General features: G+C 67.4%; 44 protein-coding genes (1 of these 44 running past the window's edge). 18 read left to right on the forward strand and 26 right to left on the reverse strand.

Translation table 11 applies throughout. From position 1 onward, the window contains the following. Positions 1-245: 245 nt before the first annotated feature. The 4 genes from IFR23_RS00005 (at position 246) to IFR23_RS00020 (ending at position 3,886) form a co-directional block, all read left to right on the forward strand. Positions 246-1,829, forward strand: coding sequence for a cytochrome ubiquinol oxidase subunit I (locus IFR23_RS00005; RefSeq protein WP_192974220.1), 1,584 nt, complete (start codon positions 246-248; stop codon positions 1,827-1,829). 16 nt (positions 1,830-1,845) lie between these two features. Continuing rightward, positions 1,846-2,985 carry a cytochrome d ubiquinol oxidase subunit II gene (gene cydB / locus IFR23_RS00010; protein WP_192974221.1) on the forward strand — a complete coding sequence of 380 codons (1,140 nt, stop codon included), beginning with the start codon at positions 1,846-1,848 and terminating at the stop codon, positions 2,983-2,985. A gap of 13 nt (positions 2,986-2,998) precedes the next feature. Further along, entirely contained in the window at positions 2,999-3,103 is a 105-nt protein-coding gene (gene cydX, locus IFR23_RS00015) for a cytochrome bd-I oxidase subunit CydX (protein WP_107961542.1), read from the forward strand. A gap of 72 nt (positions 3,104-3,175) precedes the next feature. Continuing rightward, entirely contained in the window at positions 3,176-3,886 is a 711-nt protein-coding gene (locus IFR23_RS00020; RefSeq protein WP_192145516.1) for a Crp/Fnr family transcriptional regulator, read from the forward strand. Positions 3,887-3,890: 4 nt separating this feature from the next. Here the strand turns inward: IFR23_RS00020 and IFR23_RS00025 are convergent, their stop codons facing one another. Then, complete coding sequence (locus IFR23_RS00025) at positions 3,891-4,475, reverse strand: hypothetical protein (protein WP_244655364.1); 585 nt, start codon at positions 4,473-4,475, stop codon at positions 3,891-3,893. Between the two features lie 47 nt (positions 4,476-4,522). On the opposite strand from IFR23_RS00025, the gene ubiM reads away from it, so the two are divergent. Next, on the forward strand, positions 4,523-5,716 hold the full coding sequence (gene ubiM / locus IFR23_RS00030; protein WP_192974222.1) for a 5-demethoxyubiquinol-8 5-hydroxylase UbiM: 1,194 nt from the start codon (positions 4,523-4,525) through the stop codon (positions 5,714-5,716). 72 nt (positions 5,717-5,788) lie between these two features. Beyond that, positions 5,789-6,586, forward strand: a complete 798-nt coding sequence (locus IFR23_RS00035) for a sterol desaturase family protein (protein WP_192974223.1) — start codon at positions 5,789-5,791, stop codon at positions 6,584-6,586. On the opposite strand, the gene IFR23_RS00040 is transcribed toward IFR23_RS00035, so the two are convergent. From IFR23_RS00040 to IFR23_RS00055, 4 genes are all read right to left on the reverse strand, one after another. Beyond that, a complete protein-coding gene (locus tag IFR23_RS00040; RefSeq protein WP_192974224.1) occupies positions 6,555-8,711 on the reverse strand; it encodes a histidine kinase dimerization/phosphoacceptor domain -containing protein in 2,157 nt (718 codons plus the stop codon). The genes IFR23_RS00035 and IFR23_RS00040 overlap by 32 nt on opposite strands. 169 nt (positions 8,712-8,880) lie before the next feature. Next, positions 8,881-10,449 (reverse strand): phospholipase D-like domain-containing protein, encoded by a 1,569-nt coding sequence (locus tag IFR23_RS00045; protein ID WP_192974225.1) that lies wholly within the window; start codon positions 10,447-10,449, stop codon positions 8,881-8,883. Between the two features lie 52 nt (positions 10,450-10,501). After that, positions 10,502-10,987, reverse strand: a complete 486-nt coding sequence (locus IFR23_RS00050; RefSeq protein WP_192974226.1) for a heme-degrading domain-containing protein — start codon at positions 10,985-10,987, stop codon at positions 10,502-10,504. Continuing rightward, positions 10,984-12,069, reverse strand: a complete 1,086-nt coding sequence (locus IFR23_RS00055; RefSeq protein ID WP_192974227.1) for an oxidoreductase — start codon at positions 12,067-12,069, stop codon at positions 10,984-10,986. The genes IFR23_RS00050 and IFR23_RS00055 overlap by 4 nt, the downstream gene beginning before the upstream one ends. 386 nt (positions 12,070-12,455) lie before the next feature. Here IFR23_RS00055 and IFR23_RS20475 point away from each other — a divergent pair, with 386 nt between their 5' ends. Together IFR23_RS20475 and IFR23_RS20480 are read left to right on the forward strand one after the other, a co-directional pair. Continuing rightward, complete coding sequence (locus IFR23_RS20475; RefSeq protein ID WP_342344835.1) at positions 12,456-13,589, forward strand: sensor domain-containing diguanylate cyclase; 1,134 nt, start codon at positions 12,456-12,458, stop codon at positions 13,587-13,589. Positions 13,590-13,595: 6 nt separating this feature from the next. Continuing rightward, complete coding sequence (locus IFR23_RS20480) at positions 13,596-14,348, forward strand: EAL domain-containing protein (protein ID WP_342344855.1); 753 nt, start codon at positions 13,596-13,598, stop codon at positions 14,346-14,348. Here IFR23_RS20480 and IFR23_RS00065 read toward each other — a convergent pair. The 3 genes from IFR23_RS00065 to IFR23_RS00075 all read right to left on the reverse strand — a co-directional run bounded on the left by IFR23_RS00065 (position 14,314) and on the right by IFR23_RS00075 (position 16,366). Then, positions 14,314-14,916, reverse strand: a complete 603-nt coding sequence (locus tag IFR23_RS00065) for a helix-turn-helix domain-containing protein (RefSeq protein ID WP_192974228.1) — start codon at positions 14,914-14,916, stop codon at positions 14,314-14,316. The two genes, IFR23_RS20480 and IFR23_RS00065, sit on opposite strands and share 35 nt — an antisense overlap. Before the next feature lie 116 nt (positions 14,917-15,032). Further along, positions 15,033-15,635: a response regulator gene (locus IFR23_RS00070; protein ID WP_258191302.1), complete on the reverse strand. Its 603-nt coding sequence runs from the start codon at positions 15,633-15,635 to the stop codon at positions 15,033-15,035. 104 nt (positions 15,636-15,739) lie between these two features. Next, positions 15,740-16,366: a M17 family peptidase N-terminal domain-containing protein gene (locus IFR23_RS00075; RefSeq protein WP_192974230.1), complete on the reverse strand. Its 627-nt coding sequence runs from the start codon at positions 16,364-16,366 to the stop codon at positions 15,740-15,742. A 195-nt stretch (positions 16,367-16,561) separates the two neighbouring features. Between IFR23_RS00075 and IFR23_RS00080 the strand changes: the two genes are divergently transcribed. Further along, a complete protein-coding gene (locus IFR23_RS00080) occupies positions 16,562-19,645 on the forward strand; it encodes a sensor histidine kinase (protein WP_244655365.1) in 3,084 nt (1,027 codons plus the stop codon). 47 nt (positions 19,646-19,692) lie between these two features. On the opposite strand, the gene IFR23_RS00085 is transcribed toward IFR23_RS00080, so the two are convergent. Further along, positions 19,693-20,535: an alpha/beta fold hydrolase gene (locus IFR23_RS00085; protein ID WP_197978219.1), complete on the reverse strand. Its 843-nt coding sequence runs from the start codon at positions 20,533-20,535 to the stop codon at positions 19,693-19,695. Positions 20,536-20,581: 46 nt separating this feature from the next. Between IFR23_RS00085 and IFR23_RS19985 the strand changes: the two genes are divergently transcribed. Beyond that, complete coding sequence (locus IFR23_RS19985; protein ID WP_197978220.1) at positions 20,582-20,725, forward strand: hypothetical protein; 144 nt, start codon at positions 20,582-20,584, stop codon at positions 20,723-20,725. Between the two features lie 190 nt (positions 20,726-20,915). After that, positions 20,916-21,521, forward strand: a complete 606-nt coding sequence (locus IFR23_RS00090) for a TMEM175 family protein (RefSeq protein ID WP_244647177.1) — start codon at positions 20,916-20,918, stop codon at positions 21,519-21,521. Between the two features lie 20 nt (positions 21,522-21,541). On the opposite strand, the gene IFR23_RS00095 is transcribed toward IFR23_RS00090, so the two are convergent. From IFR23_RS00095 to IFR23_RS00120, 6 genes are all read right to left on the reverse strand, one after another. Further along, positions 21,542-23,908, reverse strand: coding sequence for a TonB-dependent receptor (locus IFR23_RS00095; protein WP_192974232.1), 2,367 nt, complete (start codon positions 23,906-23,908; stop codon positions 21,542-21,544). Further along, positions 23,805-24,779, reverse strand: a complete 975-nt coding sequence (locus IFR23_RS00100; RefSeq protein ID WP_192974233.1) for a FecR family protein — start codon at positions 24,777-24,779, stop codon at positions 23,805-23,807. The genes IFR23_RS00095 and IFR23_RS00100 overlap by 104 nt, the downstream gene beginning before the upstream one ends. Positions 24,780-24,860: 81 nt before the next feature. Further along, entirely contained in the window at positions 24,861-25,361 is a 501-nt protein-coding gene (locus IFR23_RS00105) for an RNA polymerase sigma factor (RefSeq protein WP_342344836.1), read from the reverse strand. Between the two features lie 82 nt (positions 25,362-25,443). After that, positions 25,444-25,626: a hypothetical protein gene (locus tag IFR23_RS00110; protein ID WP_192974234.1), complete on the reverse strand. Its 183-nt coding sequence runs from the start codon at positions 25,624-25,626 to the stop codon at positions 25,444-25,446. Next, entirely contained in the window at positions 25,623-26,813 is a 1,191-nt protein-coding gene (locus tag IFR23_RS00115; RefSeq protein ID WP_192974235.1) for a glycosyltransferase, read from the reverse strand. The genes IFR23_RS00110 and IFR23_RS00115 overlap by 4 nt, the downstream gene beginning before the upstream one ends. Beyond that, entirely contained in the window at positions 26,810-27,622 is an 813-nt protein-coding gene (locus tag IFR23_RS00120; protein ID WP_192974236.1) for a DUF2334 domain-containing protein, read from the reverse strand. The genes IFR23_RS00115 and IFR23_RS00120 overlap by 4 nt, the downstream gene beginning before the upstream one ends. A gap of 235 nt (positions 27,623-27,857) precedes the next feature. Here IFR23_RS00120 and IFR23_RS20080 point away from each other — a divergent pair, with 235 nt between their 5' ends. The 5 genes from IFR23_RS20080 to IFR23_RS00140 all read left to right on the forward strand — a co-directional run bounded on the left by IFR23_RS20080 (position 27,858) and on the right by IFR23_RS00140 (position 33,770). Further along, positions 27,858-28,778, forward strand: coding sequence for a hypothetical protein (locus tag IFR23_RS20080; protein ID WP_244655366.1), 921 nt, complete (start codon positions 27,858-27,860; stop codon positions 28,776-28,778). Next, complete coding sequence (locus IFR23_RS20085; RefSeq protein WP_446740795.1) at positions 28,775-29,290, forward strand: DUF2141 domain-containing protein; 516 nt, start codon at positions 28,775-28,777, stop codon at positions 29,288-29,290. Before IFR23_RS20080 ends, IFR23_RS20085 begins: the two co-directional genes overlap by 4 nt. A gap of 79 nt (positions 29,291-29,369) precedes the next feature. Beyond that, positions 29,370-30,419 carry an endonuclease/exonuclease/phosphatase family protein gene (locus IFR23_RS00130; RefSeq protein WP_192974237.1) on the forward strand — a complete coding sequence of 350 codons (1,050 nt, stop codon included), beginning with the start codon at positions 29,370-29,372 and terminating at the stop codon, positions 30,417-30,419. Between the two features lie 152 nt (positions 30,420-30,571). After that, positions 30,572-32,692: a TonB-dependent receptor gene (locus IFR23_RS00135; RefSeq protein ID WP_192974600.1), complete on the forward strand. Its 2,121-nt coding sequence runs from the start codon at positions 30,572-30,574 to the stop codon at positions 32,690-32,692. 1 nt (position 32,693) lies between these two features. Then, positions 32,694-33,770: a PepSY-associated TM helix domain-containing protein gene (locus IFR23_RS00140; RefSeq protein WP_192974238.1), complete on the forward strand. Its 1,077-nt coding sequence runs from the start codon at positions 32,694-32,696 to the stop codon at positions 33,768-33,770. Between the two features lie 57 nt (positions 33,771-33,827). Here IFR23_RS00140 and IFR23_RS00145 read toward each other — a convergent pair whose 3' ends face one another. From IFR23_RS00145 to IFR23_RS00185, 9 genes are all read right to left on the reverse strand, one after another. Then, complete coding sequence (locus IFR23_RS00145; protein WP_192974239.1) at positions 33,828-36,581, reverse strand: DUF5695 domain-containing protein; 2,754 nt, start codon at positions 36,579-36,581, stop codon at positions 33,828-33,830. A 513-nt stretch (positions 36,582-37,094) separates the two neighbouring features. After that, the gene (locus IFR23_RS00150; protein WP_192145480.1) at positions 37,095-37,394 is read right to left on the reverse strand and encodes a hypothetical protein; all 300 of its coding nucleotides are present in this window, start codon (positions 37,392-37,394) and stop codon (positions 37,095-37,097) included. Positions 37,395-37,409: 15 nt separating this feature from the next. Continuing rightward, entirely contained in the window at positions 37,410-37,814 is a 405-nt protein-coding gene (locus tag IFR23_RS00155) for a hypothetical protein (RefSeq protein WP_192974240.1), read from the reverse strand. A gap of 110 nt (positions 37,815-37,924) precedes the next feature. Continuing rightward, positions 37,925-39,838 (reverse strand): alpha-L-fucosidase, encoded by a 1,914-nt coding sequence (locus tag IFR23_RS00160; protein WP_192974241.1) that lies wholly within the window; start codon positions 39,836-39,838, stop codon positions 37,925-37,927. Between the two features lie 19 nt (positions 39,839-39,857). After that, complete coding sequence (locus IFR23_RS00165) at positions 39,858-42,173, reverse strand: GH92 family glycosyl hydrolase (protein ID WP_192974242.1); 2,316 nt, start codon at positions 42,171-42,173, stop codon at positions 39,858-39,860. Continuing rightward, the gene (locus IFR23_RS00170) at positions 42,170-43,600 is read right to left on the reverse strand and encodes a glycoside hydrolase family 125 protein (protein ID WP_192974601.1); all 1,431 of its coding nucleotides are present in this window, start codon (positions 43,598-43,600) and stop codon (positions 42,170-42,172) included. The genes IFR23_RS00165 and IFR23_RS00170 overlap by 4 nt, the downstream gene beginning before the upstream one ends. Before the next feature lie 11 nt (positions 43,601-43,611). Continuing rightward, the gene (locus tag IFR23_RS00175; protein ID WP_192974243.1) at positions 43,612-46,146 is read right to left on the reverse strand and encodes a glycoside hydrolase family 3 C-terminal domain-containing protein; all 2,535 of its coding nucleotides are present in this window, start codon (positions 46,144-46,146) and stop codon (positions 43,612-43,614) included. Continuing rightward, positions 46,143-48,728, reverse strand: a complete 2,586-nt coding sequence (locus tag IFR23_RS00180; RefSeq protein ID WP_192974244.1) for a beta-mannosidase — start codon at positions 48,726-48,728, stop codon at positions 46,143-46,145. The genes IFR23_RS00175 and IFR23_RS00180 overlap by 4 nt, the downstream gene beginning before the upstream one ends. Further along, on the reverse strand, positions 48,728-51,076 hold the full coding sequence (locus tag IFR23_RS00185; protein WP_244655368.1) for a beta-N-acetylhexosaminidase: 2,349 nt from the start codon (positions 51,074-51,076) through the stop codon (positions 48,728-48,730). Before IFR23_RS00185 ends, IFR23_RS00180 begins: the two co-directional genes overlap by 1 nt. 250 nt (positions 51,077-51,326) lie before the next feature. Here IFR23_RS00185 and IFR23_RS00190 point away from each other — a divergent pair, with 250 nt between their 5' ends. After that, the gene (locus IFR23_RS00190; protein ID WP_192974245.1) at positions 51,327-52,064 is read left to right on the forward strand and encodes a GntR family transcriptional regulator; all 738 of its coding nucleotides are present in this window, start codon (positions 51,327-51,329) and stop codon (positions 52,062-52,064) included. A 19-nt stretch (positions 52,065-52,083) separates the two neighbouring features. Beyond that, positions 52,084-54,996, forward strand: coding sequence for a beta-galactosidase GalA (galA, locus tag IFR23_RS00195; RefSeq protein ID WP_192974246.1), 2,913 nt, complete (start codon positions 52,084-52,086; stop codon positions 54,994-54,996). A gap of 140 nt (positions 54,997-55,136) precedes the next feature. On the opposite strand, the gene nagE is transcribed toward galA, so the two are convergent. Both nagE and ptsP read right to left on the reverse strand, forming a co-directional pair. Next, positions 55,137-56,840, reverse strand: coding sequence for an N-acetylglucosamine-specific PTS transporter subunit IIBC (gene nagE, locus IFR23_RS00200; protein WP_192974247.1), 1,704 nt, complete (start codon positions 56,838-56,840; stop codon positions 55,137-55,139). Then, positions 56,837-57,671, reverse strand: partial view of a phosphoenolpyruvate--protein phosphotransferase gene (gene ptsP, locus IFR23_RS00205; protein ID WP_197978221.1) — the end only. 1,661 nt of this gene lie beyond the right edge of the window; only the last 835 of its 2,496 coding nucleotides appear in the window; the start codon falls outside the window, past its right edge; it ends in the stop codon at positions 56,837-56,839. Before ptsP ends, nagE begins: the two co-directional genes overlap by 4 nt.

A 57,671-nucleotide genomic window follows, 5' to 3' on the forward strand; every position in this document is an offset into this window, starting at 1 on the left:
CGCGCTCGCGACCCGCCCCGCCGCGCTCGCTACCCGCCCCGCCGCGCTCGCTACCCGCTGCCGCACGCAGCCAGCGGGTGCGCGCGCGCGCGTGGATCTTGTCCTGTACCATCGTCGTCATGGCCGCGTCCGTCGGACGGCATGCCCGGAGCGTCTTTGACCGCGGTCAATGTCGGTCGCGCCGCACGCCCCTAGCGACGGGGGATGACGGGGCCTGGGGTGGCACCGTCCCAAGGAGAATCGCCATGGATCCGGGGGTCGTCGACCTGTCGCGGCTGCAATTCGCGTTGACCGCTTTGTATCATTTCCTGTTCGTGCCGCTGACGCTCGGACTGTCGACGATGCTGGTCATCATGGAAGCGGTCTATGTGATGACCAACCGCCGGATCTGGCGGACCACGACGCGGTTCTGGGGCAAGATCTTCGGGATCAACTTCGTGCTGGGCGTCGCCACCGGGCTGACCATGGAGTTCCAGTTCGGCACCAACTGGTCGTATTTCTCGCATTATGTCGGCGACATCTTCGGCGCGCCGCTCGCGATCGAGGGGCTGATGGCGTTCTTCCTCGAAGCGACGATGGTCGGGCTGATGTTCTTCGGCTGGGACCGGCTGTCGAAGCTGGGGCATCTGCTCGTCACCTGCATGGTCGCGCTGGGCACCAATTTGTCCGCTCTGTGGATCCTGGTCGCCAATGGCTGGATGCAGAACCCGGTGGGTGCCGCCTTCAATCCCGAGACGATGCGGATGGAGGTGACCGATTTCGGCGCGGTGCTGTTCAATCCGGTCGCGCAGGCCAAGTTCGTCCACACCGTCAGCGCCGGCTATGTCTGCGCATCGGTGGTGGTGCTGGGCGTGTCGGCGTTCTGGCTGCTCAAGGGGCGCTTCGTACCGGTCGCGCGGCGATCGATGACGGTCGCGGCGGCGTTCGGGCTGGCGGCATCGCTGTCGGTGGTCGTGCTGGGCGACGAGAGCGGCTATGCGCTGACCGACAACCAGAAGATGAAGCTCGCCGCGATCGAGGCGGTCTGGCACACCGAGCCGGGGCCGTCGGGGCTGACGCTGTTCGGCCTGCCCGACACGCTCACGCACAGCACGCGCTACAAGGTCGAGATCCCGTGGGTGCTCGGGCTGATCGCGACGCGCAGCCTGGACGGCACCGTCACCGGCATGTCCGAACTGGTGCTGAAGGCGCAGGAACGGATCGAGTCCGGCGTCATCGCCTATGATGCGGTCCAGCATCTGAAGGTCGCGCCGACCGACATCGCGCAGCGGGCGCGGTTCGAGGCGCATCGCAGCGATCTCGGTTATGCGTTGCTGCTCAAGCGGCACATCGCCGACCCGCGTGCCGCGACGCCGCAGCAGATCGAGGCGGCGGCGTGGGATACGGTGCCCGATGTCGGGCTGTTGTTCTGGAGCTTCCGGATCATGGCGTTCATCGGTTTCGCGATGATCGCGCTGTTCGCGACCGCGTTCGTGTTGTGCTCGCTGCGCAAGCACACGACATCGCGGCGGTTCCTGATGCTGGCGGTTGCGGCGCTGCCGCTGCCGTGGGTGGCGATCGAGCTTGGCTGGGTGGTCGCGGAACTTGGCCGTCAGCCCTGGGCGATCGAAGGCGTGCTGCCGACGTTCCTGGCGACCAGTTCGCTGTCGCGCGCCGCTTTGTGGACGACGATCACGGGGTTCACGCTGATCTACGGCGTGCTGGCGGTGATCGAGGTCCGGCTGATCCTCGCCGCGATCCGCCATGGGCCGGAGCAGCCTGACGACCAGCCGACGGAGACGCCGGTCGCCGCCACTCGCCCCCCCGGCGTCATTCCCACACCCGCCTGATCAGGAAGGACATATCATGTTCGATTACGAGATATTGCGGCTGATCTGGTGGGCGCTGCTGGGCGTGCTGCTGATCGGCTTCGCGCTGACCGACGGGTTCGACCTGGGCGTCGCGGCGCTGCTGCCGTTCGTCGCACGAAACGACCCCGAGCGCCGGATGGTGATCAACGCGATCGGCCCGACCTGGGAGGGCAATCAGGTCTGGTTCATCCTCGGCGGCGGCGCGATCTTCGCGGCATGGCCGTTCGTCTATGCGGTCAGCTTCTCGGGCTTCTACCTCGCGATGTTCCTCGTGCTGGCGGCACTGATCCTGCGGCCGGTCGGGTTCAAATATCGCTCGAAGCGGCCCGATCCGGCGTGGCGCGCGCGGTGGGACTGGGCGCTGTTCGTCGGTGGCTTCGTGCCCGCGCTGGTGTTCGGCGTCGCGGTAGGCAACGTGCTGCTCGGTGCGCCCTTCCGCCTCGATGGCGATCTGCGTTCGTTCTACGAGGGATCGTTGCTCGGGCTGTTCACGCCGTTCGCGCTGCTCTGCGGGCTGTTGTCGGTGACGATGCTGGTGCTGCACGGCGCGGCGTGGCTGACGATCAAGGTAGAGCACGGACCGGTCCACGATCGCGCGCGCACCTTCGGCACGGTCGCGGCGATCGCCTCGATCATGCTGTTCGCGATCGGCTTCGTGTTCGTCCGCTGGGGCGGGATCGGCTACCGGATCGTCGGCACGGTCGACCCGGCCGGACCGTCCAACCCGCTGCGCACCACGGTCGAGCAGGTCGGCGGCGCGTGGCTCGACAATTTCGCCGCGCATCCGTGGATGATGGTGTTGCCGGTGCTCGGGTTCGTCGGCGCAGGGCTGGCGTTGCTCGGCATCCGGTCGGGGCGCGAGGCGCTCGCCTTCTCGGGCTCGTCGGTGTCGACGGTCGGGATCGTCGCGACGGTGGGCTGTTCGATGTTCCCGTTCATCCTGCCGTCGAGCATCGATGCGCATTCCAGCCTGCTCGTGTGGAACGCGTCGTCGACGCACAAGACGCTCGGCCTGATGCTGTTCGTGACCGCGGTGCTGCTGCCGATCGTGCTCGCCTACACCGCCTGGGCCTACAAGGTGATGTTCGGCCGGGTCACCGCCGAAGACGTCCGCACCAATCCCGACTTCTACTAGATAGGACACGACGATGTGGTATTTTTCCTGGGTATTGGGCCTCGGTCTCGCGGTCGGTTTCGGCATCCTCAACGGTATCTGGCATGAATTTCACTTGCCCGTAGAAGATGATAGCTGAAAACGGCGTGCAATGACCGGGAATAGGGCGGGAAAGGGCGACAGATCTTCCCGCCTGCTCTACATCAAGTGCATGGGCCCAACCGACATCTGTACCGAGTGTGCGGTGCGCGACAGTGCGTTGTGCGGCAGCCTCGACGACCGCGAACTGCTGACGCTCAACACGCTGGGCCGGCGTCGGCGGATCGTGTCGGGCCAGACGGTCGCGTGGGCGGGCGAGGACGGCGTGATCTGCGGCAACGTGCTGTCGGGCGTGCTCAAGCTGGTCGCCGCGACGTCGGACGGGCGCGAACAGATCGTCGGGCTGCTGTATCCCGCCGAATTCTTTGGCCAGCCCTATGCGGGGCCGACCGACTTCACGCTCGTCGCGCTGACCGATGCCGAGCTCTGCGTGTTCCCGCGCGCCGGGTTCGAGCGCGTGCTGGAGGATCATCAGCGGATGGAGCGGCTGCTGCTCCAGCGCACGATGGAGTCGCTCAGCGATGCGCGCGGGCGGATGCTGGCACTGGCACGCAAGTCCGCAGGCGAGAAGGTCGCGGGCTTCCTGCTCGACATGGCGACGCGGGCGGGCGAGGCGGGGTGTCGCGCCACGCCCGGTGGTCCGGTCACGTTCGACCTGCCGATGACGCGCGGCCAGATCGCCGACGTGCTCGGCATGACGATCGAGACGGTCAGCCGGCAACTCACCAAGATGAAGACGGCGGGCATCATCGCCCTGCCGGGAACGCGCGCGGTGACGATCAGCGACCGTGCCGCGCTCGCCGCCCGTGCCGAAGCCGCCTGAGCCGTCAGCCCTCGCGGCGGACCGACAGGCTGTCGATCAGCATCGTCCGGGCGTTTCGGGTCAGTCGGTGGCCCGCCGAGGCAAGGATCGCGAGCTGCTCGAAATCGATCGCACGACGACAGCCGGTGAAGAAACCGCGCAACATGTAACCGAGCGCATCCGCCGTCGGCCGCCGGTCGGAGGCGACGGCAGGACCGAGCATGTCGATCAGTTCCTGCGCCGCGGTGGCGTCGGTCATGCACCGGATGCGGATATGATCGAGCAGCGCGGCGCCCAGCGCATCGTCGGCATCCTTGAGCAGCATCGCCTCGAGAGAGGGCTCGCCGCGTGCCGCGATCTCCGCCAGCGCGCCGCAAAGCGCCGCAAGTTCGTAACGCGGGGGCAGCGCGGGCAGGCCATCGCCCACCGCTTCGAGCCGGTCGCACAGTTCGGCGCGCCTGCGCTGCGCACCGATCAGGCGGACCAGGTCGATCTCGTGGATCACGTGCCAGCGCCGCGCGAACGGCACGACGTTTCCGGCAAGCCGCTCATGGTCCATCACCGCCTTCTCCTTGTCATGCGGGATGCGCAGGCCGGGCGGTATCGGCATTGACCAGCGTCAAAGCCCCTGTCTTCGTCACGGCTATGCGGTGCGACATGGAATGCGATGTGATCGTGGTGGGCGGCGGGCCCGCGGGGCTGGCCTGTGCGCTGGGGCTCGCGGACAGCGGGCTCGCGGTGATCGTGGTGGAGCGACAGCCGATCGCGGCGCTGGCCGATCCGGCGGTCGACGGACGTGCGATCGCGCTGACGCACCGGTCGGTGGACATCCTGCGCACGCTGGGGGCCTGGGCTCTGGTCGATCCGGCGGTGGTGTCGCCGTTGCGGCGTGCGTGCGTGCTCGACGGCCGGTCCGATTTCACGCTCGCATTCGATCCCCCGAACGATCGCTTGAGCGAGGACCGGCTCGGCCAGCTCGTCGCCAATCATCATATCCGCCGGGCCTTGTTCGCGGCGGCGACATCCGGAGCGGCCGCGACGGTCACGTCGAAGCTGACGATCCTCGCGGATGTGGCGGTTTGCGATGTCGTGGCGGATCGAGCGGGAACGGCGGTCACGCTGAGCGACGGGCGCGTGCTGCGGGGACGATTGCTGGTTGCGGCGGATTCGCGCTTTTCTGGCGTTCGCGACCGTCTCGGGATCGGCGCGACGGTGAACCGTCTCGGGCGGTCGATGCTGGTCGTGGACGTGACGCATGAATGCGATCATCGCGGGATCGCCACAGAATGGTTCGGATACGACCAGACGATCGCGCTGTTGCCGCTGGTCGGGCGCCGATCGTCGGTGGTGCTGACGTTGCCCGAGGACGCGGTCGCACGGCTTGCGGCGCTGGAGCCGGCGGCGCTGGCGGCCGAACTGACGCGACGATCCGCCGGCAAGCTCGGCACGATGCACGTCGCCGGGTGCGCGCACGTCTATCCGCTCGCGACGGTGTGGAGCCACCATTTCGCCGCGACCCGCGCCGCACTGATCGGCGATGCGGCGGTCGGGATGCACCCGGTGACCGCACATGGCTTCAACCTGGGATTGCGCAGCGCGGCGTCGCTCGCCAGCCTCGTATCGCGCGCGGCCGCGAGCGGACGCGATATCGGCGCGTCGTCGCTCCTGCGCCGGTACGAAGCCGCGCACCGGATCGCCGCCGCACCGGCGTTCGCCGCGACCGGCCTCATCGTCGGTCTGTACACCGACGACCGGATGCCCGCGCGCGTGGCGCGCCCCGCGATCCTGCGCGCCGCCGCCCGGCTGTCGCCGATACGCGCGGGCGTCTCGCGGATGCTGATGCGGCACTGAGCGTCGCATCCGGCAGTTCTCGATTGACCGCCGTCAAACCCGTGCGCCGACGCGCGCGCTAGACGCGTAGGCATGAAGACGCTTTCCACGACGCTGCGGTTCTGGGATCGCACGCACCAGCTAGGCCGCATGGGCCTGCGCGATCTGTTCGTCGCGTATTTCACGCACTACGCGGTCATCGTCTATCTGGTGCTGGCGGGGGCGAGCATCGCCGCGTTCGCGCGGTGGCCGGCGCCGCTTGTGCCGACATTGGCGATCGTCCTGCTGGTCGCGGTCGCCTATCCGCTGGTCTGGTACGTGCTCCACCGCTGGGTGCTGCACAGCCGCTGGATGTTCAAGGTTCCCGCGCTGGCGGGCATCTGGAAACGCATCCACTATGATCATCACATGGATCCCGACCGGCTCGAGATCCTGTTCGGCGCGCTCCACACCACGCTGCCGACGCTGCTGCTGGTCGCGGCCTTGCCGGGCTGGCTGATCGGCGGAACGGGCGGCGCGCTGGCCGGGTTCGCGACCGGACTGCTCTACACCGCGTTCTACGAGTTCGCGCACTGCGTCCAACATCTCGGGTGGAAGCCGCGCAACCGCTGGCTCGCGACGATGAAGCGGCGTCACATGGAACATCATTTCCATGACGAGGACGGCAATTTCGGGATCACCAGCTTCGTCTGGGATCGGCTGTTCGGCACGCTCTACACGCGCATGCAGCGTCCGACGAAGAGCGCGACCGTCTTCAATCTCGGTTACACCGACGCGGCTGCCGCACGCTATCCGGCGGTCGCGAACCGATCGCGCGCGATGCCGCACCGGCCCGGTCGCAAGCGATCGTCGGGCGGCGTCATTCGTCGGCGATCGGTGCCGTTACCGTGACCCGCAGGCCGGGATCGTTGTCGGTCTCCTCGATCGTCCCGGCCAGCCGCTTGACCATCGACGATAGCATCCGCGAGCCGAACCCGGCGCCCGTGCCCGTCTTCCCCGCGCCGCGATCGGACACCACCAGCCGAAAGCGGTTGCGGTGCTGTTCGAGTTCGATCGTGATCGGCCCGGAGCCGCCCGCATAGGCGTATTTGTTGGCGTTGATGACCAGCTCGGTCAGGATCAGCCCGACGTTGACCGCGCGCTCGGTCGAGATGAGCACGGGCGCGAGATCGAGCTGGATCGCGTCGCCCCAGGAACGGTCCATCGACGATTTGATCTCCGCACACAGGTCGCCGATGTAGCGCGCGAGGTCGATCGCCTGGAGGTGCTCGTCCGAATGAAGCCGCCGGTGGACCATCGCGACCGCGGACAGCCGGCGCTGCGCCTCCGCCAGATGCGCGGTCAACACCTCGTCGCCGACCGCCTTGCCCTGCAATCCGAGGAACGCGGAGACCAGCTGGAGGCTGTTCTGCACGCGGTGATGCACCTCCTTGATGAGGTAGTCCTTTTGCAGCAGCAGGCTCTCGTTGTCGGCGATCGTCGCGGTCAGTTCGCGGTTCACCTCGAACAGGCGGCGGTTCTGGCGCGCCTCGAACATCGTCCGCCGGAGCCGGCTCGCCGCCTCGATCTCGAACAGCGTCCAGGGCGCGGACCGACCGCGCACCGCCTCGCTCCAGCTCTCGAACGACGCGCGCGGGCTCAGCGTCGCGGCCGGATCGGCGGGCACGTCCTTGTGCGGATTGCCCGCCCAGTTCACCACCTCGATCTGCTCGGCGCGAAACCAGATCAGGATGGTCGGTTCGTCGGTCGACATGGTGACCGCGAGAACGCCGCTCGCGAGATCCTGATAGGCAACCGCATCGGGAAGCTGCTCGGACAGCCGGTCGGTCGAGAACGGCAGCGTCCTCGCGCGCTCGCCGACATACGCGGCGACCGCCAGCACGTCGGCATGGCGCGGCGAGCGGCCCGCGACGTACAGCTCGCCCCCGCGGACGGCGGCAAAGCTGTCCGCGCCGAGCATCCGGCACATGTCGTCGCCCGCGGTGGCGAAGAACCCGGCGAGCGAGATGTCGCTGCCGAGCCGCAGCACGACGGCATCCTCCGCAGAGCGCAACCGGATGCGGTCGCGGTAGAGTTCGGCATCCTCCTTCGCCCGGATCTGTCGCGACAGGCTGCCCGCGAGCGCACGGCACGCCATCCGGACGTGGAGGGGCAGGAACCGCGTGGTCGGATGATGGCAGGCGATCAGCCCCCACAACCGGCCGTCGCGGACGATCGAGATCGAGGCGGACGCGGTGACGCCCATGTTCTTCAGATATTGCAGGTGGATCGGCGACACGCTGCGCAGCCCGACATCGCTCAGGTCGAGCGAGGCGGCGGCCTGCGGGCGGATCGGGGCGGGCTCGTATCCAGCGTCGGGGATGATCCGGACCCGGTTGCGGACATACAGCGCCCGCGCCTGGCTGGGGATGTCGGAGGCGGGAAAATGCTGGTTGAGGAAACTGTTCGCCGCCGGATCGCGATCCTCGGCGACGACAACGCCGGCATCGTCGTCGAGGAAGCGGTACACCATGACGCGGTCGAACCCGGTCAGGTTGCGGAAGGCGCGTGCCGCACGTTCGCAGAGTTCGCGGAGCCCGAACGCCTGCTCGAAGGTGGCGGCGGCTTCCTCCATCGCGGACAGGACGTCGATCGACGATGGCATCGAGGCGGGCGCGGGTTCGAGTTCGACGATCAGCTTTCCGGGCGACCGATGCGCGATCGCGACGAAGGTCTGCGCGATCCCCTGGACGTCGTTCAGCGCAACCGTCGACCCGGTCGGGCGGGCATCGAGCTTGTCGGTCACGGCCTGACGGAGCAGTTCGCCCAGCGGCCTGCCGAGCCAGTCGCGGGCCAGCGACGTCTCGATATCGCCGGCGCCGGCAACGATCGTCAGATCGGGAAGGCTGGCGACCAGCAGGAGGCCATGGGGTTGTATCGATCCGGGGATGTGGATCGGTTCGCGGTCGCATGCGGCGATACCGGACGACGAAGACGACGGGCCGTGCCCCGGCGCGACGATAGCGGAGCTTGGCATCCATGATCCGATCCGCGGGAGGGTAGGCCAACGACCCGGAACCCCGCGTTGTTACGGCCGCGATACAACGTCCGAATGCCGCCGTCTGTCAAATACATGCATAATGATCGGCCCGAAATGGACGTAAGAGACAGGGGGAGCGTCGCCGTCCGGGTACCGGCGCCGGTCGCTATTTCCTGTTGAGGCGGCTCCAGAGCATCGTGCCGACCAACGCGATGCCGGCGGCGGTCCCGCCTACCGCGACCGCGGCCATGACCGGCGACACGGTGCCGTCGGCGCGGTGCAGGTGGGGTCGCAGGTTCTTCAGCAGGGGCTTGCGGCCCGCCAGCCCCTCGAACATCTCGCCGGGACCTTCCGGATCGAGGATCTTGTTGTCCGCCAGCCATTCGCGCACGGAATCGAGTTCGGGCACCTCATAGGGACGCAGCGACCGGCCATCGCCGCGCAGTCGCTCGATCGTCTCGATGATCGAACCCGTCTCCGCGATCATCGCCGCGATCGTGTCGGGGTCGCTGTCGAGGTGTTCGGCGAGCAGGTCGTTGCGGATGCTGGCGATCGTATCGCGCTCGCCCGCGTTGCGGATCCGTCCGGCGTCGATCACGACGTCGCATTCGCTGTCGAGCCGCAGCGAGCGGTTGTTGAAGTTGGACGATCCGACTCGCAGCACCTCGTCGTCGACCACCGTCACCTTGGCATGGACGTAGATCGGCTGCCCCCCGGCGGTGAACGGGTGATACAGGCGCAGGCGCTTGTGCGGGTCCTGTTCGTGCAGCGCCTCGACCAGCCGCGCGCGGGCCGAATCCATCGCGATCGGCTCCAGCCAGCCCTCCGCGGTGGTCGGGTGGACGATGACGAATTCGGGACCGTCGGGTTCGCGCAGCCGCTTGCCGATCGCTTCGGCCACCTTGCGCGAGGCGAAATACTGGCTCTCGGCGTAGAAGAAGCGCTTCGTACGGGCGATCAGGTCGACGTACAGCGCCTCGATATCGTGGCGCGGCTCCTGTTCGGCCATCTCGGGGATGGTCAGCGCGATGCCGACTTCGACGTCGGTGAAATCCGCGGTCACATGCTCGGGCCAGCAATCTGCGCCACCCGACACCGACTCCAGCGCACCGCCGCCCGAGACCTCCCAGCGGCCGCGGCACATGTCGCCCAGCGCGCGGGCGACGGGGCCTTGCAACATCGTCGTCGCATCGTGCCACGGGCCATAGACCGTGCCGTCCGGCTCGATCCGGCGCGGCTCGTCATCGGCATGGTCGCGCGTGTCCCAGCGATCGACGGTCATGTCGATCCCGCCGCAGAACGCGACGTCGTCGTCGATCACGACCACTTTCTGATGATGCGATCCGGCGGGGGGATGATGCCCGTCGAGCCGCAGATGGACCTGCGGATCCTTGATCCACCTGGCGATGCGCAACAGCGTCTGGCCGTGGAACAGCGTCTTGATCGCGCCGGTATCCCAGCGGAGGATATGGATGTTCAGACCGGGCGTACGCTTCGCCAACCAGCTGATGAACGCGCCGACGCGTTCCGGACCGCCATCGTCGACGTCGCCGCCGAACCGGATGCGCGCGTCGAAATCCCAGCCGACGAGCAGGATCTGCGTCTTGGCCTTCATCATCGCGGCGCGGGCGGCTTTGAAATAGTCGTCGGCATCGACGATGACCGTCGCCCGTTCGGCATCTTCGATGCGCCAGCAGTTGCGACCGGGCTCGAGCAGGGTGTCGTGTTTCGTCATCCCGCACGCCATCGCAGGCTTGGCCGGATCAGCCAAGCGCGCGCCGCCGCTTTTACCGATCGATCTCGAACGCGTCGGGGTCCTTGCCGGTGGCCGCGTACACGCTGCGGACCACGAGCATGTGGTCGTCGATCTGCGGCAAGCCCGATACCGCGATGCAGCCGATCACGCCGCAGCCGGCCAGCGTGATCGGGAACGCCCCGCCATGCGCGGCGAAATCGAGCAGGGGCAGGCCGTAGCGTTCCAGCAGCGACGATCCCTTCGCCGCCATGTCCAGCCCGACGCCGTAGCTGGACCGATGATAGCGTTCGACGACGTTGCGCTTGCGGCGCGCCCATTCGGCATTGTCGGGAACCGATCCCGGCAACGCGGCGAAGAACAGCGGACGGTGGAAGAGGCGGATGTCGATCACGATCGGCGCGCGGGCGGCGCGGCCCCGGTCCGCGATCCAGCTCCCCAGCGACCAGGCGGTCTCTTCGTCGAACCGGTCGAAGACCAGCGTCCGCTCCTGGTGCGCGATCATTTCGACGGGCGTCATGCGCGCCGCTCCTCGTCGGTCAGCGACAGTGCGACCGACGCCTGCGTCTGCGACGACTGCACCGCCGCCTCGACGATCGCCATCACCCATAGCGCCTCGATCGGCGGCACGGGATTGGCGCCCGTGCCGTTTATCGCATCGGCGATGCCGCTATAATAGCGACGCTGATCGCCGGGGAGGGTGGCAATCTCGCGGGGCGGGGCGGTGCCGTCGTGGAAGACCAGCGGATCGGGATCGTCACCCCAGCCCGGCGAACCCGGCAGCATGCCGGCCAGCAATTGCGCCTCCTGACGATCGATCGCGTGCTTGACGATGCTGCCGGCGTCGCCGTGCACCGTGAAGCGGTGCGTGCCGCCGCCGACGAGCATGCCGGCGTGGAGCACGACCCGCCGTCCGCCGTAGGAGAGCACGACATGCGCCCAGTCGTCGGCGACCGCCCCGCTACGCTGTTTCGCCAGCGACGCCTGAACGCGGTCCGGCAGGCCGAACAACTGCACCGCCTGATCGACGAGATGCGGCCCGAGATCGAACCAGATTCCGCCACCCGCGACGTCGTGCTCCCGCCAGCGATCGCGCACCGCGGGCCGGAACCGGTCGAAATGCGATTCGAAATGACCGACGGTGCCGATCAGGCCGTCCTCGATCGCACGCCGCACGCCGAGGAAATCGCTGTCCCAGCGGCGGTTGTGGAAGACCGACAGGATCACGCCGCGGTGCTCCGCCAGAGCGACCAGCGCACGCGCCTCCGCCAGATCGAGCGTGAACGGCTTGTCGATCACGACGTGCTTGCCAGCCTCGATCGCGGCGCGGGCAAGGGGCGCATGGGTATCGTTGGGGGTGGCGATGACGACCAGATCGATGTCGTCGGCCGTCAGCATTGCCGCGGGATCGGCATACACCACCGCATCGGGGAGATCGGCGTTCACCTTGGCCGCATCACGCGACACGACCGCGCAGAGAGACAGTCCGGGTACCGCCCCGATCAGCGGCGCGTGGAACGTCTTGCCCGAAAATCCATAGCCGATCAGTCCGACGCGGACCTGCCGTGCGGGAGTGTTCGGATTGCTGATTGCCAACGCCATGGTCGTCTCCTCGGACCCGCCCATACGACTGCGGTGGGGGGGCAGGGAAGCGTTTGGGGGAAGGCGGTCTCGTATGGCGGCCCAGCAGATGCTGGCCGATATGCGATTTGGCTCGCCTTCGTCACGATGAAGAACGGCAGGCGACGGGCGTTCGTGGTATCGACTTGTTTTGAAATATGCCGCCATCTTACTGACGTGCGGAGTATTAAATCTGCAAAGAGGCGGATAAATTACGATGTCGAATTGGTTTTATAATGAACCAATCTGAATTCAACTATCTGGCGATGCTGGATTATATAAGCTTTCCGATGATTATTCTTCAGTGGCTCGACACGATTGAAAAGATATCAATGAATCTGCAATAACTTCGGTCATATCACGGCGTGATGGAATCGTATTCGGATACCCCACGAGCGGCGGATGTGAACGCCTCCACGAGCGTTTTGCTCAAGCTGCAGAATACGATTCTCGAGATGATCGCCACCGGGGTTGCGTTGATACCGACCTGCGGGCGCCTCTGCGAAGAGGTCGAGACGTTGCTTCCGGGCGTCACCTGTTCGGTTCTGTCCGTCGATGCAGCCGGCTTGCTCCACCCGCTGGCTGGCCCCAGTCTTCCCGAAGTCTATTCGAACGCGCTGGACGGCCTCGGCATTGGTCCGGTCGCCGGCTCTTGCGGCACCGCAGCCTTTCTGGGGGTGGATGTTGCGGTCACCGACATCGAAACCGACGATCGCTGGGCCGAGTTCAAGCATCTGGCCTTGCCCCACGGGCTGCTTGCCTGCTGGTCGAGCCCGATCGTCAACGCGCAGGGTGCCACGGTCGGCACGTTCGCGTTCTACTACCGCGAACGGCGGGGTCCGACGGCGTTCGAGCGGGACGTGGTGTGCAACTCGGTGCGCCTGTGTCTCATTGCGATCGACCGCCACCAGCGCGTCGTCGAACACGAGCGGCGCGCGTTCACCGATGCACTTACCGGCCTGCCCAATCGCGCCGCGTTCAATGCCGCGCTGCTCGACCTCGATTGCAACGCGCCGGTTAGCTGGGCGATCTTCGTGCTCGACCTCGACAATCTGAAGACCGTCAACGACACGTTCGGGCATCATGCGGGCGACTGCCTGTTGCAGATCGCGGGCGACCGGATCGCGGCGGCGATGCTCCCTGGGCGGACGTACCGGATCGGCGGCGATGAGTTCGGGATGGTCATCGATCGACCCGATGCATTACGGAACCTCGACCGAACGGCAGAGAGCATACTCGATGCCCTGGCGCTGTCCGCCAACTGCGGTGGCCATGTCGTCGTGCCGCGCGCGACGATCGGCGGTGCCGTCCTGTCGAACGACGATCCGGTGGTCGATCGCGTGCGCCAGAATGCCGACTTCGCGCTTTATCATGCCAAGGAGACGGGGCGCGGCGGCTTCGTGCGCTACTGGCCCGGTCTCGGCTCGACGATGACGCGGCGACTGGGGGCGATCCGTGACGTCAACGCGGCGCTGCGCGAGCACCGGATCGAGGCGTATTAACAGCCGATCTTCCGCCTCGACACACGCGAGGTCGTCGGGCTCGAGGCGCTGTGTCGCATGCGGATCGGCAACGCGGTCGTCTCCGCCGCATCCTTTCACGAGGCGACCACGGACGCGCACGTCGCGACGGCGTTGACGGCGCGCATGTTGGCGCTGGTCGCGGCCGACCTGCGCGTGTGGCTCGACATGGGTATCCCGTTCCAGCACGTCGGGATCAACGTCTCGTCCGCGGATCTCAGCGGCGGGGCGATCGAGCGCGTACTGACGTCGGCATTCGAGCGGGAAGGCGTGTCGCTGGAACACGTGATCCTCGAAGTGACCGAAACGGTGTACATGGGCGACGGCGATCAGGCGGTGCAGACCGCGATCAGGGCGCTTCGCGACCGCGGTATCCGCGTGGCGCTGGACGATTTCGGCACCGGCTTTGCCTCGCTGACGCATCTGCTGACCGTGCCGGTCGACGTGATCAAGATCGACAAGACCTTCATCGATCATCTGACGCCCGAAAGCGTGAGCATGACGATCGTCGAAGGCCTGATCCGCATCGCCGAACGGATGAACATCCGGATCGTCGCGGAAGGCGTGGAATCGGAGGAACAGGCGGCGATGCTTCAGGCGGCGGGCTGCGTGCTCGGCCAGGGCTTCCTCTATGCGCCCGCGCTCGATCGCCGGAAGATCACCGCGCTGCTGCTGGACCGGGCGCAGTACGCTACCGCGTCCAACGCTACGACCACCGCCGCTGCTGCTCGTCGGCGATAACGCCCGTGCCGGCGGTTTGCCAGGTGCGGCGCCAGATCAGCGGGGTCATGCCCACCACGCGGCGGAACAGTCGGGTGAGGTGCGCCTGGTCGCTCAGCCCGCAGGCATAGGCGATCTGGCTGAGCGTGTCGTCGGTCCGCAGCATCAGCGTCTGCGCACGGCGGACGCGCTGGAGGATGAGGAACGCGTGCGGCGTTTCGCCGGTCGTCACCTTGAAGGCGCGACAGAAATGGCCCGCGCTGAGCCGCGCGACCTGCGCCAGCGCATCGACGCCGATCGTGCTGCCCAGCCGCTCCTCGATATGCAGCACGACGCCGCGCAATTGCCACGCCGCCAGCCCGCCTTTCACCGGCTCGGCTTGCGGTGGCGGAGTGTCGGGGGCGAACATCGCCGCGAGCCGCTCCAGATAATGCCGTGCCATATGAGGATCGCGGTCCAGCGCGCTGACGGCGTTCGCCACCAGACTGGCGGCGGTGGTCGGCCCGCAATGGGACCGGCCGGCATGGGACACGGCAGGCTGGGACGCGGCAGGCTGGGACGCTGTCGCCGAAAGGGGAATATGCAGCATCGCCTGGGTCTCCATCGCAGCCTGTACGATCGAGCATAGCGGATGCGGGCCGGTCGCCTGCGCCCCGGGCGGGGCGGTCGGTCACCCCCCTTTCGTGTGGCGCGACCTGCGCCGGGTCAGAGCTCGATGATGCCGCGCTTCGCTGCGATCGTCACCGCGTGCGTGCGATCCGAGGCGCCGAGCTTGGCAAAGATCAGCTTCATATGGCCTTTCACGGTTTCCTCGGTGACGGCGAGCCGGGCGGCGATCTGCTTGTTCGAATTGCCCGACGCGGCCAGCGACAACACGCCGATCTCGCGCTCGGTCAGCGCATCCTCGATGACGTGGAAGGCGATGCTGGACGCGACCTGCGCGTTGAGGTGCTTGCCACCGGCATGGACCGAGCGGATCGTGTCGAGCAGTTCCTTGCGGAGCGTGTTCTTCAGCAGATAGCCCGCGGCACCGGCGCGCAGCGCCCGCAGTGCCTGCGCGTCGCCCGAATAGGTGGTGAGCACGACGATGCGCGCCTGCGGCCAGTGGCTGCGCATGACCGCGATGGTGTCGACACCGCCGATCCCCGGCATCTGCAGGTCCATGAGCACGACATCCGGCAGGTGCGTCGGATAGAGTGCCAGCGCCTGTTCCCCCGACTCCGCTTCCGCGACGAGTTCGAGATCCGCCTGCGTTTCGATCACGGCCTTCACGCCTTCGCGCAGGAAGGGATGATCGTCGACGATCATGATACGGATCGGGGGGGAGGGCGGCAACGGGCACTCGTGCAATGGCAGGGCGTCGGGCGGATACCCTGCGCCGCGTCCGGCGGACAAGGCAAGGGGCCGCTCCATCAGCGCCTCGCCAATCGGTCGAACGCCGCGCGAAACGCGTCGACCCTGTCGTCGAACCGTGCGCCGCCGACGCAGAACACCCAGCGTGACAGCGTCGCTGGCCGGCGATCCGCCAGCGCGTCGAACAGGCCCGCGAGCATCGCTTGCGGGGTGCCGTCGAGCATGGCTGGGGACAGGCCGCTGTCGAGCAGGCTCGGCGCGAACGCGGCGGAGGCGGCGTCGAGGCGGATCGTCTCGCGCACCGCGGTCGCGACCGCCGGACGCATCGCCGCCGGCGTCCAGGCCGTCGGGTCGCCCAGGCCGATCGCGAGTATCGTCGCCGCCTGGATCGGCGGGGCAGGCGCCGACAGCGTCAGCACCTCGCCCGGCCCTGCCCGGAAGATGCCGTCCGCCCGCAACCGCGTGATCGCGCCGCCGAGTGCGGCGTCGAGATGTCCCAGCCCGCCGCCGGGTCCGCCGCCGGGTCCGCCGCCGGGTCGATCCTGGCCGATCTCGTGGGTGAAGACGCCGACGCTGGCAACCGACACCTCCACGCTCACCGCATCGCGCGGCGCCACCTCGACGTGGACGCCGCACCACAGCCCGATCGTCGCCGCGTCGTCGGCACGGCCGTTACTCGCCGGCATCCTGTTCTCCCGTCGATCGGGGACCGACCTGGATAGTTCCGTACCACGATGTCGGGATGAATCGCGTGGACGGGACTGACCGATTTTGAACAATCGCGCGGTCGGCGACGAGAATACGCAATACGCGGCGAATGGATCAGGCGAAGTCTCTCGGCACTTGCATTTGTTCGTTCCGCAGGCGCAACGTAAATCATCATGACCCTGCCGAGCGAAGTCTTCACGATCGTGCGATCCGGCTTTCTGCGCGCCCTGCGTGGACGTGGACGTGGACGTGGACGTGGACGTGGAGGCAAGGGTAAGCGAGCGGTGATCCGCGTGCTGTTCGCGATCCTCTGCGGGGTCGCGATGGCGAGCAGTGCCTCGGCGCTGGATCCGGCGCGGACGATCGCGCAACTGCGCCATTCGCGCTGGACGCTCGGCGATGGTGCTCCGGGTAACATCCGCGCGATCGCGCAGGGCCGTGACGGCTATCTCTGGCTCGGGACCGCGACCGGTCTTTATCGGTTCGACGGCATCACCTTCGAACGGATCGTGCCGGTCGACCAGGATCGGTATCGGTCGCCTCAGATCACCGCGTTGCTGGCGGCGCGCAACGGCGACATCTGGGTCGGCTACGACTTTGGCGGTATTTCCGTGGTTCGCGGCGGCGTGTTGAGGGATGCCAACCCATGGCCCGCGGTGGGGGGCGTGACGACCATCGTCGAGGGGCGCGACGGCGCGATCTGGGTCGTCGGCAATTCGGTCGACACGATGAGCCTCGCTCGCCTGTCGGCGGGCCGGTGGACGAAGTTCGGTGCCGGACAGGGCGTGCCCGAACGCGGCGTGGGCGACCTCCTGAGCACGGCCGGCGGCATCTACCTCTCGCATGCGTCCCGACTTCTGCGCCTGACACCGGGGGGCTCGCGCTTCGAGGATGCGGGAGCAGGTAGCGGCGGCGTGCCGGACGATGCGTACGTCGCGCTCGCGCAGGACCGTCGCGGGACGATATGGCGTCGCACCGGTACCCTGGTCGAGGCGGTCGAGCGCGATCCGCGCCGCTATCGCATCGGCCGCGCGACGACGCCCTATGTCCTCGAACGGTCGCTGTTCGACCGCGACGGCAATCTCTGGATCACCGGACAGGATGCCGGGCTGGGGCGGATATCCGCGTCGGCCTTGCAGCACCCCGGCACACCCGGCAGCGTGGCATCGTTCACCGAAAGCCAGGGCCTGACCGCGGCGTTGACGCTGGCGGTGCTGGAGGATCGCGAGGGCAATATCTGGGTCGGCACGGAATCCGGGCTCGACCGGTTTTCGCCGAGCAACATCGTCCAGCCGCGACAGACCGAGGCGATCGTTTCGGGCTTCGTCGGCGGCGGCGGCGGCGGCGGCGGGGCGCAGAACCTGTTCATTGCCGGGCTTTCCGGGGTCTATCGCATCGGCAGGTCCGGCGTCCCGGTGCTGATCTTCGCCAGGCCCGATATCGGCGTGATGTGCGGCGATGGCCGTCGCCTGCTGGTGATTGGGATGGAGGGTAAATACCTGCTCGACCTCGATCATGCGGGCAATGTCGCCAGGGCGACGCCGGTCGCGGGGCCGTTGTCGATCACCTGCGCGATGGACACGCACGGCGTGTTCTGGACCGGGATCGACACGCTCTACCGCCTCGTCGGGCGGCGGTTGCTGCCATATGGCGCGCCCGCCGGCACGCCGAAGGGAACGGTCCATCGTATCCGGTCGGACGGCGCCGGGGGCGTGGTGTTCGGGCGTATCGGCCAGGGTGTTTCCCGCCTTCGCCAGGGGATCGAAACGTTGCTCTGGCGCAGCCGGGATCAGGTGACCGGCAGGACCACGACATGGCTACCGGTCCGCCAGGGTCTGCTGGTGGTCGGCGATCAGGGACTGGCATTGTACGACGGTACGCGCCTCGTCTCGTTGCGCGATCGGACCTACCCTTTCCTCGCCGGATTGACCGGCCTGCTCCAGACCGCGGACGGATCGACCTGGGTGATCGGCGCAAACGGGATCGTCCGGATGCCGACATCGTCGCTCGATGCGGCGTTCGCGCACCCCGGCCTGCCGATCCCGCACGAACGGTTCGGCTATCAGGAGGATTTCCGGGCGCGCTCCAACATGGTCGAGGCGAACGATATCGGGCAGGACGCGGCCGGACGGCTGTGGTTCGCCACCAATCGGGGATTGACGATGATCGATCCCGCCAAGCTATTCCGAAACCGGTTGCCGCCGGTGGTGCAGATCCGGTCGCTCGTCGCCGGCGGCGTGGACCGGCCGACGACGGATGCGACGATCGCGCTTCCGCCCGGCACCAACCATGTCCAGATCCGCTATACCGCGCTCAGCCTGACCAACGCCGTCGCCAACCGGTTCCGCTATCGGATGGCGGGCATCGACCCCGACTGGATCGACGCGGGCGAGGCTCGCGAGGCGCTGTATACCAACCTCGGCCCCGGCGAATACCGGTTCCAGGTGATCGCCGCGAACAACGATGGCGTCTGGAACCGACGCGGCGCGACGCTGACGTTCGAGATCGCCCCGCGCTTCTACCAGACGCATGCGTTCGCGGTCGCCTGCATCGTGGTCGCCGGGACGCTGGTGTGGCTGCTGTATCGGCGCCGGCTGCGGATCGTTGCGGAGCGGACGCGGGCGCGGTTCGAGGTGCAGATCGCGGAGCGCGAGCGGATCGCCCGCGAACTCCACGACACGCTGTTGCAGGGGTTCCAGGGGCTGATGCTGCGCTTCCAGTCGGTGGTCGAGCAACTGCCGAAGGGGGATCGCGCACGGATCAGCCTGGAGAGCGCGCTGGAACGCGCCGACGATGTGCTGCTCGACGGCCGCGACCGGGTCCGGTTCCTGCGCGAGACCATGGAGCCGGTCGCGCTGCCCGCGTTGCTGACCGCCATCGCGGACGACACCGTTGCGCCACCGCTGACCTGGGATCTCGATGTCGAGGGTGTCCTGCGGCCGGTCTGCGCACCGGTAGCGGACGAGATCGCGCAGATCGTCCGCGAAGCGCTCGCAAACGCAGTGCGCCATGCCCAGGCGGATCGCCTGGTGGTCGCGATCCGATCGAGCGCCGACAGGCTCGTGATCACCGTGACGGACGACGGTATCGGTATCCCGCGAGACGTCCGCGAGACGGGGCATCGCCCGGGACATTACGGACTGATCGGAATGCGCGAACGCGCCACCGCGATGGGTGGGACGCTCGCGATCCAGTCCGACATCGGGTCCGGCACCGAGATCACGGTGACGGTCCCGGCGCGTATCGCCTATCGCTGAGCGGGAGGATGACGATCGTCACCCTCCCGCCGATCACGTCGTAGCGCTCAGCCCTTCACGAACGCGAGCAGATCCGGGTTGATGACGTCGGCATGCGTCGTCAGCATCCCGTGTGGAAAGCCCTTGTAGATCTTGAGCGTGGCGTTCTTCAGGAGTTTGGCCTGAAGCAGCGCGGCATTGGCGAACGGCACGATCTGGTCGTCGTCGCCCTGCAGCACGAGCGTCGGGACGGTGATCGCCTTCAGATCCGCGGTCTGGTCGGTTTCGGAGAACGCCTTGATCCCCTCGTAATGCGCGAGCGCGCCGCCCATCATGCCCTGGCGCCACCAATTGTCGACGACCCCCTGCGACAGCTTTTCGGTGGGTCGGTTGAAGCCGTAGAATGGCCCCGAGGCGAGATCGACGTAGAATTGCGCACGGTTGTCGGCGAGCGCCTTGCGCAGGCCGTCGAACACCGAAATCGGCAAACCGCCGGGATTGCCCGCGGTCTTGAGCATCAGCGGCGGCACCGAGCTGACCAGCACGACCTTGGCGACGCGGCCCTGCGGCTGGCCGAACTTCGCGACGTAGCGCGTGACCTCGCCGCCACCGGTGGAGTGGCCGATATGGACCGTGCGCTTCAGGTCGAGATGCTCGACCACCGCGGAGGCATCGGCGGCGTAATGATCCATGTCGTTGCCGGTATCGACCTGCGACGACCGGCCGTGTCCGCGGCGATCATGCGCGACGACGCGGTAGCCCTCGGCGAGGAAGAACAGCATCTGCGTGTCCCAATCGTCGGCGCTGAGTGGCCAGCCATGATGGAACATGATCGGCTGGGCATTCTTGGGGCCCCAATCCTTGTAGAAGATCTCGGTGCCATCGCTGGTCTTGATGAATCCGCTGCTCATTCTGAATACTCCGTGTGGTTTGGGGGCGAGGGGGGAGGCGAACGTCATGGCCGGCAGCATCAGCGCGGCGGCGGCCGTTGCGGCGGCTGCGGTCGAGGCGATGACGACGGCACGCCTGGACAGGTCGGGCATGGTGTTCGGCATATCTTTGTCCCCGATGATGGCGGTCGTGGCCGCACGACGCTGCTGAGACGCCGTGCGTGCGCGGTGGCAGCCTCGGCGGTCACGCTCTGATGCGCGTCCGGCAGCGCGGATTCTTGGCGAACCGGAACGGAATTTGCGCAGGACCGACATATTGCGCGCGAGCGGCCCGGCTCGCGCTGGGATTGCGGAAAACGCCCTGATAGGTCGCTCGCGGGCAATCAGATCGGGGAAAAGCGATGAGCGGGCGTCATATGGGACCGGCACGGCTCGAGGCGTTTACCGACGGCGTGGTGGCGATCATCATCACGATCATGGTGCTCGAGTTGAAGGTGCCCGAAACCGGCGACCTGCGGGGTCTGGCCGGCAGCGCGCCGGTGCTGCTCGCCTATCTGCTGAGCTTCGTGAACGTGGGACTGTACTGGAACAATCATCACCACATGTTCTCCGCGGTCGAACGGATCGACGGGCGCGTGCTGTGGGCCAACCTGTTCCTGTTGTTCTGGCTCAGCCTGGTGCCGTTCGTGATCCGCTGGCTCGACGAAAGCCAGTTCGCGGCCGGCGCCACGGCGGCATACGGGATCGTCCTGGGGCTGGCCGCGGTCGGTTATTCGCTCACCGAACGCGCGATCATCGCATGCAACGGCAAACAGTCTGCGGTGGCGCGCGCGATCGGATCGGACTGGAAAGGCTGGAGCAGCATCGCGTTCTACGCAGCGGCCGTGCCCTTGGCGTTCGCGAGCCGGTGGATCGCGATCGCGCTGTACGTCGCCGTCATCGCGCTGTGGCTGATCCCCGATCGCCGGATCGTCCGAACGGTCGACGACCTCGCGAGGACGCCGTGAACGGCCGGCATGGAGGCGGTTCATAGGCCGATCGCGAGCCGCAGCGTGATCGCGCGCGGGCGGATCGGGACGGTCTGCGTCGTCGTCGCTAGCGTGAACGGGTTGCCGAAACCGAAACTGTTGCCGCGTCCGTCGAGCAGGTTGTCGATGTCGACCGACCAGTGGCGCCGGCCGTCGTCGAGAGTCGCGCCGACGCCGATCGTCGCGTAATCGCCGGCGGGGCGGTCGAGTGCCGGGTCGAAGCTTAGCCGGGTCTGGCCGATGTAGCGTGCTGAGACATAGCCGCTCGCCGGCAGGTCGCTCAGCGAGAACCGCCGCGTCAGCCCGAGCCGCGCGGAATAATCGGGGACCACCGGCAAGCGCCGATCGTTCACATCGACCTGACCCTTGGCCGGCGCGGTGAGCCGCGCGCGCTGGATCGTGGTGCCGAAGTCGATCGTGGCGCGCCCGGCGTCGAACCGCCCGCCGAACTCCACACCGTAATTCGTCGCGTTGCCGGCATCGACAGTACCGAACAGACCATCCGACCCGACCACGTCGCTGCGCAAATGTTCCCAAAACGACCCGAAGATCGCACCGCTGAGACCGAGACGATCGTCGAGGCCGCGAACGCGCCAGCCGAATTCGAGGCTCTGCAGTTCGTCGCCGGGAATACGCTGTTCGGTGGTGGCGATGGCGCGCGTGACGCCGGCGGGCCGGATCGCGCTGGCATAGCGCAACCAGAGCAGCCCGGTATCGTCGCGGTGCCAGCTGAGCGTGGCGCTCGGGGTGACGCCCAGCTTGGTCGCGTTCTGCTCGTTCGGGCCTTGCTGCTCGATATCGTTGACGGTGACGAAGCCGCGCAGGCCGAGCTTGAAATCGAGCGCGGGGGACAGCCGTTGCGTGCCCTCTGCGAACACTGCGGCCTCGAATACCGCTTCCCTGTCGTCGCGCGCGATGACGGTCGTGCCGTTCGACTTGAAGCGTCCGTTGAGGCGGGTGGTCGCGTCGAGCACCGACGCGCCGACGATCCAGGGGTGACGTGCGGTCGGATCGCTCAGACGGATTTCCTGCGTCACCAGATCGATCGATCGATCCTCGACATAGGCGACCGGGGCGATAGTACCGAGTGCCGCCGCCATGCTGCTGGCGTCGTAGGTGCTGCCGAAAACATGCGAGACGACCGTGGTCGTCGATTGCACGTCCAGGCTGCCGACCGGGCCGTGGATGTCGAGCGTACCTGAAACGAAATCATTGTCTTGCGGTTCGGCGATCGCGGTCGTGCGCGACAGGCCCTTCGTCGCATACTGGCTGTCGCGCGCGTCGATCCACTGGCCGATGCCGCTGGCGGTCGCGGTCCAGCCATTGCCGATCGCCCAGCGCAGTGCTGCGCGGACGCCGGGGCGCGCGGTACGGTTTACGTCTGGCTTTCCGCGTCCGGTGTCGTCGATCCAGCCGGGCATCGTCTCGGTCCAGATCGATGCCCGGAGCGCGAGACGTCCGGCCACGATCGGCACGTTGACGGTGCCGTCGAACGCACCGCCGACCGCGCCGTTGTTGATCCCGGTCGCCTCGCCTGCGAAGGTGCCCGAGACGCGATCGAGGTCGGGCACGGTGGTGACGATCCTGATGACGCCGCCCAGTGCGCCGGTGCCGTAGAGCGTGCCCTGCGGCCCGCGCAGGATCTCGACGCGATCGATATCGACCATGCGGAGATCGGGATCGGGCGACGAATAGCCGATCCGCGCATCGTCGATATACAGGCTGACGAGCGACTGGCTGGTGCCGTTGAAGGCGCTGTCGGCGACGCCGCGCAGAAACACGCGGTCGCGGCCGGGGCCCAGATTGGTCGAGAACGCACCGTCGGTGGTCGCGAGCAGGTCGACCAGGCCGCGTTTGCCGGCGAGGCGGTCGAGCGCGTGGGTACCGACGATCGTGATCGACACGGGCAGGTCGAACAGGCGTTCGTCGCGCTTGCTGGCGGTGACGATTATGTCGGCGCCTTCGGTGGCCGGGGGCAGGGCGGCATGCGTATCGGCGGCGCGCAATCGAGCGGCGCGGCGCGGCGGCTCGGGTTCGATCCGCCAGGTCGTCGCATCGACGCGGATCGCGCGGAGGTGGGTTCCCGACAACAGGCGTTTCAGCGCCTGCGCGATATCCGATGCGTCGATCCTCCGAGTCTGCGTAACGGGCAGCGTGCCGGCCATGCCGATCGAGATGCCCGTTTGTCGCGCGAGCGCATCGAGCGCGGTGCGGAGCGACCCCGCCGGGATGACGATGGCGGCCGGTTTGGCGCCTGTCGACCTAGCGGCCGCCGGCGCGTTCGAGATGTACGACGCCAGCAGCGCGACGCAGGCGTAGCGGCAAGACCGCGCGAAGCTGATCGAGAAGCCGCGAGCCGTCGCCAATCGTCAAAACCCCGGAAAAATGCAGCCCTGCGGCGGACGGATCGACCACCAGCGGCGCCCCCGCATACCGCGATATATCGGCGGCAACCAGCGGCAACGGCGCGCCGTCATAGCTCAGCCGGCCGTCGCTCCAGTCGGCGACCGACGCTGGGGCAATAGACCGCCGCTCGGCGATCCCGGCCGACGGATCGATGTCGAGACGCTGGCCTGCGATAAGTGTCGTCGGCGCGCTGCCGTCGGGGTCGTGCGGCGCGACGCTGACGCTGCCCTCGGCCACTGCGATCGACACTTTCCCCCGCGCGTTGGTGACCGCGAAACGCGTGCCGACGTCGCGGATGTCGTAGGCCCCGGCGCGGACGATCAAAATGCGCGACGGATCGTGACGGACCGAGAAGCTAGCCGCACCGTCCGCGAGTTCGATAAACGGGGTCTTGCCGCCCGTCACCGACACGCGTGACCCGCGATCGAGCTGCATCGCGCTGCCGTCGGCGAGTGTCACCGCACGCGTATCGCCAGCGCTGGTGGCGTAGGTCTGCGCCGTATCTGTGACGGTCGGTCCGACCAGCAGAAACGCGAGACCGGCGGCAAGTGCGCTACCCGTACCTGCCGCAGCCCACCGCCAGCGGTTCGGGCGGGATACCGGTACAGCGTCGGTCGCGTCGTCGTCGTTGGCGGGCAGTAGCGCGGCGATCGCGGGGGCTGCCGCGCTGATCTCGGCATCGAGCAGCGCGATCGAGTCATAGGCGGCGCGGTGCGACGGATCGGCGGCCAGCCAGTCGCCAAAGCCCGCCCAGTCCATGTCGGACGCATCGATCCGCGCGTGCCAGGCGGCCGCGGCGGCGATCGGGTCCTGCGTCGTTGCGTCCATCATCGCGCCCTCGTTCCGAGCGAATGCCCCCCGCTCACATCATAGACGCCGCCGCTCGAATGGCACCGCAGGTCCTGGTAACATTCAGTCATCGAGCGCCTTTCTCAAGTGGCGCAGCGCGACCGCGATGTGCTTTTCGACCGCGCTGCGGCTGATGCCGAATTCGGCGGCGACCTCGGCATGCGACAGGCCGTCGATCTTGTGGCGGCGGAATACGCGCATCGCGCCCTCGGGTGGTCCGGCGAGCGCGGCGGCCAAATGCCCGATGCGTTCGCGGCTCGCGACTGCGTCGAAGGCGGAGGGCGCATCGTCGACCGCCTCGGCGCCCGCGACCGAAATCGTCGCTTCGACATAGCCAGCGTCGCGTCGGACGCGGCGGCCGTTGGCGCGGACGCGGTCGAGCACGATGTTCATGCCGATCCGGTGCAGATACGCGAGTGGGTTGGCGATCGGGCCCGCGACAGGCCCTTCGGTTGACCGGCCGATATGCAGCCAGATCTCCTGCACGACGTCTTCGGCTTCCGCGACACTGCCGGTCCGCCCGGCGAAGAACCGGACGAGTTGCGGGCGGTTCGCCGCGAGCACTGCCGACAGACCGGCAGGCTGGGGACTGTCGATGTCGGCTACGGCGAGGCTCCAGGACGCAGGGGCCGCAGCAGATACCGGGTCACGCGGTTCTTGTCGTTATCAAATCCCAACTCCGGTGCAGGAGACGCCAGCCGAGGATCACGCCGATGGCGACGAGCAGGACCGCGCCAGCCACGAACGACAGATAGAACAGAGGTTCGCGCCACGGCGACGCGACGGTCTCGGATCGAGCCATTTCGAGCGGACGTGCGATCGCGATCATCGGCCGCTCTCCAGTCGACGCATCGGCGTTGGCAATCCGTCTCCGTAGAGCGCCAGCAACGCGTCGAAGTGATCGTCCATCGTCCGGACCGGGCGATCCGGTTGGCCGGCACCCTCCGCGGCGATCGTCTCCGCCACGCGAAGTATCGCGTCGGCAGCGGCCTGTGCATCGCCCGACGCGTACCGCGCGCCGTCGTTGCCACGCGCCAGGTCGGCCGCACCGCCGCGATCCGGCGTGATCAACGTCAGTCCGGATGCGATAGCCTCGGCGGCGACGAAGCAGAACGTCTCCGCTTCGCAGCCGTGGATCAGCGCGTCGGCGCTCGCCATCAGCCGCGCGAGTGCGCCCCGCTCCCGAATCGGATCGAGCAGGCGGACGTGCGGGTTGTCGCCGATCGCATCGATCACCCGGCGCTGGCGTCCACCACCACCGATGATCAGCAACCCGACCGGCGCCTGCGTCCCCGCGATCGCCGCCGCCTGCGCGACCATGGCCCAGCGTTTCTCGGGCGCATGGCGGCCGACGCCGATCAGCAGCAGCGCATCCTCGCCGAGGCCGCACAATGCCAGCATCTCGCGGCGCAGGTCGGCATCGCGCAGTTTCGGCGAGAACTGGCCCGGCTCGACCCCCATCGGATCGGTCATCACCTTCCGCAGGCCACCCTCGCGCAACCGCTGCGTCAGGCTGTCGCTGGCGCTGACGATATGGTCGAACTGCGCGTCGAGCCGGCGGAGGTGACGCCAATACCAGTCGAACGCGCGGTCGATCGCTTGAGTCGAGGCGACGTTGCCGAACCAGCGATAGGCATAGGCGGAGAGCGGGTCGGCATGCGCGATCAGCGACAGCCGCGCGCGCGATCCCGAGCGCGTCCGCCAGTCCGCGACCATCGACGCGCTGCGCCACGGCGAGGAGACCTCGACGACATCGGCATCCTCCTCGTCGAGCATCGCGTGAAGCGCCTCGCGGTCGGCGAAATAGCGGTAGGACCGGTCGAGGGGGAAGCGCGGCGAGCGCAGCCAGCGGACGCGCGCGTTGGGGCCGCGCCGTTCCTCGCGGTCCTCTTCGCCCGGCGCGATGACGACGATCTCGTGGCCGCGTCCGGCGAGCGCGACCAGCTTGCGGTCGATATAGGTGCGGACGCCGCCACCGGTCGGGGTGTAGAACGCGCACACGTCGACGATCTTCATGCCGCCACCTGCTCGGTCACGAGATCCGCGTACCGCGAAACGGTACGGCGTTCGGCGAGCGTCCGCAGCGTGCGGTCTATGCTGGCAAGCAGCGAATCCTTGGTGACGTCGCCGGGATGGACCGCGACGCGCATCGTCGGCATCCAGTCGGGCATCGCGCGCGCCACCGCGGCGACCGCGAGCGAACTCGCGGTGCGCGCAGGCGTCCGGCTCGCCCAGGTGACGACCGGGCCGCGCGCGACGATCGCGCCGGTGCGGGGCTGCCAGACGCGGAAATGATCTTCGGCGAGCGCGAAGTCGCAGGCTTTCAGTGCGGCGTGCGCACCCGGACCATATAGCCATGCGGGGGCGATGAACCCCGCGACCTCACGGCCGATCGCCTGCTGGACCATGTCGCGACCCGCGCGCATGCGATGCTCCGCCTCGGCCGCGTCGAGCCCAAGGAACTCGCCCTCGCCGGCGGTCATGTACTTGGCCTTCAAGGCACTCGCGGTACCTTCGTGCGTGCTGGTATCGCGGTGGAACCAGCCGTGCAGGAACATCTCGACTCCGGCCTCCGCCCATTCGCGCAGGCGGCGGCCAAAGGCGGGATCGCGGTCGAGCCGCGCGGCGCTCCAGTGATCGGGGACGACCAGCATCGCGAAGCGCGGACCACCAAGGATCGCCTCGATCCGCTCGGCCAGCATCGCGATCGGTATGGCGAACGCCGGCGACACGTCGTGGATCGAGACGATCAGCCGCTTGTCCGGCGCGATGCCCGCGCGTGGGACCCGTTCGCCCAAAACCGTGCCGTGTTCGAAATTCACCATGATCTCGCTCTCGTCGTGGACTCGCTGATGATGCGACGGCGCCGCATGGGTCGGGCCGCAGTCTGACCCCATCCTGCACCGAAATTATTTCATGAGCGCGTCGTCGGACGGCTGCGGTTCGCCGTGGGGGGCGGCGTCCTCTCGACATGACGACCTCCCGCCAGCCCGTCCCAGCTCCGGCCAGCATCGGCTGGCCGCAACCTTCCAGTTTTAGCAGTCCCGAGAGGATCATCGCATGAACCAGCCGCTGGCGCTGACGCGTGCGGAGATATTCCCGCCGCTGACTCCGACGATCGTCCGCAAGACCTTCCTCGCCCGCTGGCTCGCGCCCGTGCTGTCCGCGGCGATCCTGATTGCGGCCTTGTGGCAATTGCGTAGCCTCGACGTGGCCGCCACGCTGCATCTGGTGCCGCGCTCGCCGCTGTTCTGGACGATCTTCGCGGCCGGCTATCTAGTCACGCCGTTCAGCGAATGGGTGATCTACCGGCGGCTGTGGCAGCTCCCCGCCAGCGGCATCCTCGCGCTGCTGCGCAAGCGGATCAGCAACGAGATCGTGCTCGGCTATTCGGGCGAGCTGTATTTCTACGGCTGGGCGCGGAAACACGCGACGATGGTGGGCTCCCCGTTCGGTGCGATCAAGGACGTCTCGATCCTGTCCGCGGTGGTCGCCAACGTCTGCACGCTCGGGCTCGCCCTCGTCAGCTGGCAGGCACTCGGCGCGCTGCACTTCGGCACCGACGCCAAGGTGATGACCGTGTCGGCCGCGAGCATGGCGATCCCGTCGATCGTCACGTTGGTCATGCGGAAGACGCTGCTGACGCTGCCGCGACCCGAGCTGGGCCGAATCGCGGTCATCCATTTCCTGCGGATCGTCGCGACCACCTTGTTCGCAGCACTCCTCTGGGCGGCGGTGATGCCGGCCGCGCCGCTCGCGTGGTGGCTGGCGCTGGCGACGTTGCGGCTCCTCGTGTCGCGGCTGCCGTTGCTGCCGAACAAGGACATCGTGTTCGCCGGGCTGGTCGCATTCACCGTCGGGCGGACGTCCGACGTGACCGCGGTGCTGACGATGATCGCCGGGCTGTGGCTCGTCACGCATCTGCTGCTCGGGGCCGTGCTGACCGCCGTCGAACTCGTTACCATGGAGCGTACCAAGTGATCCTGCTCGCCCTTTCCCTTGCCACTACCCCTGCCGTCACGCCGCCCTCGACCCCGCGGCTCGGGACCGTCGAAGCGCGCTGTCGGCCGCATGAGGCGGGCCCGGCGCTGATAGTCGATATCGACGGGTTGAAGGACCGCGCCGGCGTGCTGCGCGCCGAACTCTATCCCGCGCGCGACGGCGATTTCCTCGCCGACGACAATGTCCTGATCGGGCAGGGCAAGACATTCCGGCGCAGCGTGATCACGGTGCCCGCGACCGGCGCGGTCTCGCTGTGTCTGCGCGTTCCGGGACCCGGCACCTATGCGCTCAGCGTCGTCCATGCGCGCGACGGCGGCCACGGCTTCAGCCTGCTCCACGACGGCATCGGCTTTGCGAGCAATCCCAAGCTCGGCCATTCCAAACCACGCGCGGAGCAGGCGATGGTCGCGGTGGGCGCGGGCATCACGACCACGCACGTCGTGATGAACTATCGCAGCGGATTGTTCTCGTTCGCGCCGCTCAAACGGTAATCTTTCGGAGCCTCGAAATACGCCTGCGGACGACCGTCAACGGCGGCGTCTAGCACATAGGAAAACAGGGAAACTCAACATGATGGTACGGTATCTCGGTGCAGCACTGGCCGTAGCAGCGTCGATCCATACCCCTGCGACGGCCGCCGCTTCCGTGGCTCGCCCCGTAGCGCGTGACGTAGCTCGTGACGCAGCGCGCGACGTGACCCTGATGACCTATAACGTTCATGGCCTGCCGTGGCCGATCGCCGACGATCGGTCGGCGGATCTCGCGGCAATCGGCACCAGGTTGAAGACGATGCGTAACGCCGGCGATCAGCCCGGCATCGTCGTGTTGCAAGAGGCGTTCGTCGCCGACGCCAAGGCGATCGGCCGCACCGCAGGCTATCGCTATGCCGCGTTCGGCCCCGGCGAGGACGCGGCACCGGTACCGCGCACCGACGACGGGTTCGTCGCGGACGGCAGTCGCATGGTCGGCGAGCGGCTCGGCAAGCATGTCGACAGCGGCCTCGCGATCTTCTCCGACTATCCGATCCTGGCAGTCCGTCGGATCGCTTATCCGGTCTGCGCAGGCTATGATTGCCTCGCCAACAAGGGCGCGGTCGCGGCGCTGATCGCGGTGCCCGGCGTCGCGACGCCGATCGTCGTGGTCGACACGCACCTGAACAGCAACGGCGCATCTGGCGCGGGATCGCCGCGTGCGACCTACGCCTATCGCCGCCAGCTCGATCTGCTCGCCGGCTTCATCGCCTCGCTTGGCGCTGCCGACCGCCCGATCCTAGTCGCAGGCGATTTCAACGTCGGCCAGGACCTCGCGCGCAGGACGCATTTCGATCTGCGCATGCTGGGCGGCGGCGCGTCGTTGCAGACCGTGGTCGGGGCCTGCCGTATCGCGCCGAAATGCCCGGTCGCAGAGCCCGCCGACATGGCCGTCTCGCTCGGCCGGGCGAAGGACTGGATGCTGTACCGTCCATCCTCGACCGTCGGGATTCGTCCGATCGGCCTGGCTGCGCCGTTCGGCCGCACGGGGAACGGCTCGATGCTGTCCGATCACGTCGGCGTATCGGTACGCTACCGGATCGACGGGGGGACGCCGCTTCGTTCGTCCGCGCTGATTGCGAGCCGATGATTCCAGCGACGATGCGTCGAACGGACGCCCAAACCCTCCGAAGCGAATGCGAACGATTTGCAATAAAAACTGTATACGGCTAGCTCGCCCGATATTCGGGGGACGACATGCGATACGGACGTTGGAATCTACTGGTGTTGCCTTTGGTCGGTATGACGTTGCCGGCGTGGGCGCAGGATGTGCGTATCGATCCGTCTGCGGCCGACACGCGTGACCGTGCCGACACCGCTTCCGAGGATGATAGCCCTGCCGATATCGTTGTCAGCGCGACGCGCAGCATCCTGCCACCGAACGCGCTGCCACTGACGATCGACGTGATCGACCGTGCGGCACTGGATCAGCAGGTCGCGATCGGTGGTTCGGTGGTCGATGCGGTCTCGAACCTGACGCCGTCCTTCTCGCCGACGCGACAGAAGCTGTCGGGCGCGGGCGAGACGTTGCGTGGTCGCTCGCCGCTGTACGCGATCAACGGTATACCGCAGTCGACCCCGCTGCGTGATGGATCCCGCGACGGGTTCACGATCGATCCGTTCTTCATCGATCGGGTTGAGCTGATCTACGGCTCGAACGCGTTGCAGGGGATCGGCGGGACCGGCGGGATCGTCAACCAGGTGACCGTGCAGCCGCCACGGACCGAGGGCCTGTCGGGTCGCGCCCTCGTGCAGGGAACGACCGACACCGGGTTCAACGGCGACGGCAATGGCGGCAAGGTCGCCGCGCTGCTCGCGTGGAAATCGGGGCGTTTCGACGTCATGGCCGGCGGAGCGTACGACAAGCGCGGCGCGTTCTACGACGGGCACGGCAACCGCGTCGGTACCGACCTGACGCAGGGCGAGACGCAGGACTCGCGGAGCTGGTCGGCGTTCGCACGCGCCGGCTATGCCCTGACCGACACCGCACGAGTCGACCTGATCGCCAATCGGTTCGAGTTGAAGGGTGGTGGCAATTATATCGCCAGCACGGGCGATTTCGTCATCAACCGACCGACGACATCGGTGCGGGGCACGCCGCCGGGCGTCCCTGCGACCAACCGGACCGAAAGCATCGCGCTGTCCCTGACCGACCCCGATCTGTGGGGCGGCAACCTCGTGACCCAGGTCTTCTTCAACCGATCGCGCGATACGTTCGGCGGCGAGGTCAAGCCGATCGCGACGTTCCAGCTCGTCAAGGACGGCACGCTGTTCGACCAGTCGCAGAACCGCTCGCGCAAATATGGCGGCAAGTTCAGCTACGAGCGCGCAGTGCCGGGCTTCGAGGCGCTGACTGCGACGCTCGGCTTCGACGCACTGTACGATCGGACCGAGCAACGGCTGATCGCCACCAATCGCGTCTGGGTGCCACCCGCCGATTTCCGCAGCCTCGCACCGTTCGGCCAGGTCAACCTCGCGCTGTTCGACAAGGTCGTCCGCCTCGCTGGCGGCGCTCGGTACGAGAACGTGAAGATCGTCATCGACGATTACACCACGCTGGCCTCCTATGGCAGCCACGCGGTCGCGGGCGGCAGTCCGAGCTTCAGCAAGGCGCTGTTCAACGGCGGCGTCATCGTCGAGCCGATCCCCGGCATCCGTGCCTATGGCAGCTATGCGCAGGGCTTCACTGTGCCCGACGTCGGACGCATCTCACGCGCGATCGGCCGCGACGGCGTCGATCTCGACACCTATGTCGACATCGCGCCGATCGTGTCGAACAACCGCGAACTCGGCGTCGAAGTGAAGCGCGGACCGATGAACGCGAGCGCGACCTATTTCTGGTCGACCAGCACGCGCGGACAGGTGCTGGTGTTCGTCGGCGGCGCGTATGAAGCGCAGCGCCAGCGCGTCGAGATCCAGGGCATCGAGGTAAATCTGGAAGCCCGCATGCCCATCCCGGGACTGACGCTGTCGACCGGCTTCGCGCATTTGATCGGGCGCACGGACTCGGACGACGACGGCAAGGTCGACATCGACCTGGACGGCGCGAACATCTCGCCCGACCGGCTGAACCTCGCCGCCAGCTACGCGCGCGGCAAGGTGTCGGCACGGTTGCAGCAGCAATTCTTTCTCTCGCGCAAATACGAGGGGTTGCCCGCCGCGAACGATTTCGGCGGGTACAACGTCACCGACGCCAGCGTGCGCTATCAGTTGCCGGTCGGCGCGGTGACGCTGAGCGCGCAGAACATCTTCGACCATTTCTACATCGATTATTACAGCGACACGGTACGCCCGACCGACAACGAGCATTTCTTCGCCGGACGCGGGCGTAATTTCACGCTTGGCTGGGACGTTCGGTTCTAGGATGGCGCTGCTCGATACGCTGCATCGATGGGCTGGCGGTTTTGTCGGGCTGGTCCTCGCCCTGCTTGGGCTGACGGGGGCAATCCTGGTGCACCGCGATGCGTGGATCATGCTCCCACATGCGGGCGACGCGCAGATCCAGAGCACGCATGTCCTCGCCGCGACCACCGAACGGCTGATGAGCAATCCGGAAACGCGACCCCAGAGCATTACCTTCGCGAACGCCAATCTCGGCCTCGATCGGCTCGATTTCGGCAAGGGGGCGGGGGCCTATACCGATCAGGCCGGCACGATCGTCAGCCAGTGGCAGACGCAATGGGCGCGGCCGGAATTGTGGCTGTTCGACCTGCATCATCACCTCTTTTCGGGCGATACCGGTGAGACGATCATCGGCATCGCTGGCGTGGCGGGGCTGTTCTTCGTGATCACGGGCACGATCCTGTGGTGGCGGACCCGCAAGACGTTCGCGTTTCGCCCATTGCCCAAGCGGCTCAGCCGGTCGGCGATCGTGCGGCATCACCGCGATCTCGGGATCGTCGCCGCGCCGTTGCTGATCCTCTCGTTGCTGACGGGCGCGACATTGGTGTTCCGGCCAATCAGTGCGGTGTTCCTGGGGCCGGGCGCACCGGCGACGATCGACACCGCGTTGCAGGCACCGAAAGGGCCGAAGGTCGCGCTCGCCGACCGTCTCGACTGGCGGGGCATGATCGTCACGGCGCGCGCGCGCTTTCCCGATGCCGAACTGCGCAGCCTGTCTCTGCCGCGCAAGGAAAGTGGGCTCGTCACGATCCGCATGAAACGGCCGCAGGAATGGCTGCCGAACGGGCGCACGACCTTGTGGTTCGCCGCCGATGACGGCCGTCTGATCGGTGCGCGCGATGCAGCGTCGCTGTCGAATGTCGTGGCCGCGTACAACATCCTGTATCCGCTGCACGCGGCCAAGGTCGGCGGGCTCGGTTACCGCCTCGTGATGACGCTGTCGGGCTTGACGCTCGGTTTGCTTGGCACGTTGAGCGTCTGGAGCTTCTGGTTCAAACGGCCACGTCCGGCGAAGGTGCGTCGGGGCGTTCGACCCTGACGATCGCTACAGGGCCGCGTTTCACGACAGCCCTGCACACCATCGGCGCGATTCCCGTCAGCCCGGCTGAAGGCGAACATCCTTTGCTTCGACGGACAAGGGTATGGTGTATTCGCCCCGCTCCAACGTCGCGCCCGGAAGAGCATAGGAACGTCCTCCCGCCGTCGTCGTTTCGAGCGACATCCTTGCCGAGGGCGTCGTCGCCGAGGCCGGGTCCAGCGTCAGCCTGACAGCACCGGTGGCCGTGTCATATGCCGCATTCGCGATCTTGCCGGCGGTCAGCGTGATCCACAGGCCTGCAGGGGCGATGAACAGGCGACTGCGGGCGCCGTCCTTGGGGGCGATCGTCACGACGCTGCCGGCGGTCTGGCTGATGTTGCCGCCGAACCCCAGCCAGCCGAATGTCGGGTCCTTGACGAGGTAGCTCGCGGCGGTGACGGCGTGGCCGTAGAAGCCCATGCCGTAATCGCCGCTGTAAGGGTCCCATTTCATCATGTCGGGCGCGGAATGGAACGCCGCCGACGAGAAGCCCTGTCGGTCGATATTGGTGATGCCGCCCATCATACCGCCATACGCGACCCGTAGCAGCCGCAGGTCCGACGGATCGGCCCGGTAAGCGTCGAACAGCGGCACGGCGTTGAGCGTCGATCCGTAGTGATGGATCTGGCGCTCGATCCGCGGGTATTTGCCGCCGTACAGGAAATCCCAATAGCGACGGGCATTGCCGTTATAGCCCCAGCTGGGAATCGTAGGATCGTAAGCCAGGATCACCTGCTTGGTCACGTCGGCCTGCGGCTGGTATCTGAAATAGCGCATCCAGGCATAGACTTCGGGCTGGCCGGTCGAATCCCAGGCCATCTCGCTGCCGAAGGGATAGGTCAGCGTACGCCAGTGATCCGCGCGGCCCTTCATCAGGCGCTCCATCTCGGTCGCTTCGGTGGTCAGCCCCTCGTGCTTCAGGTCCTTCAGGATGTCGACGAACACGTCGCCCTCCATCAGTCCGAACTGCGTGTAATAGGGCGCATCGCGCATCATCGCGACGGTGGTCTGGTAAGCGTGATCGAGATACCAGCGCCATGGGTGTGCGGTGACCATGCCGGGATGGTTGCGCGCGACGCGGTAGAGCACCCAGTGGCCGATCGCGACGTGCGGGTAATTATACGCGCGGCCGAGGTCGCCGGCGTCCTTCTTCGACCAGGACGTCCAACTCTTCCAGTTGGTCGCGGCGTCGTAATAGCCGGGATGTGTCGCAGGATCGTAATAAAAGATGCTCTTGCGGACTGCGCCCGCATGCTCGCCGTCGGGCACCTGGAGCCGGCCTTGGACGGTCTCGTCGACGAGCCGCTGGAGCTTGGCGACCTCCGCCGCTTCGGGATTGTCGAGTTGCTTGGCCATCGCCGCGACCCAGCTGCCGCCGCCGCCTTCGTCGCTCATGCCCGAAATCCATACGCGCGGATCCTGCGTGACGATCTTGTCGGCTTCCCGGTCATAGGTGAGGATCGCGGGGTTGCGGCCGAACGGGTCGGCCTTGTCCTCATACCATTGCCGGGTGGTCGAAAACCGTCCGAGGTCCGCCATCGTCTGGTCGAGTGGCTTGGTGATGAAATAGCTGACGGTCTGGACGCTGCCATCGGCATAGGTGATCGTCAGGCTCGCGCGGCCCCAACCGCTGCTGCGCACCGCATAGCGCGCCCAGCCCTTGGCTCCCGCCACCCTGGACGCGGTCAGCGCACCGGCGGGCAGGCTCTCGACCTTGGCGATGCGCTGCGGCGTGCGGAGGAACAGCGACGCCTCCTGATCGGTCGGCACCACGTAACCGGGAATGCCCACCGCGACGGGGCGCTTGTTGGCGACCAGCGTGTCCTCGATCGCGGCGATCGACGGCGACGTGACGAAGCGCACGCCGATCGTGCGGCTCGTGCCCGGCGCCATCGTGAAGCTGGTGGGCGTGTTCCACTGCTCGCCGGCCTTGGCCCATTCCTTGTCGGCGAAACCCTTGCTGGCGATCGTCCAGTCGTAGAACCCCTCCGACGTCTGCCCGCGCGGGCTGCGATCGGTGAAGACGTCGGTTTCACCAGAGTGGCGCGCTTCCATGATCGGGCGATAGGCCTCGAGCGGGGTGCCCTTTTCGGGGAGCACCAGCAGGGCAGGGCCCTTGCCGTTCAGCCGCGTGACCTGGAGATAGCCGGCATCGCGGCCGATATAGGGGTCGACGAAACTCGCTTGCGCATGCGCCTGTTCGAGGTTGCGGTCCGAAATGATGTTGTCGAAGATCATCGGCAGACCGAGCCCGCCGATCTCGACCGGCTGGGTTGCGGTGTTGGTCAGCGTGAAGCGCAGCGCGAGCACGCCGTGGTCGTTGACCCAGCGCCGCTCGACCCTGATCGGACTGGCACCCAGCGATGCTGTGATGTCGGCGGCGGCCAGCACGGACCCGCCCGCGGGCAGGAGCCGAATCGGCTGGCGATCGTGCGCGGAGGCGAAGTCGGTCCACGCGCCGCCAGGCGTGCGCAGTCGCAGGTTGATGTCGCCTATATGGACATAGCCGTCGCCGGCCCGCTCGGCTTCGCGCGCGCCGGGGGTGAAATCGAACGTCGCATCGCCGGTCGGTGATAGCCGTGACAGCGTCTGCGTGTCCGACCGCAGCGCCAGATCGAAGCTCGGCGTGCGGATCGGCGTCTCGGCGATCGGCGGGTAGACTCGCTTGGCCGGTTGCTGCTCCTGCGCGAGCGCGGCCCGGGGCGTCGGGATCGCCATCGACGTGCCAGCCAGCAGCAGGGCGGCAGCGGTAAAGCGGCAGAAGCGCGTCATGATCGGGCTCGGTGTATTGGAGTGGTAGGAGCGGAGGTAAATGCCTCGACGGCACGAGCCGTGCCCGGTGTATTGCAAAGCAATTCCGTCGCTGGTTTAGGGCGATAAACGCCGGTGGCGTCGGGCCGCATCACCAGGTCGCGATACGACTGCGGACCCAGAATTGACCTGGATGTCGTCCGTCGGAACCCTGAGCCGTAAGGACGCCGACACGTACCGCGTTCGTCGATCATCACGAAGATCGCGCCAATCTGACGGTGCTTTCCCTGTCAGCCATCACCCGCCGCTTCTGTCGGCTGTCACGTCGATCGTGGTTGGTTCGGTATGGACTTTGCCGATCACCGGAAGCCTCCAAGGATTGTGCGAGCGCCTCGTCGTGCTGCGTCGACGTACGCTCAAACTGCCCACGGCTAAGACAGGCGTCAACAAAAATTATACAGTATATTATCTAGGTTCGGCCGAACGGATTGGCGGACGCGTTTTGGGACCCCGCTACCAGCGCCTGTTGTTAGCTTATCGCAGGCTTGCCGCGTCGCCATAGGCATAGACGGTGCTGACCGCGCCCTTGTAATCTGCAACACGACCCGAGCCGTTGATCGTCAGTTCCTGCAACAGCGGGACATTCTTGACCAACGGGATCGAGATTTCGCCGAACGCTTCCTTCACTTCGAAGGCTGGCGAACGGAACGACGGGATCGCGTTGTAGAACGCGTATCCAGCCTGCGTGGTCGGATCCAGGTCGTAAGACAGCGTCTCCCGGCGATACTCGCCGCCGAGCGAGAACGCGATCGGGCCACCTGGAAGTTCGAACAACTGGCTGAGATCGCCCTACATGTAGCCGGTACCCTGGAACTGCGTCGCCTTGCCGGTCGCAACAATCGAAACCGTCAGATACTGCCTTGCAGCCTGGCTGATCGAACCGTCGCCGAACGTGTTGAGTGGAACGCACGCCGCAACATCGGCTGCGAGAACCGCGGCGTTGCCGGCCCTGTCGGTGCCAGCGTAACGCGAGTCGACCTGCGAACGGCAGACGATCTGGCCCGCTGCATTTCGAGCGGTGTCGTTGGCGAGCAGGAAGCGCTGACGATTGATGTTGCCCTGAATGACGTTCCGCTCGCGGTGCTCGCCATAGTTGCCGGACAGTTCGCAATGCCAATCGCCGTTGAAATCGCCGCGGATACCGACGCGAAGATATCGGCTGCGCTGAAAGTCGTGATCGGTTGGGAGATTCATAGTTGGCGCGGCGAATGCGCGATCCGGTGACGAGGATCTCGTCGGCTCCGGAGGCGGCCTGCGCCGTATCGCCCACGCGGCAGGTTCGGACGGCCACCCGAAGGTGGTTGTCATCCTCTTCTGCGGAAGACGGCCAGTCCTGCAATGGCGAGCCGCAGCGCTGGAACGGCTGTTTCTGCGAACGACCAGCGCACCAGGCGCGCGACCACGGGTTTGGCAAAGGCAATGCGCTGCGCAGCGAGCGCATAGGCGATGTTGGGCAGTTCGCCGCTGGCGATCTCGCGCCACGTCTTGCCATCGACGCTGACTTCGATGCGGTAGGCTTTGGGGGGAGCCGTCTGCGCCATGACTGCGCGCGACGGGGTCAGGACGAACCCGGCAAGCGTTTCGGTGGTGCCCAGGTCGACCGTGACAGATGCGGGTGCGTCTGGCGTGGGGGCGGGGATCACCCAGGAGGTGGCGGTATCGTCGTCCAGCATCGCTTCCGCGCCCGGTGCCGAAGCGGTGACGATCGACCACCGCGCGGTAGACACGATGCCGGTATCGGCCATGACCACTGGAGCGACGGGGGCGGGAGCGACTTGACGGAACAGCGCGACTTCGCTGATCGCGGGGCAGGCGGTGCCTTCGAGGATACGGAGGCGCAGGCGGCGGGGGGCGATCGGCGTGTCCAGACGAACGATGCGCTGGGGCCCGATGCCCGAATGTTCGGCGAGCGTGCGCCATTGTCCGCCGATCTCGGCGTCGATCGCGAACCGGGTCACGCGGATGCCGAGCGGGAGATATTCGCGGAGGCGGATGAGGTCGAACGATCGGCCCGGCGGGAGGTCGAGCGTCAGTGTCGGCGTGATGACGGTGTCGGGCGTCGACCAATAGGTGTCGCGGTTGCCGTCGAGCACCGTGCTGGCCGCATAGGTCTTCCCGCGGACGTGGCTGGCCGATGTGACGGCGCCCTTGGCGAGATCGGTGGCGAAGGTCGCGGCCTGTGCCGTGCCGAACGACTTCAGCGTCTCGACGTCGATGTCGGCGAGCCGGCCGCGGCGGTCGGGCGGCAGGTTGAGGTTGAGGTTGGTCCCGCGACCGACCGACTCGTCGTGGAGCTTGATCAGGCGCGCGGGCGTCTTGACCTTCGAATCCTCGTCGGCGTGATAGAACCAGCCGGGCCGGATCGAGACGTCGGTCTCGGCGGGCCACCAGAGCGGCGCGCCGCGCACGCCCGAATTGCCCTCGGACTGGACATAGGGATGGTTCGGCATGGTCGGCCAGCAGGGATCGCCGGCGATGCCGTCCTCGTTGCCGACCCAGCGCAGGTCCGCGCCGAGCGGGTCGAAGGTGCAGGCCATCGGCTGATGCTCGTGGACCAGCGCGACGATCGACGGCCAGTTATAGTATTTCGGCGCGTCGATCTTCCGCGTGTCGCGCGCACCGCCGTAATAGCCGTCGCCGCCGTTCGCACCGTCGAACCAGAATTCGAACAGCGTGCCGTATCGCGTGCAGAGTTCGACCACCTGCTTGCGGAAATACTCAACATAGGCCGGGCGGCCATAGTCGGCGTGGTTGCGATCCCAGGGCGAGAGATATAGGCCGAAATCTAAGCCGGCACGGCGCGTGGCACGCTCCATCTCGCCGACGATGTCGCCCTTACCGTCCTTGTAGGGGCTGTTGCGGATGCAGTGTTCGGTCAGCATCGTCGGCCAGAGGCAGAAGCCGTCATGATGCTTGGCGGTCAGGATGATGCCGCGCATGCCGCCCGCCTTGGCCGCGGCGACGATCTGGTCGGGCGAGAAGTCGGTCGGGTCGAAGAGCTTCGGATCCTCGTCGCCATAGCCCCATTCGCGATCGGTGAAGGTGTTGATCGAGAAATGGACGAACGCGTATTGCTCGCGCGCGTGCCAGGCGAGTTGACGCTTCGAGGGCGTCGCACCCCAGGGCTTCGGTGCGGTGTCGCGGCCGGCACCGATCGCGGGCGTGGCGGTGGCGGCAAGACCCGAGGCGAGCAGCAGGCGGCGGGAAACTTCGGTCATCATCGTCTCCGGGAGAAGCTCAGGCAGCGGGCTGGCCGAACGAGGGCGGTCGGTCGGCGAGCTTCGCGCCGAATGCGTGGTTCGGCGTGGCGGACATGGTGAAGCGGAGCGTGCCGCCGGCCGCGAGATCGGCGTGCGATATCCAGCTTTTTGTCCACGGCTTGCCGTTCCAGTGGACCGCCACGACGTAGGGCGTGTCGGCGCGGTTGCCGGGGGCGTCGATCACCAGTCGGCGACCGTTGCCGACCGACACCTCGGCGCGCGTGAACAAGGGCGAGCCGAACACGTACACCGCCTCGACCGGATCGACCGGATAGAAGCCGAGTGCCGAGAACACGAACCACGCACTCATCTGGCCGCAGTCGTCGTTGCCGATGATCCCGTCAGGATCGTTGCGGTACATCTCACTGCACAGCCGCCGGACCATCGCCTGCGTCTTCCACGCCGCGCCGACATAGGCATAGAGATAGGCGGCATGCTGGTCGGGCTCGTTGCCGTGCGCATATTGGCCGACCAGCCCGGCTATGTCAGGCGGTGCGTTCGCCGGCAGCGTCGAGGGTACCGCGAACAGCGTATCGAGCTTGCTCTCGAACGCGGACGGACCACCGAAATGCGCGATCTGGCCGTGAATGTCGTGCTGGTTGAGGAAGGTCGCCTGCCAGCCATTCGCCTCGGTATAATCGCGCCACCAGGGTTTGGGCATATGACCGAGCTGGATCGGGTCATAGGGCTTCCACCAGGAGCCGTCGGCAAACCGCGGGCGTGCGAAACCGATACTGGCATCCAGTACGTTCTTCCAGTTGTGTGACCTTTTCAGCAGTCTGGCGGCGTCTTCGGTCGCGCCGGCCGCGCGTGCCAGATGCGACGAGGCCCAATCGTCATACGCATATTCCTGCGTGCGGCTGACGCTCTCGAAGACCTTGTCCGCAGGGACGTAGCCAAGGCGGTCGTAAAGGTCGCGGCCCAGGCTGTTGTCCAGGTCGGGCGCGGCGAAGTCGAAGCTGCGGCGGCGGATCGCGGGCCAGGCGGCGGCATAGTCGGCAGGAATGCCCTTTGCCTGCGCTTCGGCGAGGGGAACGACGCCGTGCCAGCCGATCATCGTGCCGGTCTCCTTGCCCTGGAGCGGCCAGACCAGCGGGCCGTAGCGCGACTGAATGGTCTGCCGGATCAGGTCGTCAACCAGGCTCTTGGTCCGCGCCGGCTGGATCAGTGCAAGCAGGGGATGCAGCGCGCGATACGTGTCCCATAGCGACCAGCTGCTGTACGCGGCGCCTCCCTTCGGCACGACATGCACCGCGCCGTCCATCCCGAGATAGCGGCCATCGACGTCCGAGAAAAGCGTCGGCGCCAGCTGCGCATGGTACAGAGCGGACGCCATGATGGTGCGCTGGTCGTCGGTGCCGCCCTGCACGCGAACCTTGTCGAGCGCCTCGGCCCAGCGCGTGGTGGCGGCGGCCCAGGTGCGGTCGAAATCCCAGTGCGGTGCCTCCGCCGAGAGGTTCGCGCGTGCGCCGGCGATGTCCACGCCCGAGATGCCGCAGCGGATCAGCACCGGCGCGGCACCGGCATCGTCATAGTGCAGCGCGACCTTGAGCCGCTTGCCCTTCACCCCGGTGGTGCCTGCGGGCTGTGCGGTATCGCCGTCGCCATAGAACATGATCCGGTCGGGCCTGCGCGAGAACTGCATCGCGAAATGGATACGACGCCCCTTGGCCCAGCGGAACACCCGGCGGCTGCCGATCAGCGTACCGTCGGCGTCGATCGCCAGCGATGCCTCGTCGACCAATGGTTGCGTGTCGGAGGTGTCGAGGATCAGATGCGACAGATCGACCAGGATATGCCCTGGCCCCTTGGGAAAGCTGTGGCGGTGCCAGCCGGTGCGATCGGTCACGGTCAGTTCGGCGCGCACCCCCGATTCGAGCGAGACGCGGTAGTAGCCGGGCTCGGCATGTTCGTCGGTAAAGCGCTGGCGGTATCCGGCGTCGGGATCGTCGAGCGGGCCGGGTATCAGCTTCACTGGGCCAGTGGTCGGCACGACCAGGATGTCGAGCATATCTCCGATCCCGGTGCCGGACAAATGCGTGTGGCTGAACCCCATGATCGACGTGTCGGTGCGATGATAGCCCGAGCACGCATCCCAGCGCTCGACGTCGGTATCGGGGCTGAGCTGAACCATCCCGGACGGCAATGTCGCTCCCGGATAGGTATGGCCGTGCCCGCCGGTGCCGATGAACAGGTTCGCGCGGGTCTCGGGTGCAGGTTTCGCAGCCGGCAAAGTGGTGGCGATCAAGCCGAGCGAGGCGCTGCCGAGCAGGGTGCGGCGGGTCAGGATCATAAGGCGCTACTCAGCAAAGCGGGGCGGGTATCGGCGAGACGGACGATCAGTTCCCCGAACAGGCCGTTGGCCCAGGCGAACCAGGACCGCGTGAACTTGGCGGGATCGTCCTTGTCGAACGCCTCGTGGATGAAACCGGTGTCGGCATCGGTGTCGCGCAGCATCCGCAGGCACGCGCGGACGGTCGCATCGTCGGCGCCCGCCAGCGCACGGACGATCAGCGACATCGGCCAGATCTGGCCGAGCCCGACATGCGGTCCGCCGATCCCCTCGGCCTTGCTGCCCTTGAAGAAATACGGGTTGGCGTCGCTCCAGGCGGCATCGGCCGTGCGGCGCCAGAGCGGATCGGTGGCGGGGACGCAGCCCATGTACGCGAGGGCGGAAAGCGATGGCACGTTGGCGTCGTCCATGAAGACCGCGTTGCCGAAGCCGTCGACTTCGTACGCCCAGACCTCGCTACCGTCGTGCAGGCGCATCCGGCCGTGCGCGACCAGCGCCGCCTCGACTTCATTCGCGAGCGCGGTCGCATCGGCGGCGAGCGCAGTATCGTGGCGCGCTTCGTTAGCGACGACCGCGAGTTCGCGCAGGGTGGTGACCGCGAACAGGTTGGACGGGATCAGATACGGGTAGACGCAGGCATCGTCCGAGGGGCGGAAGCCGCACTGGATGAGGCCGTTGGCCTTGGCGGGGTTGCCCCAGCCTTCGAGCGCCATCGTCTCGGTGTTGCGGTTCGAGGATCGCAGGAAGCTGTAGGGGCCGCGATCGGTCTTGCGCTGTTGCTCGCGGTAGGTGCGGATGCTCGCGCGGGCGGCCTCGGCCCAGGTCGCGTCGAACGGCGTCGCGTCGCGCGTCGCCTGCCAATAGCCGTAGGCGAGGCGCATCGGATAGCAGAGCGAGTCGATCTCCCATTTGCGCTCCGCGACGCCGGGTTTCATCTCGGTCTGGTCCTTCAGCGCCCAGCTGAGGTTGGTCTTCGCGGCGGGGCTTTCCATGAACGCGTTGGCATAGGGGTCGATCAGGATCGAGCGCGACTGGCGTGCGATCAGGCCGCGGAAGAGCGTGCGCAGCGCCGGGTCTTCGCGGACGAGATGAAGATAGGGGCGAAGCTGCGCTGAGCTATCGCGGAGCCACAGGCAGGGGATGTCGCCGGTGATGACGAACGCATCGGGCGCGCCGCCGATCGTCGACATGCGAACCGTGGTGTCGAGCGTGTTCGGGTAGCAGTTGCCGAACATCCAGCGCAGCTTCGGGTCGCCGATACGGGCCGAGACGCGCGCGATCTCGCGTTCGACCGAGCGGCTGGTGAAGTTGCGGTCGGCGAGCGCGGGGCGCTTGCTCGGCAGCGCGGGGCGGGCGGCGAAGGCGGGCGTGCCGACGAGCGCGAGACCCCCGGCGACGCCGCCGGCCATGACGGTGCGGCGGTCCATGGTCGAAGCGCTCACTTGGGCAACTCCACCGTCGTGCCCGTGATCGTGAGGTCGCTCCACTGGCCCGCGCCGTCGCCGGGCTGGCCGCCGCCGATATAGAGACGGTAGGCGCCGGGGACGATCGTTCGCGTGCCGTCGCGCGCGACGCTGCTCATCGATCGCGGATCGATCGTGATCGGTACGGTGCGCGACTGGCCGGGCTTCAGCGCGACGCGGCCGAAGCCGACGAGCTGGCGCTGGAGAACGGGCGTGGTTGGGCCACCGGCCTTGGCGGCGGGCGCGACGAGGTAGGCCTGGACGACTTCTTCGCCGCCGCGGTTGCCTGCGTTCGACAGCTTGGCGGTGACGGTCAGCGGCTGCCCGGCGGCGACGCTGAGCGCGGGCTTGGTCGCGGCGTAGGCGAAGTTGGTGTAGCTCAGACCGTGGCCAAAGCCCCAGAGTGGCGTGCCGGTGAAGTAGCGGTAGGTGCGCTCCTTCATCGTGTAGTCGGTGAACGCGGGCAGGTCGCCGGTGGTCTTGTAGAAGGTGACGGGGAGGCGGCCCGACGGGTTGTTGAGCCCCGCCAGCGTCTCGGCGATCGCGGTGCCGCCGGCTTGTCCCGGATACCAGGCAGCGAGGATCGCGTCGGCCGATGCCGGATCGACCGCGACTGCGCTGCCGCTGGTGAGGACGAGGACTACGGGCTTGCCGGTGGCCTTCAGCGCTTCGAGCAGGCGGACCTGCGCTGGAGGCAGGCCGATATCGGTGCGGTCGCCGCCGACGAAGCCGGGGACGCTGACCGAGAGTGCTTCGCCCTCGAGATCGGGCGACAGGCCCATCACCGCGACGATCACGTCGGCATCGCGGGCGGTGGCTACGGCCTGATCGAGCAGCGGCTGTGCGGGGGGGCTCCAGAGCAGGCGGACGCCTTCGTCGTCGCTGCGGTGATCGAGTTCGAGGCGGAACGGGACGGGCTTGCCGTCGCTGGTCAGCGTGACCTCGACGCGGCCTTTCTTGACCTCGCCGGCGGAGAGCTGGCGGTCGCCGATCCAGAGCCGGACCGCGTCGTGCGTCGCGCAATCCTTCCAGCAGGCGGGGACGTCGACGACCAGCGGATAGGTGCCGGGGGCGGGGGGGGTGAAGGTCCCGGTCCAGCGTACGCCGAACGTCTTGGCGAGGCCGGGGGCGGGGCTCGCGCGGTTGTGGTCGATGTCGATGTGGCGATCGGTGCGTGTCAGGGTCGGTGCGCCGACGCCGGCTTGTGCGGCGAAATACTCGGTTTTCAGGCCGCCAGCGAAGACGGTCTCGGGTACAGGCACGGCCGCACCGTCGGCGAGCGACGAGCCCTGCGCATAGCGGACGTTGGGGGCGCCGAACTGCTTGCGAATGCCCTCCAGCGGGGTGACGGGCGCGACCGCGGTGCCGTGGTAATTGCCTTGCAGGACGCCGAGATCGTCGGCGTCCGCGCCGATCACTGCGATCCGGCTGCCGGGCTTCAACGGGAGGCGGTTGGCGTCGTTCTTGAGCAGGACGATCGATTTCCGCGCGGCGTCGAGCGCGAGTGCGCGGTGGGCGGGGGTGTCGACCTGGTCTGTGCCGATGCTGCGCCACGGATTGGCTGCGCCGAACACGGTGCCGAGCGCGCGGCGGGCTTCGAGCGCGCGGATCAACGCGGTGTCGACCTCGGCTTCGGTGACGAGACCCTGGCGGACCGCGGCGGGGAGGGCGGCGTAGGCGCTGCCGCAATTGAGGTCGGTGCCGCCTCGGATCGCGGCGGCGGCGGCGCCCGCGGCGTCGAGGCGGTAATGGTGGTAGAGGCTGATGTTCGACACCGCGTCGCAGTCCGACACGGTGAAGCCCTTGAACCCCCAGTCGCGCCGCAGCCGGTCGATCATCAACGCCGACGATGCGCAAGCGGGGACGCCGTGGATCGAGTTGTACGCGCACATCAACGACTGCGCGTTGCCCTCGGTGACGGCGAGCCGGAATGCGGGGAAGTAGGTCGCCTCCAGATCATAGGGGCTGGGATCGACGTCGAAGCTGTCGCGCCCGGCTTCGGGGCCGCTGTGGACCGCGAAGTGCTTGGGGGTGGCGATGACCTTGGGGTGGAGCGGGTCGGGACCCTGCAACCCGCCGATGAAGGCGACTCCGAGGCGGCCGGTCAGATACGGGTCCTCGCCGTAGGTTTCCTGGCCGCGGCCCCAGCGTGGATCGCGGAAGATGTTGATGTTGGGCGACCAGATCGTGAGCCCTTCGTAGATCTTGCGGTTCGCGCCGACGTCCTGCGCGTTGAAGCGCGCGCGCGCCTCGGTCGCGACGACGTCGCCGATCTTCGCGACCAGCGCGGTGTCCCAGGTCGCGGCCATGCCGATCGCCTGTGGGAAGACGGTGGCGTGGCCGTTGCGCGCGAGGCCGTGGAGACCCTCGTTCCACCAGTCGTACGCGGGCAGGCCGGCCTTCGGATCGGCGGGGACGGTGCTCTGCAACTGCGCCGCTTTCTGTTCGAGCGACATTTGCGCGACGGCAGTGGCGACGGGATCGGCGGACGCGAGCAGGAGCCAGATCATCGGGCGAGGGTCCTCAAGGTAAGCGCTTTCCGCAAGGTAGCGGCGGAGGCGTCGGAGACGACATGGATGGTGACGCTCTCGCCCGGCAGCAGGTCGAAGCCGTCGTCGGACGGTTGCGCGGCGACCGCGCCGAAATCGAGCATCACCGCGCGGGCCAGGTTGGTCGCGGTGATCTTCACGTCGGTGCCGGTCCAGCGAACGCTGAGGCCGGGGTCGGGATACGCCATGTCCTTGGGCAAGGCGCGTTCGATGATCGCCCGGCTCGTGCCGCCGTTGTCGAGCTGCAGATCGGCGACCGCGTAGCTGCCGGTGGGGGCGGCGGTCCCGAACAACGCGTCGTCGGACAGCGTCGCCACCAGTCTCGACGAGAGCGGCTCGAGCATCAGCGCGGCGGTGGTGTCCTTCAACACCTTGCCGTCCATCGTCATCGTCCGCACCCGCCAGCGTGAATCGACCAGCGTCGTCGCGTCGGAGATCAACGAGATACGCGTCGCGCCGTCTTTCCGCTCGGCGACGATCGCTTGTGGCGCGAAGAACCGCCGGGCGGCGTAATTGAGTAACTTCCACCGGCCGGCATGATCGATGCTTGCCCAGCTGATCGAGGGCCAGACGTCGTTGAGCTGCCAGTAGAGCGAGCCCATCGTGACCGGGCGGCAGGCGCGGTGATGCGAGGCGGCGATGCGGATCGCCTCGGCCTGGTTGACCTGCGTCAGGTAGACGAGATCGGCGAAGTCGCGCGCGGGGCGCAACCGATCGCGCAGGTACATCATCAGCCGCTCATTGCCTTCGCCGGCGAGGAACTTCTGGTGTGCCTTCATCACCGGGCTGTCCGCCGTGAGCGCGCCCTTGCCGGCGAATTCGCGGATCGTCGACAGGTCGGGCATCGCCTGGAAGCCGTATTCGGACATGAAGCGCGGGCAGCTGTCGAGATAGTTCTCGACCGGCTTGGAGCCCGACCAGACGTCCCAGAAATGGCGGTCGCCGTCCTTGTCGGTGTCGACGGGACCCTCGTAATTGGTCGAGGGCGAGCCCGGCCAATAGGGCGTGCCGGGGGCGTTGTGCGTCACGGCTTCGCGCAGGACGCGGTCGAACAGCACGGCCATGCCGGCGCCGATGCGCTCCTGTTCGTCGGCGCCGACCGCCTTCTTGAACGCTTTCCGGTCGGACCAGTTTTCCCAGCCCGACAGAACCTCGTTGCCACCGGCCCACAGCACGACGGAGGGATGCGATCCGATCCGCGCGACCTGTTCCTCGGCTTCGATCCGGACGTTCTCGCGGAAGGCGGCGTCGGGCGGCGTGACGCTGCCGCCGAACATGAAGTCCTGCCACACCATCAGTCCCATCCGGTCGGCGATGTCGTAGAAAGCGTCGTCCAGATAGGTCCCGCCGCCCCAGATACGGACCATGTTCATGTTGGCGTCGCGTGCGCCCTTCAGGATCCTCTCCATATAGGCGGGCGTGACGCGCGCCGGGAAACTGTCGAACGGGATGATGTTCGCGCCCTTGGCGAAGATCGGCGTGCCGTTGACCTTGAACCCGAAGCTGCCGTCCTTGCGGATCAGCTCGACCGTGCGCAGGCCGATCCGCTTGGTCACGCTGTCCTCGGGAGTCGGCTCCGCGCCGCCCAGCGAGGCGGTGACGGTGTAGAGCGGCTGCGCACCGTAGCCGACCGGCTGCCAACGCTTGGGGTCGGCGATCGCCAGCGGGATCGAGACCGCATTGTTGCCCTTCACGAGCGTCACCGTCCGGTCGACCGAGACCGTCTTGCCGTCCGGCCCGGTGACCGCGGCGCGGATCGTCGCGACGCCGGGTGTCTCGACGGCGATGTCGAGCTTGGCGGACAGCCGCGCTTCGGTCGGCGTCAGCGCTTCCTGGTCGACGCGGAGCGTGTCGATCCGCGTGTCGTCCCAGATCTCCAGCCGGACCGGCCGCCAGATGCCGGTGTTGACGATGCGGGGACCCCAGTCCCAGCCGTAATTGTATTTCGGTTTGCGGATGTAGGGCGAGGTCTGCTTGCCCTTGGGCTCGTCGCCGAACGCGCTGTCATATTCGCCGGGGAGCGGGTTCTTCTCGGCGAGCACCATCGGCTGGAGCGTGCGGATCGGCGAGGCGATCGTCACCAGCACTTCGTTGCGCCCGACCTTCAGCACCGGCTGCGCATCCACGCGCCAGCGCCGATGCGCGTTGTCGGTGGTGAGCAGCATTTTGCCGTTGACGCTGACCGTCGCGAACGTGTCGAGACCGTCGAACACCAGGTCGAGGTGATTGCGCTGCATCATCGCCGGAGTGACGTCGAACACGCGGCGGAACTGCCATTTGGTCAGCCCCGCCCACTGGATCGCTGCCTCGTTGGTACCCTTGAACGGATCGGGCACGCGTTGCGCCGCGATCAGGTCTTGCTGCACCGATCCGGGGACGGCCGCCGGCAGCCACTTGGCCTCGCGCTTGTGCGCGGCAATCGCGGCGGTGTCGGTCGGATCGATCCGCACCTGCCACGCGCCGTCGAGCGGCACGACGGTCTTGGGCGAGGCGAGCGCGGGCGTGGCGAGCGCGATCAGCGGGAGGACGAACCAGCGACGCATCAGCGCGTCTCCGCCAGCTGCATCCGCTCGACCGCGTAGAATGGATCGGACGTCGGCGAGGTGAACTGGAGGCAGATATCGCGGTCGCCGGTCATCGCGGGCAGTTTGCCGTTCACGCTGAACCGCGTCGGGGCGGACTTCGGGTCGGGCAGCGGGAAGGTGCCTGCGACTACCGGTTTCGTGTCCTTGATGGTGCAGCCGACCAGTACGATCAGCTCGCCGTGCGGAGTGACGTTGTAATGCTGGCGGACCGCCTTGAAATCGTGCGCGAGGCCGTAATGACGCGGCAGTCGCGCGATATCGATCGTGAAGCTGTGGGCGACGTCCATCGGTGCCGCGGGGTAGGCGGTGCAGGTGTCGAACAGGTTGATGTTGAATACCGGTGCGTTCGCCTGCGCCTCCGACATCAGCGGTACGCGGAGGCCGAGCGCGCCCTTCGGACAGGCGATCATGTCGGAGGCGGTGCGGTTCAGCAGCGCCTCGCGGCCGGTGTCGAACAGGCGCGGTTCGGCGGTCGGCTGGCCGCTTGCGTCGAACGCCGCGGCACGGATCTGCACGCCGGGTTTCAGCGACAGGGGCGCGGTGTAGGCGTTGGAGCGCGCCGTCGGGGTCTTGCCGTCGAGCGTGTAGCGGATCGCGCCATAGCCAGCCTGCGTGGCGAGCACGACCTTCGCGCGGTTGGTCCGCAGCGCATCGCCGCGCGTGCCGTCGAGCGTATAGCCGACCGCGAACGCACTGTCCGCGACTTCCAGCCCCGATTTGCGCCAGCGCCGGATCTGCGGCTGGACGCGGTCGAGGAAGCTCGCATAGTCGCGCTTGTCCTTACCCGACCAGGTGATCTCGGCAAGCGCTGCGGCACGCGGGAAGATCAGGTGCTGCATCTGGTAGGGCGTGACGATGTACTCGGCCCATGAGTTGCCCTGCGCGCCGAGGACGTGGTGCGCCTTGTCCGGGGCGATCCCCGCGGGCATCGGCTCGTATTTATACACGTCGGCGAGCGTCTGGATCGACAGGCGGCCGGGCGGCTCGTCGCGGCGGTCGCTTTGCAGGCTGTCGAAATAGAGGATCGGCGCAGGGGTCAGCACGACGTCGTGGCCCTGGTTGGCGGCGTCCACCGCGCCCTTCTCGCCGCGCCACGACATCACCGAGGCCGACGGTGGCAGGCCGCCTTCGAGGATCTCGTCCCAGCCGATCAGGCGGCGCTTCTTGCTCGCGAGATATTCGCCGAACTGGTCGATCATCCAGCTTTGCAGGCCGTTCTCGTCCTTGATGCCGAGCTTGGCCATCTGCGCCTGGACCTCGGGGCTGCGTTCCCACTGGTCCTTGACCGCCTCGTCGCCGCCGAGATGGATATAGGTGCCGGGGAACACCGCCATCACTTCGTCGAGGACCGTCTTGACGAAGGCGATGCCCTTGGGCGCGGGGTTGAAGAGATAGGGGTTCACGCCCCATTCGTTGCTGACCTGCGGCGTGTCGCCGATCACGCCGAGCTCGGGATAGGCCGCGACGAGCGCCTGTGCGTGGCCGGGCAGGTCGATCTCGGGGACGATGACGATGCTGCGTTCGGCGGCGTAGGCGACCAGTTTGCGCAGTTCGTCCTGCGTGTAGAAGCCGCCGACGCGCGTGCCGGGTTTCTCGCCGGTCGATGGCCCGGTGCGGACGCTGCCGATCTCGGTGAGCTTCGGATACGCCTTCACCTCGAACCGCCAGCCCTGATCGTCGGTCAGGTGCAGGTGGAGCGTGTTGAGCTTCACCGACGCCATCTGGTCGACGATCGCGTAGATCGACGGCAGCGACTGGAAGTGTCGCGCGGTATCGACCATCAGCCCGCGCCAGGCGAAGCGGGGGGCGTCGTCGATCGTCGTCGCGGCGATCCGGACCGGCTGGCCGAACGCGTGATCGGGACTGGCGAGCTGCGCCAGCGTCATCGCGCCGTACAGCAGCCCGGCATCGCCCGACGCGGCGATCTTCACGCCCGTTGCGTCGCCCGATCCGACAACCGTGAGGCGGTACGCCTCCGCGCCGTTGATCGAGGGATCGCGAACGAAGCGGATCGCGCCGCTCGGCGAGGTCTGGAGAGCAAGACCGCGCTCGGTCTTCACATGGGCGATCAACAGGCGGGCAGCGGCGGCGGCACCCGTGTCGGTCGGGTCGGCGGTGATGCCGGTGCCGTTCGCGATCGTGAAGCTGCCGGCGGCAGGCGTAACTTGCGACGGTTGCGGGACCAGCGGTGCGCGGGCCTGCGCATAAGCCTCGACCGAGGTGAGCGCGGCGGCGCAGACGGCAAAGGGAAGCATCGTCGACGCGACGAGCAAGCGCCCGAGATTACCGTTCGCGGCTGCACGCATGTTGACTGCTCCCTGTATCGGCTCCTGATGGCCGCTGATCGAGGAATGTAACCAATATAGGTCCATACACAACCCCGTGTTTTGCCTCTGTATCGGGTCAACGGCTTTGGGATTGTTTCGCGAAGACGGTTTTGAACGTACCAATATGGCCCCTGGATTTAGTCTGGTTGCCGAGCACGCGGTCCTTGGCTACGCTACCACGAAGGACGCGGCGTGGCTCGCTTTGAGCTGCCGGTCGGAGGGGGAATACATGGCGTTTTCCGATGAAATCGGACGCTTTCGCAAGGGAAATCCATCGCCGCTATACCTCCAGTTGCAGGAACTGATCCGCAACGCGATCGGCGAGAAGCTGTTGGTACAAGGCAATGCGATCCCGGCCGAGCGCGATCTCGCGATCGAGTACGACGTTTCGCGGATCACCGTGCGCAAAGCGATCGGCGGACTGGTCGAGGAGGGGCTTCTCACGCGCAGGCGCGGCGCGGGGACGTTCGTTGCCGGGCGCGTCGAGAAGAGTTTCTCGAAGCTGTCGTCGTTCAGCGAGGACATGGCGGCACGCGGGCGCACGTCGAGCAGCAGCTGGATCTCGCGCTCGGCGGGGCAGGTGAACCCGGAGGAAGCGATGGCGTTGGGATTGTCGCCGGGGGCGGCTGTGTTCCGCTTCAATCGCATCCGCTATGCCGACGAAGAGGCGATGGCGCTCGAATTTTCGACCATCGCGGGATATTGCCTGCCATCGGTCGAGGTCGTCGACGACTCGCTCTATGCCGCGCTCGAGAGCGCCGGGAGCCGCCCAGTGCGCGCGCTGCAACGCCTGCGCGCGGTGCCGTTCGGGGGCGAGCATGCGCGAATGCTGGGCGTCGACGCGGGCCATGCCGGGCTGCTGATCGAGCGCCGCGGCTTCCTGCGCGATGGCCGGGCCGCAGAGTTCACGCGCTCCTATTACCGCGGCGATGCGTACGACTTCGTCGCCGAACTCGCCGATATCTGACCTTTACCGAGAGCATTCGATGAACCGACGTGAGCTTCTTGTTGGCACGGCGGGCGCCGGTGCTTCTATGGTCGTGGGGCCGATCGAGGCCGGGTTCGCGGCTAGCGTCAAGGCCCAGGGTTCGGCCGGTGCGCTGCCGATGCCGCAGCCGACGCGGACCTTGCCGTCGCGCGCACTGGTGCAGGATCCGTCGCGGACGCTGATCGAGCGCGGGTGGCTGTTCCACGAGGGCGACGTGATCGCGCCCGCACCCGACGGCCACAACGCGACGTACCTGAGCGTGAAGGCGGGCAACGCACTCGGTGCGGCAGCGATGGCGTATGACGATTCCGACTGGCAGTCGGTTCGGTTGCCGCACGACTGGGCGTCCGCGCAGCCGTTCGTGAAGACCGCCAACATCTCGCAAGGCTATCGCGCGCGGGGGATCGGCTGGTACCGGCGGACGCTACGGCTCGATCCAGCGGACCGCGGCAAGACGATCGGGCTGCAGTTCGACGGAATCGCGACCAACGCGACGGTCTGGGTCAATGGCAGCGTCGTCGCGCACAACTGGTCGGCGTATAACAGCGTCGAGATCGACCTGACGCCGTTCGCGCGGTTCGGCGACGACCTCAACGTGATCGCGGTGCGCGTCGATGCGCAGGCGATGGAGGGCTGGTGGTACGAAGGCGCGGGGATCTATCGCCATGCGTGGCTGATCCGCCGTGCGCCGGTGGCGATCGTGACGGACGGCGTGCACTGCGATCCGAGGCGCGCCGCGAATGGCGCGTGGAGCGTGCCGGTCGAAGTGAAGCTCGGCAGCATCGATCGCGCGGCGGTCGGCGTGACGGTGGACGTCGCGCTGCTCGATCCCGACGGCAAGCGCGTGGCGGTGGCGCAGGCGGCTGCGACGGTCCTGCCGTTAGAGCGCGCGACTGCGGTATTGACGCTGGCCGTGCCTGCACCGCGCATCTGGTCGATCGAGGCGCCCACGCTCTATACCGTCGTGACGCACGTCCTGCGCGACGGAGCGATCGTCGACGAGCGGCGGATACCGGTCGGCTTCCGCACGATCCGGTTCGATGCGGACCGCGGCTTCCTGCTCAACGACAAATCGGTGAAGCTGAAGGGCGTATGCCTGCACCAGGATCACGCCGGGGTCGGTACCGCGATCCCCGATGCGCTGCTGCGCTGGCGGCTGGAGCGGCTGAAGGCGATGGGCTGCAACGCGATCCGCTGTTCGCACAATGCGCCGGCCGCCGAACTGCTCGACCTGTGCGACGAGATGGGCTTCGTCGTGATGGACGAGAACCGCCAGTTCAATCCCGCGCCCGATTACATGGCGCAGCTCGAATGGATGGTTCGCCGCGATCGCAACCACCCGAGCGTCATCCTGTGGTCGGTGTTCAACGAGGAGCCGATGCAGGGCACCGAGGCGGGCGTCGAGATGCTCCGGCGAATGGCGCACGCGGCGCATGCGCTCGACGACAGCCGGCCGGTGACGGGCGCGATGAACGGCGCGTTCTTCGATCCGATCAACGTGTCGAGCATTTTCGACGTCGTTGGCTTCAACTATTACCAGGGCGACTACGACCGGTTCCACCAGCTCAACCCGACCAAGCCGATGACGAGTTCGGAGGATACCAGCGCCTACGAGACGCGCGGCGCATTCGCGAGCGATCCGGCCGCGCATGTCCAGTCGTCCTACGACGTCGAGGCGGCGAGCTGGGGCGATACGCACCGTGCGACGTGGAAGAAGATCGCCGACCGCCCGTTCGTCGCGGGCGGGTTCGTGTGGACCGGGTTCGATTATCACGGCGAGCCGACGCCGCACGAATGGCCGACGATCTCCAGTTTCTTCGGCATCCTAGACCTGTGTGGGTTTCCGAAGACTGCGTTCGATATTCATCGTGCGCATTGGGTCGACGACACGCCGGTCGTCAGTTTGACGCCGCACTGGACGTGGCCGGGACGTGAAGGCCAGCCGGTCGTCGTGCTGGTCATGAGCAATGCCGAGCGCGTCGAGTTGCGGTTGAACGGGCGGAAGGTCGGCGAGCAGGCTGTCGACCGGATCATGGGCAACGAGTTCAGCGTGCCCTATGCGCCGGGACGGATCGAGGTTGTCGCGATGCGCGGCGGCAAGATCGTCGCTACCGCCGCGCATGAGACCGTCGGCAAGCCGGTCGCGTTGCGGCTGACGCCGGCGCGGACCGTGATGGCGGGCGACGACGAGGATACGCAGCCGGTGACGATCGACGCGATCGATGCCGCCGGGCGTCACGTGCCGACCGCGAACCTGCCGACGCAGTTCTCGGTCGACGGCGCGGCGATCATTGGCATCGGTAATGGCGATCCGAACAGCCACGAGCCCGAGAAGGGCAATGCGCGGTCGTTGTTCAACGGGCTCGCACAGGTCATCGTACAGGCGGGGACAGGCCGAGGGCGGATCGTGATGACCGCGACCGCGCCGGGATTGAAGCCGGCGCGGCTGGTGATCGACCGGGCAGCGATCGTACCGCGCGCGCAGATGGCCGCGACCTATGGCGGGCAGGCGATCCGGGAATGGCGTCGTTCGCCGGCGTTCGCTGCGCGGCCCGATCCTGCGCTGGCGCCGATCGATGGCGACAATAACAGCTGGGCATTCGTGCGGAGTGGCACGCCGGTCCAGGCTGCGGCGGAGGGCCGTTGGCGACTCTACCGGGCTAGCGTGACGCCGTGGCGGCGGATCGGTGCGGAGGGCGGCATGATCCGTTTCGCGTCGATCGCGGGGAAGGCCGAGCTGTGGGTGGATGGCCGGCGGCTTGCGTCGAAGACCGGGGTGGAAGCTGGGCCGCTGGAGGCGGCGTTGCCGGCGGGCGGCGGCGTGCGCCAGATCGTGCTGGTGGTGGAAGCCGCCGCGGATGGCGTTTCGGGTGTTGTCGGTCCGGTGTCGCTGGAACCGCTAGCGCGCTGACGCTGCTCAATCCTCCCCCGCCAGGGGGAGGTGTCGCCGAAGGTGACGGAGGGGGAGGACACGAAACAGGCGTTTCTCTTACCGCCCCCTCCGTCTGGCAAGCGCCAGCCACCTCCCCCTGGCGGGGGAGGATCAGTGGTCTAGCGGGCCAGCGTCGTCAGAACGGCGTCAGTCGCGAGCAGATGCACCTGACCGGGTGCCGGCCGCGCGATCGCGCGAACGCCGAGTTTCGCCAGCCCTGCATCATCCGCTATTCCGGCGTCATTCAGCTCGACGCGCAAACGACCTATATGGCGGCTGGCATTGCGGATGTTCGCCGCACCGCCGAGCGCGCTCTCGGTTGCGGACGACAGGCTGATCATATCCTCCGCGACAGTCGCGGCAGGCTTGGTTGCCACATCGCCACCCAACGCCAGAGCATCTCGGATTTCCATCGAGACGACGTCTGCGATCGGCCCGAGCACGACCTGGAGCGCGGAGTTCGATGGGCGCAGGATACCGCGTGCCCCGAGCGCCTTTAGCGCGGCATCGTCGACCGCGGACTGGTCCACCACGATCAACCGCAACCGCGTCGTGCACGCGCTCACCGTGGTCAGGTTCGCCCCGCCGCCGAGCGCCTGCGCGAACGCCGCACCGCGCCCGCCTGCCGTGGGGGCCGTTACCGCGGCGACGGTCTCGGCTTCGCGCCCCGGTGTCGCGAGGTCGAACTTGCGGATGAAGAAGCGGAACAGCCCGTAATACAGCACGAAATACACCGCGCCGACCGGCAGCAGGACGAGCGGTCGCGTCGCCTTGCCGAAGTTCAGCACGTAATCGAGCAGCCCCGCCGAGAAGCCGAAGCCCATCTTGACGCCGAGCAGGTCCATCAACGCCATCGACAGGCCGGTCAGCACCGCGTGCACCGCGTACAGCACGGGCGCGAGGAACATGAAGCTGAACTCGATCGGTTCGGTGACGCCGGTCAGCGCCGAGGTGAGCGCGAGACTGAGCAGCATGCCGCCGACCGCTTTCCGGCGCTCGGGCTTCGCGGAATGGTACATGGCAAGGCACGCGGCGGGCAGGCCGAACATCATCACCGGGAAGAAGCCGGCCATGAAGATTCCTGCCGACGGATCACCTGCGAAGAAGCGGCGCAGATCGCCCGAGGTGCCGTGGTAATCGCCGGCGACGAACCAGACGATGTTGTTGAGCAGATGGTGCAGCCCGGTGACGAGCAGCAGGCGGTTGAGCAGCCCGAACACGAACACGCCGACCGCACCGCTGCCGGTGATCGCGACGCTCAACTGGTCGACGCCCTGGCTCAGCAGCGAGAAGCCGAAGCCGAACACCGCCGCGAGGACGAGACCGGCCACGCCGCTGACGATCGGCACGAACCGGCGTCCGCCGAAGAAAGCGAGATATTCGGGCAGCTTGATCGTCGAATAGCGATTGTAGAGCGTCCCCCCTGCGAGCCCCGACAGGATGCCGATCGGCACGTCGAGCCGTGCCATCGCCTTGGCCTTCCACGCTGCGATCGCGAGGTCGGCAGAGACACCTGTCAGCCCTGCCGACACATCGGGTGCGACCGTGATCAGGACTTTGCCCGCCTCAGTCGCGACCAGGAAGCAGACGACGCCGGCGAGACACGCGGCGCCGTTGCCGTCGCGCGCGAACCCGGTGGCGACGCCGATCGCGAAGAGAAGGCCGAGATGCGAGAAGATCGCGTCGCCCGCCGCGCTGATGAAGGCGATGTCGAGCAGGTCGGGCTGGCCGAGGCGGAGCAGCAGGCCGGCGATCGGCAGCACCGCGATCGGCAGCATCAGCGCGCGGCCGAGCGGCTGGAGGGCTTCGAGGATCGATTTCATGCGGTGAACTCCCGGGCGAGCGAGCGGACGTCGGCGGCGGACCCGCATTGCAGCGCGGCGGCGGCATGCGCGCGGCACGCCTCCATCGTCAGCGTCGCGACCAGCGCCTTGATCTCGGGCACCAGCGCGGGTGCGGACGAGAGTTCGGTGACGCCGAGCCCGATCAGGATGGGGACGGCGAGCGGGTCGGACGCGAGCCCGCCGCACACGCCGGTCCAGCGGCCATGCACCGCGCCGCCCTTGCAGGTCTGCGCGATCAGCCGGAGGACGGCGGGGTGCAGCCCGTCGATTCCGCTCGCGACGGCGGCGTTGCCGCGGTCCATCGCCAGCGTATATTGGGTGAGGTCGTTGGTCCCGACCGACAGGAAATCGGCCTCTGCGGCGATCAGGTCGGCGGTGACGGCGGCGGCGGGAGTCTCGATCATCACGCCTACGGGCACGCGGTCGACGATGCCGATCTCTGCGGCGACGCGGTCGACCACCGCGCGGACGGCGCGGAGTTCGTCGAGGCTGGCGATCATCGGCACCATGATCCGGCATTGCCCGGCGGGCTTTACCGACAGGATCGCGCGGACCTGATCCTCCAGGATCTGCGGGTGCGCGAGGCCGACGCGGATGCCGCGCAGGCCGAGCGCGGGGTTCTCTTCCGGCGCCATCGGCAGATACGGCGCGGGCTTGTCGCCGCCGATGTCGAGCAGGCGGACGATCAGCGGGCGGCCGTCGAGCGCGTCGGCGATCGCCTGGTAATCGGCGGTCTGTTCGGCGACCGTCGGCGCGGCATCGCGTTCGAGGAACAGGAATTCGGTGCGCAACAGGCCCGAGCCTTCCGCG

The sequence above is a fragment of the Sphingomonas sp. CFBP 13603 genome, from assembly GCF_014892665.1.
Classification (GTDB): domain Bacteria; phylum Pseudomonadota; class Alphaproteobacteria; order Sphingomonadales; family Sphingomonadaceae; genus Sphingomonas.

Excerpts from the sequence above, each read along its gene's own strand:
- IFR23_RS00005 (WP_192974220.1), top strand. The coding sequence starts at position 246 with ATGGATCCGGGGGTCGTCGACCTGTCGCGGCTGCAATTCGCGTTGACC.
- cydB (WP_192974221.1), top strand. The coding sequence starts at position 1,846 with ATGTTCGATTACGAGATATTGCGGCTGATCTGGTGGGCGCTGCTGGGC.
- cydX (WP_107961542.1), top strand. The coding sequence starts at position 2,999 with ATGTGGTATTTTTCCTGGGTATTGGGCCTCGGTCTCGCGGTCGGTTTC.
- IFR23_RS00020 (WP_192145516.1), top strand. The coding sequence starts at position 3,176 with ATGGGCCCAACCGACATCTGTACCGAGTGTGCGGTGCGCGACAGTGCG.
- IFR23_RS00025 (WP_244655364.1), bottom strand. The coding sequence starts at position 4,475 with ATGCCGATACCGCCCGGCCTGCGCATCCCGCATGACAAGGAGAAGGCG.
- ubiM (WP_192974222.1), top strand. The coding sequence starts at position 4,523 with ATGGAATGCGATGTGATCGTGGTGGGCGGCGGGCCCGCGGGGCTGGCC.
- IFR23_RS00035 (WP_192974223.1), top strand. The coding sequence starts at position 5,789 with ATGAAGACGCTTTCCACGACGCTGCGGTTCTGGGATCGCACGCACCAG.
- IFR23_RS00040 (WP_192974224.1), bottom strand. The coding sequence starts at position 8,711 with ATGCCAAGCTCCGCTATCGTCGCGCCGGGGCACGGCCCGTCGTCTTCG.
- IFR23_RS00045 (WP_192974225.1), bottom strand. The coding sequence starts at position 10,449 with ATGACGAAACACGACACCCTGCTCGAGCCCGGTCGCAACTGCTGGCGC.
- IFR23_RS00050 (WP_192974226.1), bottom strand. The coding sequence starts at position 10,987 with ATGACGCCCGTCGAAATGATCGCGCACCAGGAGCGGACGCTGGTCTTC.
- IFR23_RS00055 (WP_192974227.1), bottom strand. The coding sequence starts at position 12,069 with ATGGCGTTGGCAATCAGCAATCCGAACACTCCCGCACGGCAGGTCCGC.
- IFR23_RS20475 (WP_342344835.1), top strand. The coding sequence starts at position 12,456 with ATGGAATCGTATTCGGATACCCCACGAGCGGCGGATGTGAACGCCTCC.
- IFR23_RS00065 (WP_192974228.1), bottom strand. The coding sequence starts at position 14,916 with ATGCTGCATATTCCCCTTTCGGCGACAGCGTCCCAGCCTGCCGCGTCC.
- IFR23_RS00070 (WP_258191302.1), bottom strand. The coding sequence starts at position 15,635 with ATGATCGTCGACGATCATCCCTTCCTGCGCGAAGGCGTGAAGGCCGTG.
- IFR23_RS00075 (WP_192974230.1), bottom strand. The coding sequence starts at position 16,366 with ATGCCGGCGAGTAACGGCCGTGCCGACGACGCGGCGACGATCGGGCTG.
- IFR23_RS00080 (WP_244655365.1), top strand. The coding sequence starts at position 16,562 with ATGACCCTGCCGAGCGAAGTCTTCACGATCGTGCGATCCGGCTTTCTG.
- IFR23_RS00085 (WP_197978219.1), bottom strand. The coding sequence starts at position 20,535 with ATGAGCAGCGGATTCATCAAGACCAGCGATGGCACCGAGATCTTCTAC.
- IFR23_RS19985 (WP_197978220.1), top strand. The coding sequence starts at position 20,582 with ATGGCCGGCAGCATCAGCGCGGCGGCGGCCGTTGCGGCGGCTGCGGTC.
- IFR23_RS00090 (WP_244647177.1), top strand. The coding sequence starts at position 20,916 with ATGAGCGGGCGTCATATGGGACCGGCACGGCTCGAGGCGTTTACCGAC.
- IFR23_RS00100 (WP_192974233.1), bottom strand. The coding sequence starts at position 24,779 with ATGATGGACGCAACGACGCAGGACCCGATCGCCGCCGCGGCCGCCTGG.
- IFR23_RS00110 (WP_192974234.1), bottom strand. The coding sequence starts at position 25,626 with ATGATCGCGATCGCACGTCCGCTCGAAATGGCTCGATCCGAGACCGTC.
- IFR23_RS00115 (WP_192974235.1), bottom strand. The coding sequence starts at position 26,813 with ATGAAGATCGTCGACGTGTGCGCGTTCTACACCCCGACCGGTGGCGGC.
- IFR23_RS00120 (WP_192974236.1), bottom strand. The coding sequence starts at position 27,622 with ATGGTGAATTTCGAACACGGCACGGTTTTGGGCGAACGGGTCCCACGC.
- IFR23_RS20080 (WP_244655366.1), top strand. The coding sequence starts at position 27,858 with ATGAACCAGCCGCTGGCGCTGACGCGTGCGGAGATATTCCCGCCGCTG.
- IFR23_RS00130 (WP_192974237.1), top strand. The coding sequence starts at position 29,370 with ATGATGGTACGGTATCTCGGTGCAGCACTGGCCGTAGCAGCGTCGATC.
- IFR23_RS00135 (WP_192974600.1), top strand. The coding sequence starts at position 30,572 with ATGACGTTGCCGGCGTGGGCGCAGGATGTGCGTATCGATCCGTCTGCG.
- IFR23_RS00140 (WP_192974238.1), top strand. The coding sequence starts at position 32,694 with ATGGCGCTGCTCGATACGCTGCATCGATGGGCTGGCGGTTTTGTCGGG.
- IFR23_RS00145 (WP_192974239.1), bottom strand. The coding sequence starts at position 36,581 with ATGACGCGCTTCTGCCGCTTTACCGCTGCCGCCCTGCTGCTGGCTGGC.
- IFR23_RS00155 (WP_192974240.1), bottom strand. The coding sequence starts at position 37,814 with ATGAATCTCCCAACCGATCACGACTTTCAGCGCAGCCGATATCTTCGC.
- IFR23_RS00160 (WP_192974241.1), bottom strand. The coding sequence starts at position 39,838 with ATGACCGAAGTTTCCCGCCGCCTGCTGCTCGCCTCGGGTCTTGCCGCC.
- IFR23_RS00165 (WP_192974242.1), bottom strand. The coding sequence starts at position 42,173 with ATGATCCTGACCCGCCGCACCCTGCTCGGCAGCGCCTCGCTCGGCTTG.
- IFR23_RS00170 (WP_192974601.1), bottom strand. The coding sequence starts at position 43,600 with ATGGACCGCCGCACCGTCATGGCCGGCGGCGTCGCCGGGGGTCTCGCG.
- IFR23_RS00175 (WP_192974243.1), bottom strand. The coding sequence starts at position 46,146 with ATGATCTGGCTCCTGCTCGCGTCCGCCGATCCCGTCGCCACTGCCGTC.
- IFR23_RS00180 (WP_192974244.1), bottom strand. The coding sequence starts at position 48,728 with ATGCGTCGCTGGTTCGTCCTCCCGCTGATCGCGCTCGCCACGCCCGCG.
- IFR23_RS00185 (WP_244655368.1), bottom strand. The coding sequence starts at position 51,076 with ATGCGTGCAGCCGCGAACGGTAATCTCGGGCGCTTGCTCGTCGCGTCG.
- IFR23_RS00190 (WP_192974245.1), top strand. The coding sequence starts at position 51,327 with ATGGCGTTTTCCGATGAAATCGGACGCTTTCGCAAGGGAAATCCATCG.
- galA (WP_192974246.1), top strand. The coding sequence starts at position 52,084 with ATGAACCGACGTGAGCTTCTTGTTGGCACGGCGGGCGCCGGTGCTTCT.
- nagE (WP_192974247.1), bottom strand. The coding sequence starts at position 56,840 with ATGAAATCGATCCTCGAAGCCCTCCAGCCGCTCGGCCGCGCGCTGATG.